The organism is Stutzerimonas stutzeri (assembly GCF_002890895.1).
Lineage (GTDB): Bacteria > Pseudomonadota > Gammaproteobacteria > Pseudomonadales > Pseudomonadaceae > Stutzerimonas > Stutzerimonas stutzeri_AB.
In genome coordinates this window covers 55,324-111,171 of sequence record NZ_POUL01000011.1, presented here as the reverse complement: position 1 = coordinate 111,171, position 55,848 = coordinate 55,324, and the positions used below count along the sequence as shown (strand labels likewise).

The following is a 55,848-nucleotide window of genomic DNA, read 5'->3' as shown; positions in this document are numbered from 1 at the left end:
GTGGTCGCGCTGGGGTTCGACCGTGCGCGGCCCAATCCGCCCAGCATCAAACCTGATTCGGTCGCGCAATGGCTGGCGATGCTGCCAGCGCTGCTGGTGCTCGGCTTGGCGCTGATCAGCGAACCGCTGCTGCTCTGGATTGGCGGGGTGGCGCGATGAACTGGACCCATTGGTTGCCGCTGGCCATCGTGCTCAGCTCGCTGGTGCCGGGCCTTCTGATATTCACCCTGCACGAAGAGCAGCGTCGCTTGCGGGTCACGCTCAACCTCGCAGGGGTGGTAATCAAACTGTTGCTGGTATCGGCAATGATCTACGGCGTCAGCCGCGGACTGGAGTTTCGCTTCAGTCTGCCGTTCCTGCCCGGTGCGCCGCTGGTGCTGCAGGGCGATGCGCTTTCACTGCTGTTCGTCGCACTGTCTTCGGTGCTGTGGCTGGCCACGACCATCTATGCGATTGGCTACCTGGAACACTCCCCGCTGCAATCGCGCTTCTTTGGCTATTTCAGCCTGTGCGTGAGTGCCACCGTAGGTCTCGCGCTGGCGGGCAATCTGGTCAGCTTTCTGTTGTTCTATGAAATGCTGACCCTGGCCACCTTCCCGCTGGTGGTGCATCGCGGTACAGCCGAAGCGCTGCGCGCCGGGCGCGTCTACCTGGCCTATACCGTCGGCGGTGGGGCGTTGGTGTTGATGGGGGTGGCATTGCTGCATGGCTTGGTCGGCGGGCAGGACTTCCAGCCGGGCGGCTACCTGCTGCCAGCGGTGGGCGAGCACGACCTGGCCTTGCGGGTCGCCTTCGTCCTGTTGGTGGCGGGGCTTGGCGTAAAGGCCGCGTTGATACCCCTGCACGGCTGGCTGCCGAAAGCGATGGTGGCGCCGGCGCCGGTGAGTGCACTGTTGCATGCGGTGGCGGTGGTCAAGGCCGGTGCGTTCGGGATTATCCGGGTGATCTATGACGTCTATGGCGCCGAAGCGATGGACCAACTGGACATGGCCGGACCGCTGCTCTGGCTGGCCGCGGCAACCATCCTTTACGGCTCGGTGCGCGCCTTGCAGCAACAAGAGCTGAAAAAGCGCCTGGCCTATTCGACCATCAGCCAGGTGTCGTATGTCACCTTGGGCGTTGCGTTACTCGGCCCCATTGCGGCGGTTGGCGGGCTGGCCCACCTGGTTCACCAGGGCCTGATGAAGGTCACCTTGTTCTATTGCGCCGGCAACTTCGCCGAAACCCTGGGCATTCATCGCATCCGTGAAATGGACGGTGTCGGCCGACGTATGCCGCTGACCATGACTGCTTTCAGCATCGGTGCGCTAGGCATGATCGGCATCCCGCCGATTGCCGGCTTCGTCAGCAAGTGGGCGTTGGGCATGGGCGCGCTGGAGGTCGGCCAGGACTGGGTGCTGCTGGTGCTGATGGGCTCGGCACTGCTCAACGCCGGCTACTTTCTGCCATTGCTGTGGCGTGGCTGGTTCTCTCCGCCCGCCGACTGGCACGATGACAACTGGCGTGAGGAACGCTGGGAAACGCACTGGATGCTGCTCTTGCCTGCGCTGTTCACGGCCATGCTGTCGGTGCTGGTAGGTGTGTTGGCAGGTACGGCTTTGAGCCCGCTGGGCTGGGCGCAACTGATCGTCAACCGAGAGTTCGCGCTATGAGTGGCGCCTGGCTCTGGTTATTGGTGCCGCTGGCGCCGCTCATGGCGGCGGCCAGCCTGGCGATCTGGCGCGAGCGCGCCATCGGCTGGCTGTGGCTGGCCTGCTTGCCGGCGCTGACGATGGTCGTCCAGCCAGTGGCGCTGCTGGATCTACCGATGTTATGGGAGGGCGTGCGCTGGGGCGCGAGTGACGACCTCAGCCGCGCCTGGCTGGGGTTCACCGCCGTGCTCTGGGGCTGCGCAGGCATCTTCGCCAGCAGCAGCCAGAAAGACGACCCGAAGCGGCTGCGCTTCTGGACGTTCTGGCTGTTGGCGCTGGCTGGCAATCTGTTGTTGATCATCGCTACTGACGCCTTGAGCTTCTATCTCGGCTTCAGTGCCATGAGCCTCGCCGCCTACGGGTTGATCGTCCATCAGGGCGGACCCAGACCGCGGCGTGCCGGGCGGTTGTATCTGCAACTGGCAATCACTGGCGAGATGGCTTTGCTGGCCGGGCTGATGCTGCGCAGCCATGCCGCAGACGGCGATTTCTCGTTCGCCTCCTGGCAAGCGCTGCCCATGGACGGCCTGACGCTGATCTTGTTGCTGATCGGTCTGGGCTTGAAAGCAGGGTTCTGGCCGCTGCATGTCTGGTTGCCCCTGGCGCACCCGGCCGCGCCAGCGCCGGCCAGTGCGGTGTTGTCCGGCGCAATGCTCAAGGCCGGGCTGCTGGGCATCTGGCGTTGCCTGCCGGAAAGTGATCCGCTGCTGTCGAACTGGGCGGACGTGTTGCTTGCCATGGGGATCTTTGGTGCCGTCTATCCGGCCCTGCTCGGGCTCGTTACGAGAGAGGCCAAGGCGGTGCTGGCCTATTCGTCGGTCAGTCAGATGGGTTATCTGGTAATGCTGCTGGCGCTGGCGTGGCGGCATCCCGAGCAATTGACGGCAATGACCGTCGTGCTGATGCTCTACGGCGTCCATCATGGCTTGGCCAAGGGGGCACTGTTTTTAGCCGCAGGGTTGATTCACGCCGGTCGTCTCTCTCGTATCGGCTGGGTGCTGTTGGCGCTGCTGGCACTGGCGATTGTGGGGCTGCCGCTGACCAGCGGCGGGGCAGTCAAAACGGCTCTGAAAGACGTCTGGCATGCTGGTGAATTCGACGGCTGGCTGATTTGGCTGAGCCTCAGCAGCCTGACTACCTCCCTGCTGCTGATCCGCGCGCTGTGGCTGTTACGTCGGGATGCTCGCGACGCCCCGGCGAACCGCCCGCCGTTAACCCAACTACTGCCCTGGGCGCTGCTCAGCGGTTGTGCGCTGTTATTGCCCTGGCTATGGCCCGCCCTGCGCGAGCCGATGTTGCATGGGCTCTATCCGGGTGGCATCTGGGCGGCGCTGTGGCCGCTGCTGCTGGCGCTGGGCGTGGCTGGCGTTGCGCTCAAGCGTGGTTGGACGGTTCCGACACGCCTGGCCAATTTGCCTAACCCGGCGCTGACGCTGTCGCTGCGACTGCGACGTCTGACCCTACGGCCTCCAATGCCCGTACCAACCGTCCAGCCCGATGCCCCGCGCTGGCGCCAACGGGAGCGCCGCTGGAACCGCTTCTGGAACACCAGCGCACTGACCATGAGCGCCTGGCTGCTGGCCGCTTTGCTGTGGTTGGGGTGGTTGTGGTGACAGGCTACTGTGGCGCCTTACCCTGCAACCCAGCCTAAGTAAGGGCCGAATTGCTCCGGCCTCACAGCTGCAGTAGTTGATTTGATCAAGCTTTGGGTCAGACCTCGAAGCGCCGAACTTGCTGGCTTAGCGTGCTGCCGAGCCGCGCGAGCTCCACGCTGGAAGCGGCCGTCTGCTCGGTTGAGGTGGCGGACTCGTCAGCGATATCGCGCACTCGGGTCACGCTGCGGCTGATTTCTTCAGCGACGGCGCTTTGCTCTTCGGCCGCCGTGGCGATCTGCTGCATCATCTGCTGGATGGCGGCGATCGTGAGGGTTATGTCCGCCACCGCAGTGCCTGTGTCGTTGACCCCGGCCACCGTGCGCGCTGTCAGCTCGCTGCAGCCCTGCATGGTATTGGCGGATTCCTCGGCAATCCGCTGCAGCCCCTCGATCAGTGACTGAATTTCGACCGTCGCGTCCTGGGTGCGGCGTGCCAGCGTACGCACCTCGTCGGCGACCACAGCGAAGCCTCGTCCAGCATCGCCTGCTCGGGCCGCTTCGATCGCAGCATTCAGCGCCAGCAGGTTGGTCTGGTCGGCCACCGATTTGATGACATCCAGCACGCCACCGATCCGCTCACTCTCGTTTTTCAGGCGTGCCATCGCCGCAGATGATTTATCCACCTCATCGGCAAGCTGCTTGATCTGCACGACCGCCTGGCGCGCCGTGGCTTCGCCGGTCTGAGCCTGTTGATCGGCCGAAATTGCGGCGCTGGCGGCTTCCTCGGAATTACGCGCGACCTCAAGTACCGTTGCAGCCATCTGGTGAATCGCGGTGGCCACCTGATCGACTTCTAGCTTTTGCGATATCACGCCTGCGCTCGCTTGCTCAGTTGACTGAGACAGCTCCTCTGCGGCGGATGATATGGTTTCAGCAGAGCGACGTACCTGTCCGATCAGCTCACCAAGACTGCGCTGCATCTCGCCAAGGGATGCCATGACGCTGCCAGCAGGCGCCTGCTCTATACCCGGCATGTTGCGCATGTCGCCAGATGCTACTCGGCGGGCTGCGGCGGAAAGGTCAAGTGGCTCGGCACCGAGCGTGCGCAGCAGGCTCCGCACGATGCCGATGCCCAGACCCAGCGCGAGCAATACGGCAATCACGCAGACGCCGATCATCAGGTTGCGCTGGGTTTCATACGTGGTGCGCTCGGCCTCCACTTCGGCGTTTGCCGCCTCACGGCTGTGATGCATATAGGCTTCACCTGCTGCAAGCAGCTGACGGAGCAGGGGTATGCAATCCTGGTTGATCCGCACGATGGCTTCTTCACGCTGCCCGGCTACGGCGCGCTCAACAATATCCAGCGCCACTGGACCGTAGAGGCTTTCTACGCGAGCAATCTCTGCAAACAGCTGTTTTTCCTCGTTGGCGTCGGCGCTCGTTGATCGAGCTACGGCCGTTTTGAGGTCACTGAGATGGGTCTGAACATCACGGTGTGCGTCTAGCACGGCCGCATGTTCGAGCTTCAGGTCTGCTTCAGAGGTGACCAGCACCAGGTTACGGGCCGCGACAGCGCGGCGCTGAGCCGCAATGAGCAGCGCGGAGGCCAGCTCCTCGCGAGCATTGACGCCCTCGACGTAGTCGGAAAACGCGCGGTTGAATTTCGCCAGCTCAACGATGGCCAGGGCGGAGACCAGCAGGACGATAAGGGTAAGCGCTGCAAAGCTCAGGCCGAGCTTTAGTTTTACGGTTAGGTTCATGACGTGCTCGCATAGTGTGAGGCTCGTCCATGAACTGACTGTGCGGGCAGTATGATGGCGTTTAGATATTATCAACACTGTACTTTGGTAGCGGGGTGTACAGGTCTCGTACAGGCTGGCTCGGCGTGGTTTTTAGGGTGATCGGCTTCCGACTGATCGTGCTATCACAGTGCGGATTGCGCTTCAGTTGGCCGTAAAGGGTACAGAGGGCAATAAGGCATCTGGCCTGATATACGTAAAAGAAGCGTTGGCGTTGTGTCGGGCTATAAAAAAGGCGCCAACGGCGCCTTGATTTGAAGCGTTAACGTCAGACCGTACCGAGTCCGGTGCGGTCGCTGCCGTCTTCGGCGACCAGCTGTCCGAGTGGAGTACGGTCGAAACCATCATCTACAACCCGCTCACTGATCGGCGTGTGATCAAAGCCATCTTCGGCGAGCTGCTCCGCTTGTGGCGTGAAGTCAAAGCCGTCTTCTGCAAACTGTTCGCTAAGCGGGGTGCGATCAAAGCCGTTTTCTGAAACGCTGCGATCGGTGATGACGTGCTTCTGCACGGTTTCGGCGCCCTGCGCTTCGCCCAGGATAGGTTGAGGATGGCTTGGCGGGATTGCCAAGGCAGTGGACGCGACGCTGGCCAGAATCACACTTGCAAGTAGCTTTTTCATGAGAGTGTCCTCGGTAGTAGGGGTACGGGGCCTATGCTACGAGCGAGGACGAACGGGACAAACGTGAGCGTATCAATAGTACAAATCGACGTATGTGATAACCCGGAAACAGCGTTTTACTGATTCACTCAGCCAGTTCTTTTATTCTTAGATCGATAGCGAGCAGCCGTCATTTATCTCGCGGTTTCGCCCTGGATGGCTGAGCGTACCGGTTGAGGCCTGCCGATGGCGGCCATGCTGCGGTCGTGTAAACGCACCAGCAGCGTCATGGCGGTGAGGCTGCCGAGCAATGCGCAGAACATGTCCGCCTGGGTGTCCCACTGATCACCCTGCATGCCGAGAAAGGCTTTGGCCCCCTGACCAAGCGCCAGGGCCGCCGCCCATTCGACCAGTTCGTAAACGGCGCTGAGCATCATGGCCATGCTCACGCATACAAACGGCAACAGGTGCTTGCCATGAACCCGGTCCTTGCGCACCAGCAGTTCCCGCGCGATCAGCGCAGGCACAACGCCCTGGAAGAAATGCCCAACACGGTCGTAGTGGTTGCGGCTGAGGTCCAGCCAGTCCTGTAGCCAGAAGCCCACCGGCACGCGGGCGAAGGTGTAATGCCCGCCCGCAATCAGTCCCAGCGCCTGGACAGCCAGTAACAGATACAGCAGGGACGAAAGCGGAAATCGATGGTGGTTGTAGACCAGCGCCGGCAGCAAGATGGCCACCGGTAAGACTTCCAGCAGCCAGGTGGTGCGGTCATGCGGATCGATCGCGGACACCATCAAGGCCAGTACTACGAGACAAACCAGGGTTTTGAGCAACAGCGGGCGGTGCATTCAACCTGCCTTTTCAGAATCGGGGCCTGTGCAATGGACCGCGAAACCGGGGCGATGACTGCTGCGAATAACCGAACGGTCCCCTCCTGGCAGGTAGTTGCCGTCAGGGCAGGGCTTTCTCAGCGTAGGTGCGGGTCGCCAGCCCAAGCTGGGCGCGGAAGCTTTCCATGTCGAACATGGTGCAGATTTCGCGGATCTGCTGTCCGGGCGTCAGGGTCCAGAACGCCATGGCCGAAATGCTCAAGACCTTGTCGCTGGGCGGATAGCCGAGCGCGGGTGTTTCGATGGTGCCAATCAGGGTGCTCCAGGTAACCACCTTGTCGCCTTCGGCAACGCAGTCTTCGACGACCACCTCAAGGTCAGGCATGGCAGTGCGGATCTGTGTGACCATCGCGGCAAAGGCGGGACTGGCCATCGCGTGGCCAACGAAGGAGCTCTTGTAGAGGAAATCCTTGCTGTGCAGCTTCTCGGCGAGGGCCAGGTGTCCGCGGTTCCAGCTCAGGTCGATGTGCTGACGGACCAGCCGTTTGTTGTCGTCCAGTGACATCTGTCGCATCCGGTAGGTGACTTGGCCTGGAACTGTAGCAGCCAGTACCAGCCGCTGGCATCCATCCTCAGAGCCCTTCGTCGGGTCAGTCGAGCGGCAGGTGTAGCCGGAACGCCGCGCCGCCCAGATCCGAATCATCCAGCCTGAGTTCTCCGCCGTAGCTGTCGATGATGTCCTTCACCACCGCCAGGCCGATGCCCTGGCCAGGATGCTGGGCGTCCAGCCGCTCACCGCGACGCAAGATACGTGCACGCTGGTCAGCCGGTACACCAGGCCCGTCGTCCTCGACACTCAGGATCAGCTGTTCGTCGACCTGCTGCAGGCTGATGCGCACCTGATGGAGGCAGAGCCGGTAGGCGTTTTCCAGCAGGTTGCCGAGCAGTTCCATCAGTGCGCCCTGTTCCAGCGGCAGGGTGGCGTTGGCCGGAAGTTGCAGCTCGACCTGCACGCGCTTGTCCTGATAGACCTTGTCCAGCGTACTGCACAAGCGCACCAGCAAAGGTTGCAGCGCAACCCGGTGGCGAACCAGGCCGCTCTGGCCGAGACTGGCGCGTTGCAGCTGATAACCGATCTGCTGGCTCATGCGCTCGATCTGGTCCCGCATGACTCGAGACTGGTCACGGTTGTGGGGTTGGCTACTGATGACTTCGCCAACGCTCTGCAGCACCGTCAGGGGTGTTTTCAGGCTGTGCGCCAGATCCCCGAGCGAGTTGCGGTATTGCTCACGCTGTCGCCGCTCGCCATCGAGCAAGCGGTTCAGTGAGCGGGTCAGGCGCAGCAGTTCTCGTGGGTGCTGGTCGCTGAGGCGGTCCAGCCGACCGGCCTCAACCTGATCCAGCTCGTGGCTCAGGCGCTTGAGCGAGCGAAAGCCCCAGGTCAGGCCCAGCCAGAGCAGCGTCAGCAACACCAGCAGGCCGCCGCCAAGCCAGAGATAGAGCTGCCTGCGAAATTCCTCGAACAGGCTGCGGTATTCACTGGTGGGTTGCATGGTGACAAAGCTGAACGCCTGGCGCTGGTCGTTGTTCAGCCGCAGCTCGACGTCGTAGACGAAATATTCGGCGCCTTCAGCATCGCGAACGCGCAGGAATTCGGTGACATCGCCCCGCAGGCGCGGCTGGTAGTCGATGGACTCATCTTCAGCCGAGCGCGACTGCCAGAGCCGTTTGCCTTGCGGGTCGTAGATGTAGCCCAGCAGCCTGGCATCGGGCAGGTCGAATTCTTCGTCGGGCAGACGCTCCGGCATCAGCAGCTGGCCAGCTTGGATACGCGATGCGGTGATCAACGTATTGGCATCGGCAGCCAAACGCTCTTCGATGACCCTTTCGAAGGCGAGGCTGAACGCAGCCTGCAGCACCGGCAGCAGGGCAAGCATGAACAGGATGGCAAGACAGGTGGCGCCCAGCATCAGGCGCAGGCGCAGCGACAGGTTGCCATTACGGGCGGTCCGAGCCATTACGCGCCAGCGTCGCCAACGAAGACTCATCGGCAGCGCTCGGTGAACAGATAACCCAGGCCGCGAACGGTATCGATGGGTTTCAGCCCGCCGTGGGCCTCCAGCTTGCGCCGTAAACGTCCGACCAGCACTTCGATGACGTTGGCGTCGCGCTCGTTGTCGTCCGGGTAGAGCTGCTCCATCAGGCGTTCCTTGGCCACAACCTGCTGCTGGTGACGCATCAGGTATTCCAGGATGCGATATTCGAACGCAGTCAGAGGCAGCGGCTCGTCATCGACCAGCGCCTGCTTGCGGTTGAGGTCGAGCTTGAGCGGACCGGCCTCGATACTTGCCTGGGTAAAGCCGGACGAGCGCCGCAGCAACGCGTTGAGCCGCGCCTCCAGCTCCTCGAACTGGAAGGGTTTGACGACATAGTCGTCAGCGCCGGCGGCCAGTCCTTCGACCTTGTCCTGCCAATTGCCGCGCGCGGTGAGGATGAGGATGGGGAAGCGCTCGCCATTGCTGCGCAGCTGGCGTATCAGATCCAGGCCGGAGATGCCTGGCAGCCCAAGATCGACCACCGCCAGGTCATGATTGAATTCGCGGGTCTGGTACAGCGCCTCTTCGGCATCGGCTACCGCATCGACCACGTGCCCACTTTCGCTCAGGCGAGTCAGTAGGTGGTGGCGCAGCAGCGCCTCGTCTTCCACCACCAGCACTTTCATTTCCGGCTCCTGTCATGCAAACGGCCGGGACAATTCCGGCCGTGTTCCTGTTGATGCAACTTGCGGCCTGGCGCCGCTGGCTCAGAACTTGTAGTTCACGCCCAGGTAGGCCTGCTTGGTGCTGTGCAGGTCGATGGAACCCACCTTGCCGACGCCTCGCTCGGCCACTTCGGTGCCGGCATTGCTGCGCAGGTAACGGTAACCCGCTTCGATCGAGGTGTTGTGGCCGACGTCCTGCAGCACACCGGCTTGCAGACCGACCAGATAGCCGATATCGCTGTCGCGGCGGTAACCGCTGGACTCGTTCTCGAGTTTGGTCAGACCGGCACTGGCACCACCGAACAAACGGGTGGTATCTCCAACTGGCAAGAACAGGTCGTAGCTGCCGATCAGGTTCTGCTGGCGCAGCTTGAGTGAGCTGCCGTAGTCGTCAGAGACGTTTTCGTAGGTGGCATAGTAGCGCGCCTCGTCGGTCATCTGACCGGCGCGGATGCCCCAGGTGCCGCTGTTCTTGATGGTGTCATCGAAGCGATTCGCGCCCGGCATGTTCTGCTTCAGGGTGCTGGAGCGGTCGATGTTGACGGTGCTCTTGCCCCAGGTAAGACCGGTAAAGTTGTCGGCGGCTTGGGCGCCGATGCTGAAGACGCTGAGGGTGGTGGCGATGGCCAGGGTATGCAGCTTGTTCATCTGTCGCTCCTTTGCAGGCGTGGAATGCAGGCGTGGAAAATTCACGTCTCCATCTTGCCTAGGCACCGCTGAACGGTGCCTGAACCCTGGCTGAACCTGAGCTGAACGATCATGCAGCCGGCGCAGTATGAGCTGCGCCGGTGATCCGCTAGCGTCCGCGACGGCCCAATAGCGCGACCAGTGCTGCCGCACCCACGGCTACGGCGGCGGTGGTTGCGACCGGGTGCTGCGCGGCGCGGGTGTAGAGGTTGCGCGTTAGCACTCTGCCGGGATAATTGCCGCTGGCGCTGCCGTCGCCTGCACGGCCGACATCGCTGGCATGGAGGGCGCCGTGCGGGTGTCGATCCGGGCGGCCGCTCTTGATGGTGTCGTAAACGAAGGTGCGGTTGATCCAGTCGGCCAGGTGCGGTGCGTTCTGCGCGAGCCGCGAGAGCCGCTTGGCATTGCCGATATAGACGTCGCGCTGCGGATGCTCGGCAGCATGCAGAATCGCGCGGGCGACGACTTCCGGCGCGTAGACGGGCGGCGGAAACACCGGAGCACTGGGCAGGTAGTTCTTGGAGTGGTCCATGAACTGGGTGTCGGTCGACGAGGGGCGTACCAGGGTCACCGATACCGGCGTGCGCGACTTCTGCAGCTCGACACGCAACACATCGGTCATCGCCTTGATCGCATGCTTGCTGGCGCTGTAGCTGCTGTGGAAGGGCAGGGCATTGGCCGACTCGACACTGCCGATGTTGATCAGCGCACCACCTTTATCACGCAAATGCTTCACCGCGATGGACGAGCCGTAGTGCGTGCCCCAGAAGTTGGTCTGCATGACTTGTTGGTGGTCTTCGTCGCTGACCTCGTCGAAGCGGCCCCAGACCGAGCTGCCGGCATTGTTGATCCAGGTATCAAAGCCACCGAAGCGCGAGATCGTCTCGCTGGCAACGCGTTCCAGCTGCGCCCGCTCGCCCACGTCGGCCATGACGTGAAGGACGCGATTCCCCGCATTAAGCTCTCGCTCGATTTCGAACAGCGCTTCTTCGTTGCGCGCCACCAGCACCACGCGTGCGCCCTTTTCGATGGCGAGGCGGGCCGTGGCCAGGCCGATCCCGCTCGAAGCGCCGGTAATGACGATGACCTGCTCATGCAAAGGTTTGAGAGAAATGCGCATCGGGTCTCCTCGAATAGCGGCGATGGGGTGGGCTCGGTAGAAGCCGCGGCCCCGCTTCCGGTTCCGGGCAGGCGATGGATGGCAGCGCTGGTTGGGCTGGAGGCAGGTCGTCGCTGTGGGGGCTAGCAAGAGCAGGGCGGCTACTCGATTGCTCCCGGCCTCTTTGATCGGCGAGAGCCCGGAGGAAATATGTACAAATGTTTCAGACTCTCCGGAACTCTTTTGATGGCCAATTGCTCTCAATTTCGCTTGGGAGATTCCTCCCGCATCCCCCCATTTGATCAAGACGGCGGCATTAGTCTCTTGCCGTGGTATGCCTCGATATCGAGCTAGGTGCAGGAATGAAACGCTTTGTTGTGCTGGATAGTTTTCGCGGTATCTGTGCGATTGCGGTGGTGCTGTTCCATACCCAGATCATGTTGAGTTTTTCCGAACTGAGTTTCTTCCGGCACGCCGACTTGTTCGTCGAGTTCTTTTTCGTGCTTAGCGGTTTTGTGATGTTTCACGCCTACGGCGGGCGCGAGTTCGGCCCCGTTGTGCTCAGGCGTTTCATTATCAGCCGCACCTTTCGGTTGTATCCGTTGCACCTGCTGATGCTGCTGGTCTTCATTGGCCTGGAGTTCGGCAAACTCTGGGCAGAGCATCACGGCTTCTCCTTCAACGATGCAGCCTTCACTGGCAAGACGGCACCTGGCGAAATCCTGCCCAACGCCCTGTTGCTGCAGAGCTGGATTGGCGACTTCAACAGCCTGTCGTTCAACACGCCGGCCTGGAGCATCAGCATCGAGTACTACCTGTACATGGTGCTGGGAATGGTCCTGCTGGCAATGCCCCGGTACTGCGCACAGATCCTGGCACTGGCAACGCTGGTGTCCTTCGCGGCGCTGTATGTCGAGCTGGACGTGATCAAGCCCTTCATCTGGCGCGGCGCTTCCTGCTTCTTTGCCGGGGCGCTGACCTATCTGCTCTACCAGAAGCTGGAGCCAGCCATCAGCCGCTTTGAAGACCGGCTGTTCTTCAGTGTGCTCGAGCTGCTTTGCCTGTTGCTGGTGTACCGCACACTGACTCACGAATCGCCGCATCAGGGCATCATCGCCAGCCTGCTGTTCTGTGGGGTGGTGCTGGTTTTCGCCAGCGAGCGCGGTGCGGTTTCGCAGCTGTTGCAGCGCCGCGGCTTCGCCCGCCTGGGGGAACTGTCCTTCTCGATCTACCTGACCCATGCAGCGGTCATCTTTGCCTTCACCAGTGCGGCGGTGGTGCTGTCGAAGCTTTCCGGCACCGAATACACCACGATTCTGCAGCAGCCAGGAAGCGAGCAGATCATGCGTTACATCAGCAGCGGCAGCGTTGTGGTCGACGACCTGCTTACCCTGCTCGAGCTGGGAATGGTGCTGGCGATATCGAGCCTGACGTACCAATACGTGGAGCTGAAGGGCATTGAGTTGGGGCGTCGGCTCTCACGTCACGAGCCGCGACAGCTATCGCAGGTTTGAAGCGGACCTGGCGACCATGCTCTCCGCTGCCGGCGACTGGCGAGGAGCCGGCTTCGGAGCACCCGCGGGTTCGGTGGACGGGTAGCTCTGGTGCAAGGGTGTTTGCTCTTCACCGTCGATGGTCCAGGTGACGGTCGCCTCGATATGGCTATCGGGCGCCACGCCCAGCCAGTTGTTCAGCGGGCATTGGGTTTGAGGGGCGCTGGTCAGCTCGCCTGATTGGCGGCTGCGACTGGTGCCGGCGCGGCCTTGAGCGCGCACTTCCAGTTGATAGCTGAGCTTGTGGACTTTGGCACTGCTGAAGCACAACCGCAGATTCAATCGGTCGGCTTCAGGCACTAGCTCCAGGCGAGCGTCAACCGGGCCGGCGGCAGAGGCTAACAGCATGGCGGCGAGGGTCGCAGTGAGCATAAGCGAAGGCCAAGGGACAGGATCACTGTTGGGTAACGGTGGCCATGTTGCCGGTCCCCGTCTGCGAGATGACCGCGTTCATGAGCTCAGCGTTCTGGGTGATCGAGGCCTGGTTTGCCATGCCGACCTGGTTGATGCGGGCTTCGTTGTATCCGGCTAGCTGGTTGATGGCGGCGATGTTGTCATCGCCGGACTGCACGACGCTGGCTTGGTTGCCGTCGAACCATTGCACCAACTCGACACTGTTGCTGTTTCCGGTTGAGGACCCTCTGAACGAATTGCTACGCCCGCTCTGTTCAGCTGTCAGCAGGTTGTCGTCGCCTGCCTGATTGAACTCGACTTCCCCAAACAGGTTGTACTGCGAGATCGTCGCGGTGTTCAGATTGCCGTTCTGGGCCAGCTTGATATTGCCGCCATCGCCCTGCCCGATGGTCACCAGGTTCTCATCGCCGACCTGGTAAACCGCCAGCGTGGTGCCGTGGTAAAAGCCGTCTTGGGTCATTACCAGCGAATTGTCATTGCCAATCTGATACGCCTCGGCCCGAGCGAAACCATTTTGAGAGGCCGAAATGGAATTGTTGTTGCCGATGCTGCTGATTTGCAGCTCATTGGTATACCAGTGCTGCTCGACCTCGGCGCGGTTGCCGGTGCCCTGCTGATAGACGCTGGCGCTGGAGAAGCGAGTTTCATCACCTTGGTAGATAGAGGCCTTGTTGCTGCCGATTTGCACGATGCTGGCCACATTCAGCTCAGCGATGACGCCCTGGTAGATCGAACCGCTGTTAGCCGTTCCGTTCTGCCGGATTGTCGCTTCGTTCAGCACGCCCGTCTGATCAATCGTGGCGTCGTTATCATTGCCGGTCTGTACAAGTTTTGCGTTGTTGTCGGCATGGGCGCCAATGGCGACGGACAGCAAAGCGGCTGACGCGAGGAGATGCAGACTGCGCATAGGGTTACCTTCTTATTAGCGATGCTGGACGATCTGGACGCTTTGGCCGCTGCCGTATTGGGTGACACTGCTGCTCAAGCCGCTGCCGAGCTGTTCGATGCTGGCAGCATTGTCTGAGCCGATCTGAGCGATGGCGGCCTGGTTGTCGCTGCCGATCTGGCTGATATCCGCCAGGTTGCCCTCGCCGATCTGCAGAATGGTTGCGATCTGATTTTCGCCCTGCTGAAGAATGAAGGCCTGCTGGTCGCTGCCCTGTTGCACGATGTTCGCCAGCTGAGCTGTGCCGGTCTGGCTTACGTCGGCCAGGTTGTCACTGCCTGTTTGCAGCACCCGTGCGACCTGCATGTCGGGCAGCTGCCAGGCGGCCCCCGCCGGACTGGCAAGGTTCAACGAGCCGTCTGCAAGATCCCCGTTGTCCATCAGATCGGACGCATGAACCGCGTGACAGGTGAGCAGAAGGGCGGCGAGAAAGCCGCGGCGCAGTAGGGCTAGACGATCCATGCAGGCACCTCGAAGTAGTGCTCGGATTTTTGTCTGCGGGCCGGGTGCTGAACATCCATCGAACGGTGCAAAACAAGCGCTACGTGATGAGCGGGCCGGATTAACTCCTCGGTCGCTCACAATTCGCCCCGGTCCATGTCGAAAGTGTCCTGAAGCAAGTTCTGCAGCTTGCTTCGGTTGACCTCTTCCAATATCAACTGCGCGGCTTGGGTGGCGATTTCCTCTATCTCCGCGACGTTGGGCTGCAGAAACCGCCGGTAGACGGTGAGCTGTCCGTACTCCACCCAGACCAGGCTGCCCCAGCGCGCCGAAGGGCGTTCGCGCACCACCAGATCGCCTTCTAGCGCGCTGGCGTCCTGCAGCTGGAAGCTGAGGTAGCGGTGAAAATCATGGCCAAAGCGGGTGATGGTGTTGTCGATGATCAGCCCGCTCAGCTCGGCCTCGCCCTGCGCCTGGCTGAGCGGCTCCTCGGCCTGGAGGGGGCCAGCCAGACTCAGCAGCAACAGGCACAGCGTCAGGCGTGGCACGACTCGGACCAATCCAGCCGGCCGCGAAGCAGAAAGGCCGCCTCGGCCCGATTGGACGCGCCAATCTTGCGCAACAGGTTATGGATGTGGCTCTTGATGGTGTGCGGGCTCAGGCACAGTTGTTCGGCGATCTCGGCATTCGACAGGCCTTTGCCGGCCAGGCTGAGAATTTCGCGCTCGCGCAAAGTCAGTGACGGCTTGCTGCCGGCGAGTTGGCGCATGCGTCGCCATTGGCTGAGCAGCCGTTCGGTCAGAACCCGAGGAAGCCAGTCGCCGCCGTCCAGTAGGACCTGAATGCCGTCGAGCAGATGCTCGCGCGTGGCATGACTGTAAAACACGCCACGAATGGTGGGGTGCTTGTCGACCAGCTGCTCGGCCTGTTCCGGCGCGATATTGACCAGCGCAACGGGCGTCTGCTCATCAAGCTGATCAAGCAGCGTCGACAGTTGCTCGGTCTGGCTGTTTCCAGAGTCGAGTAGATAGAGATCGGTGCTGCCCGGAACGATTTTCTCGAGCCGCGCCAGGGCTACCTCTAGCTGAGCCTGCTCACCAAGAAAGTGCTTGAAGAACAGTCCCAGTAGCTCATTGCCGGTCAGCAGGGTGACAGTAGGCCGGTTACGTTCCCGGTGGGTGAAATCCGCTTCGTCCATGTTCAATCCTTGGTCTGGGGTGCCGTTATGCTGCATAGAAAAGTTACTAAACGACCGGCCAGGAATGACGAAGTTCAGCGTTCCAGCTGGGATTAGGCCGGCATCTGCGCGCTGAGGATGACAACCCGACAGACGGTTAAATAAGCGGCTTGGCGGACCAAGCGATCCATGTCGAGTCAATCACCCGTTCGATGGAGCCTGCATCTATACCCCTCGCACGAACTGCCAGTGCGCACTTCACTCACCGGTCTGCTGCTCGGTCTTGTGTTGACGCCTTCAAACATCTCCTGTGAGGTGAATGCCGGCTGGTCGTTAAACCTGTCGATCTATCGGCTTCGCCGACTGGCGTGGTCTGCTACGGGGGCTAGATAGCCTGACCACGCTGCATGAAAGGGATGTCCACCAGCCTACTGTCTCGTCTGTGGCCTCATCGACCGTCAGCGATTAGTCCCCAGCCACACGCGCCATAACAAACCGCTGGTCAACGGCCGACGAACGGTTTTGCCCTGGCTTGGCGACCAATGGCGATATGCCCGTGAGGCCCGCCGCATAAGGCCTTCATCGGTTCTGAAAGATCCTGTCATGCAGCAAGGTGAAATTTATTTCCACCACCATTGCCGTATTAGGTGAACCCCTTGAACTGGAGAGCGATCATGCAAACGACCAAGCTCGCCGCGCTGACACTGGCCGGCCTGATGTCTGCTTCTGCTTTTGCTGGCACTACTGATAACGGCGCCATGCACGACAAGGACGCCTACGATTCGAAAAGCAGTGCAATGAAAAGCGGCACTCATGACGGCAAGATGGGTGGCACTCATGACGGCAAGATGGATGGCGCTCATGACGACACCATGATGGATGGCAAAACCACCGACGACACCGACCGCACTGGATTGACAACCGGAGCAGGCACCACCGTTGACGGTGAGACGGCAGGCCCTGGTACAGAGACAGGTACCAGTGTCGGCAATACCACCGCTACGGGGAACAGTGCCACTGGCAACTGACTTGTCGTCGCAGCTAGATGAAAAGCCCCGGCCCTGCTGGGGCTTTTTCTTGCGCAGCCGTCAGCGCCCGCCGTCGGGGCTGGCCGCAGAGGGCTGATGATGGGGAGAAGATCATGGTCACACGAATCTGGTTATGCGCTTCGATACTGATAACAGCGCCGCTGGCGATCGCCGCCGGAACCGGCCCGACGCACCCGGAAAAGGCTCGCGAGCATCCGTTGGACTCACGTGAGCCACGCCAGGGCGTGATCGAGGGTGAAAGTCACGGCCAGCCACGACCATCAACGCTGGAGTCGCTGCCTGAGGCGCCGCCGGAAATCCCGGTCGAGAACCCGTCGCAACCTGTTCGGCCAGACGCCCGCTCGAGCGAGAATCGGGACCCAGCCTCTAACTGATCAAACGATGCAGGTCTGTTTCAGCCCAAGCGGCAAACGAAAACGGGAGGCCTGAGCCTCCCGTTTGGTGCCGCCAGTGCTGTGTTTAGAACAGTACGCGGCTGCGGATAGTGCCGTTGACGTGCTGGAGCTTTTCCAGCGCCAGGTCGGAGTATTCCTTGTCCACGTCGATTACCACGTAGCCGACCTTTTCGTTGGTCTGCAGGAACTGACCGCAGATGTTGATGCCGTTGTCGGCGAACACCTTGTTGATCTCGCTCATCACGCCTGGAATGTTCTCGTGGATGTGCAGCAGGCGGTGCTTGCCCGGATGCGAGGGCAGGGCGACTTCAGGGAAGTTCACCGACGACACCGAGGTGCCGTTGTCGCTGTACTTGACCAGCTTCTCCGCGACTTCCAGGCCGATGTTGGCCTGGGCTTCGGCAGTGGAGCCGCCGATGTGCGGGGTCAGGATCACGCGGTCAAGACCACGCAGGGGGCTCTCGAATTCGTCGTCGTTGGACTTGGGCTCGACCGGGAATACATCGATGGCGGCGCCGATCAGGTGCTCATCCTTGATCGCGGCGGCCAGGTGATCCAGTTCGACCACGGTGCCACGCGCGGCGTTGATCAGAATGGCGCCTTGCTTCATGGCGCGGATTTCCTTTTCACCGATCATCCACTGAGTGGACGGCAGTTCGGGAACATGCAGGGAGACGATGTCGCACATGCCCAGCAGTTCGTAAAGCGAGCCGATCTGAGTGGCGTTGCCCAGCGGCAGCTTGGTCACCACATCATAGAAGAAGACCTGCATGCCGAGGCTCTCGGCTAGCACCGACAGCTGCGTGCCGATTGAGCCGTAACCGATGATGCCCAGCTTCTTGCCGCGGATCTCGAAGGAGTTGGCCGCCGACTTAATCCAGCCGCCGCGGTGGCAGGAGGCGTTCTTCTCAGGGATGCCACGTAGCAGCAGGATGGCTTCGGCCAGCACCAGTTCGGCCACCGAGCGGGTGTTGGAGTAGGGCGCGTTGAACACCGCGATTCCGCGTTCACGGGCGGCATTCAGGTCGACCTGGTTGGTGCCAATACAGAAGCAGCCGACGGCGATCAGTTTCTGCGCCGCGTCGAAGACTTCTTCGGTGAGCTGGGTGCGCGAACGGATGCCGATGAAATGGGCGTCGGCGATCTTCTCCTTCAGTTCCGCATCGGTCAGCGCGGTCTTGAGGTACTCGATGTTGGAGTAACCGGCGGCCTTGAGGGTGTCGACAGCGTTCTGGTGCACGCCTTCGAGAAGAAGGAACTTGATCTTGCTCTTGTCGAGAGAGGTCTGGCTCATCTGCATTAAAACCTTAAGGCCGAGGGTAGGACGAAGTGTCCAGCGAAGGCTGGCCGACCCGGTATCAGCGGTGTCGGGAGCTGCCGAGGCACGTTTCAAAAGGGTGCGTATGCTAGCATACAGGCCCCTCGAAACACCCCCTGTCCTGAGCTGAAGCGTGCTCAGGGTGACCATGAATCGAATGAGAGTTCCCATGATGACCGATCTCGCCCTGATCGACGAGCTGAAGACCCTGGTCGAGCCTGGCAAGGTGCTGACCGATGCCGATTCGCTGAATACCTATGGCAAGGACTGGACCAAGCAATACGCCCCGGCACCCTCGGCCATTGTGTTCCCGAAGAGCATCGAGCAGGTTCAGGCGATCGTGCGCTGGGCCAATGACCGCAAGGTTGCGCTGGTGCCATCTGGCGGCCGGACCGGTCTCTCTGCTGCGGCGGTCGCCGCTAACGGTGAGGTGGTGGTCTCGTTCGACTACATGAACCAGATTCTCGAATTCAACGAGATGGATCGCACAGCTGTCTGCCAGCCGGGCGTGGTCACCGCACAGCTGCAGCAGTTTGCCGAAGACAAGGGGCTCTACTACCCAGTGGATTTTGCCTCGGCCGGCTCCAGCCAGATCGGCGGCAACATTGGCACCAATGCTGGCGGTATCAAGGTGATTCGCTACGGCATGACCCGTAACTGGGTGGCGGGGCTGAAGGTCGTCACTGGTAAAGGCGATCTGCTCGAGCTGAACAAGGACCTGATCAAGAACGCCACCGGCTATGACCTGCGCCAGCTGTTCATCGGCGCCGAGGGTACGCTGGGCTTCGTCGTCGAGGCGACCATGCGCCTGGAGCGTCAGCCGACCAACCTGACAGCGCTGGTGCTAGGCACGCCGGACTTCGAGTCGATCATGCCGGTGCTGCACGCGTTCCAGGACAAGCTGGACCTGACCGCCTTCGAGTTTTTCTCCGACAAGGCACTGGCCAAGGTGCTAGGCCGTGGCGACGTGCCGGCACCGTTCGAAACCGATTGCCCGTTCTACGCGCTGCTGGAATTCGAAGCCACCACCGACGAACGCGCTGATCAGGCGCTGGCGACCTTTGAACACTGTGTCAACGAAGGTTGGGTGCTCGACGGCGTGATGAGCCAGAGCGAGCAGCAGCTGCAGAACCTATGGAAACTGCGCGAGTACATTTCCGAGACCATCAGCCACTGGACGCCGTACAAGAACGATATCTCGGTGACCATCGCCAAGGTGCCGGCTTTCCTCAAGGAAATCGACGCCATCGTTGGTGAGCATTACCCGGATTTCGAGATCGTCTGGTTCGGGCACATTGGTGACGGCAACCTGCACTTGAACATTCTCAAGCCGGATGCGATGGACAAGGACGAGTTCTTCGGCAAGTGCGCCACCGTCAACAAGTGGGTGTTCGAAACCGTACAGAAGTACAACGGTTCGATCTCCGCCGAGCACGGCGTGGGCATGACCAAGCGCGACTACCTCGAGTACAGCCGCTCGCCGGTGGAAATCGAGTACATGAAGGCGGTCAAGGCTGCCTTCGATCCGAACGGCATCATGAATCCGGGCAAGATCTTCGCTGTTTGAACAGACAGGAACCCTCCATGACCTACAAGCACCAGTACACCGACGGCACGACCATCCACTACCCGCTGGGCAAGGTCGTCTGCATCGGCCGAAACTACGCCGAGCACGCTAAAGAGCTGAACAACCCGGTGCCGACTGAGCCATTGCTGTTCATCAAGGCCGGCAGCTGCACCGTGCCGCTGGACAGTGGCTTCAGCATTCCAGCGGACCGTGGCGCCGTGCACTACGAGGCGGAAATTGCCGTGCTGATCGGCAAGCCGCTGTCGCGCAAACCCAACGAAGAGGAGGTTCGCGATGCGATCTCCGGTTTCGCTCCCGCTCTGGACCTGACCCTGCGCGACGTGCAGGCCAAGCTGAAGGAAAAGGGCCACCCGTGGGAGATCGCCAAGAGCTTTGATGGCGCTTGCGTGCTGGCACCCTTCGTGCCGGGCGATGCGGTGGACGACCTCGGCGACATCGGTATCCGCCTGACCATCAACGGTGAAGTCCGTCAGGACGGCAACAGCAGCCAGATGCTCAATGCCATCCTGCCGCTGTTGCAGCACATTGCCGGGCACTTCAGCCTTCAGCCTGGCGACGTCGTGCTGACCGGCACGCCGGCGGGGGTCGGTCCTCTCAATCAGGGCGACGAGCTGGTAGTGGAGCTGGTCGGGTTGTCGCGCTTCGAGAGCCGCGTGCTTTAGCGTGCATATGAGCCGGGTACGCCTGACGTATCCGGCCCGCATCGCTCTATCCTCCTTGTGAAGGTCATGCTGTAATCGCACGCTCTTCCTGGGTTTGCCTACATGCCTGAGTCTGCCGTCCGACGTTCCCGCCTACGCCTGTTCCTCTACATCTCGCTGTTTCTGACCATTGCAATGGCCTTGCTGGCCGGCTGGATGCTGCATTGGAATGACCAATTGAAGCTCTACTGGCAGGAGCAAACTGTCGATGCCAGCGCCCGCGCGGCGAGCATCTGGTTGCCCGACTATGAACTGGCGCTGGAGACCACTTTGTCCGGCCTCGAGGAAGACGAAACTTCAGGCCTGACCTGGAACGCAGAGACCGGGACGCTGTTCACCGTCACCGGACAAAACCCCCAGCTCGTGGAATTCTCCCCCGGCGGCGTGGTGCTGCGGCGCATCACCCTGACCGGATTCTCTGATCCTGAGGCGGTCGAAGCTCTGGATAACGGACAGCTCGGTATCGTCGATGAGCGGCGCCGACTGGTTGCAGTGTTCCGGTTGGCGCCGGGGGTGGAGAGCCTCGATCTCGAGGATCTCGCTACCTATGACCTGGGTTTCGACGGTGCCGGAAACAAAGGCTTCGAAGGACTGGCCTGGAATCCGCGCACCCAGCGCATGCTGCTGGCCAAGGAGCGCGATCCGCAGGGCTTGTTCGAACTGCCCTTCCCTGGAGAAGACGGCGCTGCCGGCGCCCTTGAGTCGCTCCCTGGCCAGCCGCTGCTGGTACGCGATATCTCGTCGGTAGCCATCGACCCGCGTACGGGGCATACCCTGATGCTTTCCGACGAGTCGCGTCTGCTGGTCGAGCTTGACTTGCAGGGGCGGCCGCGCAGCTTCATCAGGCTGCTCGGCGGTCTCAATGGTATGGTGGAGGGCATCGACCAGGCTGAAGGAGTCGCCATGGACGGGCAGGGCAACATCTACGTCGTAGCGGAGCCGAACCGCTTCTATGTGTTCAGTCGGCGACGCTGACCTTCAATCCAGATGGCCGAAGCATAACTACTACCATCAAAGGTGATCAGCGATGACCGCTTGCGGCGCCGGATGCGGCCGTGATGGCGCGCACCGGGCTGATGGATGCCTGCCGCGAGAGGTCAGCGCTTGAGCGTCTGCACCCCGTTCGCTGTGCCCAGCAGCAGGACGTCGGCCGGGCGGGCAGCGAAAAGCCCGTTGCTGACCACGCCCACGATGTTGTTTATCTGCGCTTCGACATCCGGGGCGAAGCCGATCATGAGATTGTGCACGTCAAGGATGACGTTGCCGTTGTCGGTCACCACACCCTCACGGTAGACGGGGTCGCCGCCCAGCTTGACCAGTTCGCGCGCGACGTGGCTGCGGGCCATCGGGATCACTTCCACTGGCAGGGGAAACTCGCCGAGGCGCTCGACCAGCTTGCTGCCATCGGCGATACAGATGAAGGTGCGGGCCACTGCAGCGACGATCTTCTCGCGGGTCAGGGCTGCGCCGCCGCCCTTGATCAGCTCCAGATGGCTGTTGGTCTCGTCGGCACCGTCGACGTAAAACTCCAGGTCCGCTACCGAGTTTAGGTCGTAGACCGGAATGCCATGGCCTTTCAGACGCTCGGCGGTGGCATCGGAACTGGCCACGGCACCGTCGAAGAATCCTTTGTGCTTGGCCAGCAGATCGATGAAGAAGTTGGCGGTGGAGCCGGTGCCAACGCCGACGATGCTGCGGTCGGTGAGTTGCGGCACGATGAGGTCGACAGCGGCCTGGGCGACGGCCTGCTTGAGTTGATCCTGGGTCATGGCGTAAAGGTCCGGTCGGTAAGTGAGTCGTGGGCGAGAGTATAGCGGGGGCTCATCAGCGGGTCTTGCCTGCTGAGACTGTACGGCTGTTTTGTGCGCTGATTGCCGGTGGTCGCGGCGTTTTTCGCGGAGTAGACTCGTCTGCCCCGCAAGGCCCGCCAAGATAGCTCACGATGCTCGAACAGTACGTCAAGAAGATCCTCACCTCGCGCGTCTATGACGTTGCGGTGGAAACCCCGTTGCAGCCTGCCCGTCAGCTCTCTGAGCGGCTGGGTAATCAGATTTTGCTGAAGCGCGAAGATCTGCAGCCGGTGTTCTCCTTCAAGATTCGCGGTGCCTATAACAAGCTGGCACAGCTGTCACCCGAGGAGCTGGCGCGCGGCGTAGTTACTGCGTCGGCCGGTAACCATGCGCAGGGCTTGGCCCTGGCGGCCCGTGAGCTGGGCATCAAGGCGACCATCGTCATGCCGCGCACCACGCCGGAACTGAAGGTGCAGGGCGTGCGTGCACGTGGCGGCAAGGTGGTGCTTCACGGGGATGCCTTTCCCGAGGCGCTGGCCTATTCGCTGAAACTGGTCGAGGAAAAGGGTTACGTCTATATCCACCCCTATGACGACCCGCACGTGATAGCCGGACAGGGCACCGTGGCGATGGAGATCCTGCGCCAGCATCAGGGTCAGCTTGATGCGGTCTTCGTGCCGGTGGGTGGGGGCGGCCTGATCGCCGGCGTCGCTGCCTACATCAAATACCTCAAGCCAGACATCAAGGTCATTGGCGTCGAGCCGGACGATTCCAATTGCCTGCAGCAGGCGATGGCTGCGGGCGAGCGTGTGGTGCTGCCGCAGGTGGGATTGTTCGCCGATGGGGTGGCGGTGGCGCAGATCGGTCAGTACACCTTCGACATCTGCCGGCACTACGTGGATGAGGTGATCACGGTCAGCACCGATGAGATCTGCGCTGCGATCAAGGACATCTACGACGATACCCGCTCAATTACCGAGCCAGCAGGTGCGCTGGCAGTGGCCGGTATCAAGCGCTATGTGGAGCGCGAGGGCATTGAGCATCAGGTGCTGGTCGGCATCGATTCCGGCGCCAACGTGAACTTCGATCGCCTGCGTCATGTGGCGGAGCGCGCTGAGCTTGGCGAGAAGCGCGAGGCGATCATCGCGGTGACCATTCCCGAGGAGCCTGGCAGCTTCAAGGCATTCTGCGAGGCCATCGGCAAGCGTCAGATTACCGAATTCAATTACCGCTACCACGAAGACCGTGAGGCGCACATCTTTGTGGGTGTGCAGACCCATCCGGAAAACGATCCGCGGACGGCCTTGGTGGATGGGTTGCGGGCGAAGGGTTTCCCCGTGCTTGATCTCACTGACAACGAACTGGCCAAGCTGCACACCCGGCACATGGTCGGGGGGCACGCGTCTGGCGTCAGTGATGAAGTGGTCTATCGGTTCGAATTCCCGGAGCGTCCGGGCGCGCTGTTCAACTTCCTCAACAATCTCGGCGGGCGTTGGAATATTTCGATGTTCCACTACCGCAATCACGGCGCGGCTGACGGGCGGGTGGTTGCCGGCCTGCAAGTACCTGCCGAAGACCGTCACCTGTTGCCGGCCGCACTGGACAAGATCGGCTATCGCTACTGGGACGAAACAGACAATCCGGCCTACCAACTTTTTCTCGGCTGACCAGCCGTACCGCGGGGATCGATGGAACACTACCAACTGCTGAACATGACTCACGCCGCTCTGGCGATTCTCCTCACGCTGGGGCTGATTGCCCACATCATCATGCTGTGGAAAGCCTGGCGGCGGGCCGATCCGGTGGTGCTGCAGAACAAGCTGCGCCGCACCCGGTTGATGTCGCTGCCATTGCTGGCGGTGTTTGCCTTGTTGCTTCCGGTGACCGGCTGGTGGCTGGCGCACCTGGCAGGTTTCCCGCTCGGTCAGCTGTGGTTGCTGGCCAGCTCGGTGTTGTTCTTGGTTCTGGTGCCACTAGGCCTGCTGCTCAGCGGCCGCCTGCGTGCCTGGCAAGCGCTGGGCGATGCCCCAGCGCCCGCGCGCCTGCCGCGCTTTGCGCTGGTTTACGCGGGTCTGATCCTGCTGATTTTGGTCGCCATCATGGGTTTGATGGGCGCCAAGCCGGTCTAAGGCTGAGGTCAGCGCAGGCTGATGATGCGCCAGCCGCGTTGCTCGGCAATGCCCTTCAAGGTCGGGTCCGGATCGACCGCTACCGGATGGCTGACGCGCTCCAGTAGCGGCAGATCGTTGCGCGAGTCGCTGTAGAAATAGCTGTCATCCAGGCTCTGGTCATTTTCCATGAGCCAGCGTTCAATGCGCGTCACCTTGCCCTCCTGAAAACAGGGCACGTCGGTCAGTCGACCGGTGTAGCGTCCCTCTTGCATCTCACACTCGGTGGCCAGCAACGTATCGACGCCCAGGCGCTTGGCGATTGGCCCGGTGATGAAGCGGTTGGTGGCAGTAATGATCACCACCCGGTCGCCGGCTTCATGATGCTGACGCACCAGTGCCTCACCCTTGGCCAGGACGATGGGCTCAATGTGGTCGCGCATGAACTCGGCGTGCCACTGCTGCAGCTGCGGCATCTCGCTGCGGCCCAGCAGCTCCTGGCAGAAGTTCTGATACTCCAGCACATCCAGCGCGCCGGCCAGATAGTCCTGATAAAAGGCATCGTTGCGGGCGCGGTACGCCTCGGCGTCGACCAGCCCGCGCTGGCAGAGAAACTCGCCCCAGGCGTGGTCGCTGTCACCGGCCAGGAGGGTGTTATCAAGATCGAAAAGAGCCAGGCGCACGCTGCGTTCCTCGGGGGATAAAAGGGGGTGAAGCATAGCGGGATCGCTCGATAGATGGCAGCCGGCAAGCGTTCGGATCGAGGATCGGAGCCGGTAGATCAATGGCTTCCATGCGCGCTTTCTGCTTTTCACGTTTTTGTGGAACAATGCCGCGATATGCGTTTGCGAGGTTGTATGCCGTGATCGACTCCGATGGTTTTCGCCCCAATGTCGGCATCATCCTGACCAATGATGTCGGGCAAGTGCTGTGGGCCCGGCGGATTAATCAGGATGCCTGGCAGTTTCCGCAAGGCGGCATCAACCCGCGCGAGACGCCGGAGGAGGCGCTCTTTCGCGAGTTGAACGAAGAGGTCGGCCTGGAAGAGCAGGACGTCAAGATTCTCGCCTGCACCCGTGGCTGGCTGCGCTATCGCTTGCCTCAGCGGCTGGTGCGTACTCATAGTCAGCCGCTGTGTATCGGTCAGAAGCAGAAATGGTTCTTGCTGCGCCTTACCGGTGCTGAAGACCGGGTTCGTATGGATCTGACCGGCAAGCCCGAGTTCGACGGCTGGCGCTGGGTCAGTTACTGGTACCCGTTGGGGCAGGTGGTCACCTTCAAGCGCGAGGTTTACCGTCGCGCCTTAAAAGAACTCGCTCCGCGCCTCCTGGCGCGGGACTGACGGGAGAAAGCCCCTGAGCATGCTCGGCACGCTGCGCAAGATCGTCCAGGAAGTAAACGCTGCCAAGGACCTCAAGGCGGCCTTGGGCATTATCGTGCTGAGAGTTCGGGCGGCCATGGCCAGCCACGTCTGCTCGGTCTACCTGCTCGATCCCGAATCCGGGCGTTTTGTCCTGATGGCCACCGAAGGCCTGAACAAGAAGGCCATCGGCAAAGTCAGCATGGCGCCGAATGAGGGTCTGGTCGGCTTGGTTGGCACGCGTGAGGAGCCGCTCAACCTGGAGCATGCGTGTGAACATCCGCGCTACCGCTATTTCGCTGAAACCGGCGAAGAACGCTACGCCTCCTTTCTCGGCGCACCGATCATCCACCACCGGCGGGTGATGGGTGTTCTGGTCATTCAGCAGAGAGAACAACGCCTGTTCGACGAGGGCGAAGAGGCATTCCTCGTAACTATGAGTGCACAGCTCGCCGGTGTTATCGCTCATGCCGAGGCGACCGGGTCGATTCGTGGCCTCGGCCGGCAGGGCAAGGGCATCCAGGAAACCCGCTTTATCGGTATTCCCGGCGCGCCTGGCGCGGCAGTGGGTACCGCTGTCGTCGTTCTGCCACCCGCTGACCTCGATGTGGTGCCGGACAAGACGATTGAGGACATCCCGGCTGAACTGGTGCTGTTCGAGGCTGCGCTCGAAGCAGTGCGAGCCGATATGCGTGCGCTGTCCGAAAAGCTTGCGACCCAGATGCGCAAGGAAGAGCGTGCGCTGTTCGACGTCTATCTGATGATGCTGGATGACTCCGCACTCGGCGGCGAGGTGTCCAAGGTTATCCGCACGGGCCAATGGGCCCAAGGCGCGCTGCGTCAGGTCGTCAGCGACCACGTCGGCCGCTTCGAGATGATGGACGATGCCTACCTGCGTGAGCGCGCCTCGGACGTCAAGGACATCGGCCGACGTTTGCTCGGCTACCTGCAGCAGGCGCGCCAGCAGACCCTGACCTACCCGGACAACACCATTCTGGTCAGCGAGGAGCTGTCCCCGGCGATGCTTGGCGAGGTGCCTGAAGGCAAGTTGATGGGCATGGTTTCGGTACTGGGTTCGAGTAACTCACACGTGGCGATCCTGGCGCGGGCCATGGGTATTCCCACGGTGATGGGGGCGGTTGACCTGCCATATTCGAAGGTCGATGGCATCGAGCTGATCATCGACGGCACCCGTGGCGAGATCATCACCAACCCGGCAAAGGTGCTGCGCGAGCAATACCTGGTTCTGGCCGAGCAGGAGCGGCAGCTGTCCGAAGGGCTCGACGTGCTGCGCGAGCTGCCTTGCGAGACCACCGATGGTCTGCGCATCCCGCTGTGGGTGAATACCGGTCTGCTCGCCGATGTGGTGCGTGCGCAGGAGCGCGGCGCCGAAGGCGTTGGCCTGTATCGCACCGAAGTGCCCTTCATGATCAAGGAGCGCTTCCCCAGCGAGAAGGAGCAGATGGCGATCTATCGCGAGCAGCTGCAAGCCTTCCACCCGCTGCCGGTGACCATGCGCAGCCTCGACATTGGCGGTGACAAAAGCCTGCCTTACTTCCCGATCAAGGAAGAAAATCCCTTCCTCGGCTGGCGCGGGATCCGCGTCACACTCGACCATCCCGAAATTTTTCTGCTGCAGACCCGCGCCATGCTCAAGGCCAGCGCCGGGCTGGACAACCTGCGCATTCTGCTGCCAATGATTTCTGGCACGCGCGAGCTGGAAGAGGCGCTGCACCTGATCCACCGCGCCTGGGGTGAGGTACGTGATGAAGGCACCGACGTCGAAATGCCGCCAGTTGGGGTGATGATCGAAGTGCCGGCTGCGGTCTATCTGACCCGCGAACTGGCGCGTCAGGTGGACTTCATCTCGGTGGGCTCCAACGACCTGACTCAGTATCTGCTGGCAGTAGACCGCAACAACCCGCGGGTTGCCGATCTGTACGATTACCTGCATCCCGCAGTGCTCGAAGCGTTGCAGCGGGTCGTCCGAGAGGCGCACGACGAAGGTAAGCCGGTCAGCATCTGCGGTGAAATGGCTGGCGATCCGGGCGCAGCCATCCTGCTGCTGGCGATGGGCTTCGACAGCCTGTCGATGAACGCCACCAACCTGCCCAAGGTGAAGTGGATGCTGCGTCAGATCAGTTCGGTCACGGCGCGTGAGCTGTTGGCCAAGGTGATGAAAATGGACAGCCCGCAGGTCATCCACGCCACGGTGCAGCTGACCCTGCGCAATCTCGGCCTGGATCGCATGGTTAATCCATCTGCCGCGATCTAACCCGGCACCTTTGCGGGCTCAGCTGTCGTCGACGGCAGGTCCATCTCTGTTTCACCGGTCACGCCCTCCGCGTCGAAACGGCGCTCGGTCATGCTCATGGAACCGTCCGCGCGGCGGACCAATAGGGTTATGGCGCGGGTGCCATAGTCCGGACTGGCGATAAACGCGCTCGACAACAGCTTCTCCATCTCCTGCGAGATGCCAGTAGCCGGCAGTTCGGCATCCGCGGCGGGCCGTGCGTCGCTCATGATCTCTAGCAACCGGTCGCGCTCCGGCGCACCGAGGCAGGCCTCTAGCGCCGAGCGAGTGCTCAGCAGCTTTGGCCAGGGCGTATCCAGCGCTGCATTGGAAAGACCGTAGACGCCCGGCGATAGAGCGCGGGGCGTTGCTTCCTTTGAATTGAGATACCAGAGCTCGGTGAGATTCCCGACCAGCAGGTTGAAGCCGGAATATTGACCGAGATTGCCGGTCAGCTCCTGCAGATAGTGCGCCGGCGATTGCGCGCCCCGCAGGAAGCGTTCGGGCAGCTCGCCTCGCGAGCGCTCGCCAAGAGGGGCGCCGGGCGCACGAATATTGGTCAGCGCAGCGAAGCGTCCATCCGTGGTTACACCCATCCAGGTGCCGCCTGCCTGCAGGTCGCGACCGGCTACGACCTGCGGCGCGTCGTCCCAATGCCCCAACGGGAGACTGGGGCGCGCATGAAATTCGTCACGGTTGGCGGCGACGATCAACGGCTGTGCATGGCCGTGGCGCCAGGCGAATACGATCAAGCACATGAGAAACCGGACTCGGTAGCAAGGACGCGTCGAGGCTAGACGAAAACGCAGCGCCCACGCCACATCGGCAGGACGCTGGTTACGTTTCAGAGGATTGCCGCGTTCCGCCCCGCTGGCGTTTTTCCGCTAACATGCCGCTTTGTTTTTCAAGGTGGCTCGATGGAGTTCGCGCTTTATCTGCTTCTGGGCGGATTCGCTGGTGTACTGGCAGGGCTGTTCGGTGTCGGGGGTGGCCTGATCATCGTTCCGGTGCTGGTGTTCAGCTTTACAGCGCAGGGATTCGACCCGCAGATCCTTACCCATCTGGCCGTCGGCACCTCGCTGGCAACCATCGTCTTTACCTCGATGAACTCGATTCTGACGCACCATCGCAAGGGCGCCGTGCAGTGGCCCGTGGTGCTCTGGATGACGCTTGGCATTCTGCTCGGCTCGGCGCTGGGAAGCCTGACGGCGGCGTCGATTCAAGGCCCGCTGCTGCAGAAAATCATCGGTTTGTTCGCCATCGCCATGTCGGTGCAGATGGGGTTTTCACTGCAGCCCAAGGCCAGCGCTGGCGTACCCGGACGGCCAGTGCTGGCCGTTGCCGGCGCAGTGATCGGATGGGCATCGGCCATCTTCGGGATCGGCGGCGGTTCGTTGACCGTGCCGTTTCTCAGCTGGCGCAGCGTACCGATGCAGCAAGCGGTGGGCACCTCGGCTGCTTGCGGTTTGCCGATTGCGCTCGCCGGTGCATTGAGCTTCGCGGTTGTTGGCTGGCAGGATGCGCATCTGCCCGGCTGGAGCTTCGGTTACGTCTATTTGCCAGCGCTGGTTGGCGTCGCCATCACCAGCATGTTCTTTGCCCGTGTCGGCGCTAATCTGGCGCATCGATTGTCCCCTTCAATGCTGCGGCGCCTGTTCGCGCTGCTGCTGTTGGGCGTAGGTATCAATTTCTTGATCTGAGGAAAATCCGGATGCTGCCTTATCCGCAGATAGACCCTGTGGCCGTGTCGCTAGGCCCGCTGCAAATCCACTGGTATGGCCTGATGTACCTGATCGGCATCGGCGGTGCCTGGCTGCTGGCATCGCGTCGGTTGCACCGCTTCGAACCCACCTGGGACAAGGACAAGCTTTCCGACCTGGTGTTCTGGGTGGCCATGGGCGTAATCGTCGGTGGGCGGCTGGGCTACGTGCTGTTCTACGATCTGGCGTCCTATATCAACGATCCGACGCTGATCTTCCAGGTCTGGAAGGGTGGCATGTCGTTTCATGGTGGTCTGCTGGGCGTATTGCTGTGCACCTGGATATTCGCCCGGCGCAACGGCAAGAAGTTTTTCGAGCTGATGGACTTCATTGCCCCCTTTGTACCCATTGGGCTGGGCGCCGGGCGCATCGGTAACTTCATCAATGCCGAACTCTGGGGCAAGGCGACCGATGTGCCTTGGGCGATGGTCTTCCCGACCGATCCGCAACAGCTGGCGCGGCACCCGTCGCAGCTCTACCAGTTCGCCCTGGAAGGCGTGGCCTTGTTCGTCATTCTCTGGCTCTATTCGAGCAAACCGCGGCCGACCATGGCGGTGTCCGGCCTGTTCGCCGTGTGCTACGGCATCTTCCGCTTCATTGTCGAGTTCGTTCGCGTACCTGACGCCCAGCTCGGTTACCTGGCGTTTGGCTGGCTGACCATGGGGCAGGTGCTGTGCATCCCGATGATCCTGATCGGTCTTGGCATGATTGCCTGGGGCTACCGTCACGAGCCGGTAAAGGCGGCCGCCTGATCGCACACCGTCCGGCTTCGTCGCCTAAAGGGCGACAAGCCGGACGTCGCCTTTTACTATTTGCAGCATTCCGTTCACCGCGCCCCGGCGCCCGCTTCGAGCCCATTGATGAAACAGTATCTCGACCTGATGCGCCATGTGCGCGAGCACGGCACCTTCAAGAGCGATCGCACCGGCACTGGCACCTACAGCGTATTTGGTCATCAAATGCGCTTCGACCTGGCGGACGGCTTCCCGCTGGTGACGACCAAGAAGTGCCACCTGAAATCGATCATTCACGAGCTGCTGTGGTTTCTTCAGGGCGATACCAATATCAAGTACCTGCAGGAAAACGGGGTGCGGATCTGGGACGAATGGGCCGACGAGAACGGTGAGCTCGGCCCGGTCTACGGCTACCAGTGGCGCAATTGGCCGGCGCCCAACGGCGAGTCGGTCGACCAGATCAGCAAGCTGGTGGAGATGATCAAGAAAAACCCGGATTCGCGGCGGCTGATGGTGTCAGCCTGGAACCCGGCGCTGGTCGATCAGATGGCCCTACCGCCATGCCACGCGCTGTTCCAGTTCTATGTGGCGGACGGCAAGCTCAGCTGCCAGCTCTACCAGCGCTCGGCTGACATCTTCCTCGGTGTGCCCTTCAACATCGCCAGCTACGCATTGCTGACGCTGATGGTGGCGCAGGTGTGCGACCTGCAACCCGGTGAATTCATCTGGAGCGGCGGTGATTGCCACCTCTATGCCAATCACCTGGAGCAGGCCGACCTGCAGTTGACCCGCGAGCCGCTGCCGCTGCCGACCATGCAGCTCAACCCCGAGGTAAAGGATCTGTTCGCCTTCCGCTTCGAGGACTTCGAACTGGTCGGCTACGAAGCCCATCCGCACATCAAGGCCCCGGTTGCCGTCTGAGACGCCCTTGCTCTATTGCCCGCCCAGGTAGCGTGCCTGCATGTCCGGCCAGCGGGGGCTGTTGGTGATATCCAGAATCGCTTGGCTCAGCCGCTCCCGGTACGGGCTGCCAGCGCGCACGGCAAAGGCATAGGATTGATCTTCAAAGGTGCCGGGCAGCAGTCGTAAGCCCTCGCCCTGCCGCTCGGCGTTTCGGTACTGAAGGATCGGCTGGTCGTAGACGACAGCGTCCGCCTCGCCATCGATCACGGCTTGAATCGCCTGACTGAGGTCGGAAAAGGCGGTGGTGCGTACGCGGTGGTGCTGTAAATAGTCGGAGCTGACGGTGCCGTCTACCGTCGCTACGTGAGCGCCGCGCAGATCGTCCGGCCCTTGCAGCCCGCTTTTCAGGCTGCCAACCGTCAAGGTGCTGGTCACGGCCGCGGTGAAGGTCGACACCATGATCAATGCAGCGAACATCCAGACAATGGCGATCAGGCGACCGCCGAGGGTAACCGGCGCCTTGTCACCATAGCCGACGGTGGTCATGGTGACCGCTGCCCACCAGAAGCTGTTGCCTAGCCCCTCGACCGAACTGCCGCCGAACTGCTCGCGGTTGCGCCGGCGCTCGAACAGCCAGAGCAGCGCGCCGACCAGCAGCAATAACGCGCCCAGGCCCAGCACCAAGCTCGCGAATTGCCAGGAAAACAGGGCTCGAACGGCGCCCCAGCCACTGCCCTGCTGGGCCGGCGGAACGCCGATTGCCAGCCCCGTGCGGTAGAACGGGTGGGTGAAATCCACCAGCGCCTCGCGCTCGGCGGTCATGGTCAGCGCGCCGACCACCACATCCAGCTGATCCTGCTTCAGTCCGGGCAGCAGCTGATCGAACGCCATGGGCTGCAACTCGTAGCGATATCCTGCCTGCTCGGCGATGGCCTGCCACAGATCGATGCTGATGCCGCTCCAACTGCCATCGGCCTCCTGAATGACGAAGGGCGGCACCTCCGTAATGCCCACACGCAGCACGTCGCCTTGTGGCTGAGCAGTGGCCTGCTGGCTTAATAAGGCGAACAGCAAAGCGATCAGAAACTTTGGCACATCTCTTTCCTCGTTGTCGTTGTGCGCTCAGGGTAGCAAAGCTGAACGGCCTAACCGGCAGGGCGAGTGTTCAGGAAAGTCGCCAGAGTGCCATCTGCGTTGTATAGACTCTGGGTAAACCATGATCAGAGGGCAGCGCATGCGACGGGTCGTATTCAATCAAAAAGGTGGGGTCGGCAAGTCCAGCATTGCCTGCAACCTGGCGGCAGTCAGCGCAGCGCAAGGCTATCGCACGCTGCTGATCGACCTGGATGCGCAAGCCAATTCCAGTCATTACCTCACCGGGCTGACCGGCGACGAACTGCCGACGGGGATCGCCGACTACTTCAAGCAAATCCTGGCGGGAGGGCCGGCGGGCAAGAAGGCTCGCCCACCGATCACCGAAACCCGTTTCGAAAACCTGCACCTGATTACCGCCACCGCGGAATTGGCCGATCTGCAACCCAAGCTCGAAGCCAAGCACAAGATCAACAAGCTGCGGAAGCTGATGGAAAGCCTCTCTGAAGAGTACGAGCGCATCTATCTGGACACGCCGCCGGCACTGAACTTCTTTACCCTGTCGGCCCTGATAGCCGCGGACAGTTGCCTGATACCGTTCGACTGCGACAGCTTTTCCCGTCAGGCGCTGTATAGCCTGCTCGAGGAAATCGAGGAGCTGCAGGAAGACCACAATGAAGCGCTGCGAGTCGAAGGTATCGTCGTCAACCAATTCCAGCCGCGCGCGGCCCTGCCGCAGCAGATGATCGACGAACTGCTGGCCGAGGGGCTGCCCGTACTGCCGGTGCATCTGATGAGCTCGGTGCGCATGCGCGAGTCGCATCAGGTCTGCACGCCGCTCATCCACCTCGACCCACGGCACAAGCTGACGCAGCAGTTCGTCGAGTTGCACGCCTATCTGGAAAACGCGGGCTGATCGAATTTCACGGACTGCTTTTTCGCGCCCTCGATGCGGCGGCCAAGGCGCGTCGCTCTTGTTTATAGCGCTAAACGTCGCAAGGTTTTGTGCAGGCGCAACTGCAGCGCCCGGCAGGACGGTTCCGTCAGAACTGTCCGCTCGCAACATCTATTGGCCCGCCCGGGTGTCAGTGAGCGATCAGCACGTCGCAGGGGGGCTGGTCGAGATACTCTCGTGTAAGGCTGCCGAGCAGCGCTTCGCTCATCGTGCCACGGCTGTGGCTGCCCAGTGCCAGGAGTTGTGGTTGCACCGCCGCAATGGCCGAGTCTAGACAGTTGTTGCGCTCACCGTACCGTAAGCTCGACTGCAACTGGGCACCGGTATCGGCCAGGTGCCGGCGAAGATCCGCGACAAGCTGGTCGAACAGTTCGTGCTGCAGCGTCAGCTCGGCTGATTCCGGCGGGCACACTTCCGATGACTCATAGATATTCAGTGCGGTGAGAGCACTCCCGGCGGACATCAACTGCCACGCCGACTGCAGTGCGCGACTGGCGCAGCCGGAGTAATCCAGCGCAGCCAGCGCGCGTGAGTAGGGGGCTGCAGGCGTGACCGCCAACAGCAGCGGCGCGGGGCAGCTCTGCAGGACCTGCTCCAGCGTGGTGCCGGCGAAGCCTTGCGGCGACTGCCGGTGGTGGCGGCCCATTATCAGCAAGTCGATTTCCAGCCCGGCGGCTTGGGTAAGAATTTCCTCGGCGGCGCGACCCTGGCGGATCCACGGTTGCAGCTGAGCAAGGCCGTGACGTTCAAGCGTTGTGTGCAGATAAACCTGTGCATGCTGCTGCTCCTTCGCGTCCGGCTGGCCTGTCAGAACGTGCAGCACGCTCAGTCGTGCTCCGGTTTGCTGCGCCAACTGCGCCGCGCGGCTCAAGGCCAGGCCGGCCTCGGGGCTGAGATCGTGGGCGACAAGAATATGCTGAACCATGGCGGCCTCGCGGTTTGCTGAGCGAAATGGCTGCAGTATGCCGGGCAGATCCAGGCGTTGTCCTGATCAGGAGCAGGTGTCCTCTGTGTGCCCAGAAAAGAGGCTGGCCGCCGCTTTGATCTGGAACGCTTTTTTCATCGGGCTGCTGACGCTATGCTGGCGGCCATTCATGCAGGAGCGAGTGATGAGCAAGGTCAGTGTGCTGGTGGTGGATGACGCACCCTTCATTCGGGATTTGATCAAGAAAGGGTTGCGTAGCCACTTCCCGGGGATTCGTATCGAGGACGCTGTGAACGGGCGTAAGGCCCAGCAGATGCTCGATCGCGATTCTTTCGACCTGATCCTCTGCGATTGGGAAATGCCGGAAATGTCCGGCCTTGAACTGCTCACCTGGTGCCGCGCTCAGGAAAAGCTCAAAACCACCCCGTTCATCATGGTCACCAGCCGTGGCGACAAGGAAAACGTGGTGCAGGCGATCCAGTCCGGTGTATCCGATTTCATCGGCAAGCCATTCTCCAACGAACAATTGACCACCAAGGTCCGCAAGGCCCTTGGAAGGGCCGGCAAGCTCGGTGCGTTGGCTGCCAGCGCACCGGCACGGCCGACCAACACCGGCATGGCTAACGATTCCTTGGCTGCGTTGACGGGCGGTAAGGCTGAAGTCATCAAACCGGCATCCGCTGCGGCGGCTGTGTCGCCGGCGCCCGGTTTCGCCGCGCCGCTCGTGCAGCCGGGCGCAGCCAAACCAACAGCAGCCAGTGGCGGTCGCGGCCAAGGCCAGCTGCGCCTGGCGAGCGGGACGCTTGCGTGCGTCATCAAGGCCCTCAGTCTTAAAGAGGGGCTGCTAGTGGTCAGGCGCGGTGAGACGCTACCGCAGGTGCTGGAGAGCGCAGTGCTCGATCTGGAGCAGGGCGAAGGCGGGGAGGTGGCACGCCTCAATGGCTATCTGCACGCGGTCGCAGCGCTGGAACCCAAGCCGGACAGTGAGTGGCTGCAATTGACCTTTCGCTTCGTCGATCGCGATCCGCAAAAGCTCGATTACCTGTCCCGGCTGATCGCTCGGGGCACCGCTCAGCGTCACTTCGTGCCGGGCGCTTAAGGACCGCCGAGGCGGTTGAGAATGCGAGCAGTGCGACCGACTGTCCGGAAAACCCAATGATGCGATGAACCATTTCACAGGCTGACAGTCGGTGGCTCGCGCTTACACCGCTGCGCTGTTAGTCTGCAGCGCTCTGACACATAACCACATGAAGTCTGCCGTTATGTTGGGGCGCACCTTTCTTGCTCTTGGGTTGTTCTGGCTGGCCATGCCTGCCTCGGCCCTCACCATCTACAAGTACACCGACGCCAACGGCGTGGTCACCTACAGCGACCAGGCTGCACCGGGTGCGCGCGTGTTCACCTTCAGTGATCGAATGGTCGAGAAGCTCGACACCCAGGTAAAGCTGGAAACCCGCAAGCATGCCGGGGGCGAAACCCTCGTGGTGCGCAACGACCTGTTCGCCCCGGTCGATGTGGAGCTCAAACTGACGGGTGTGCAGAACGCCGTCGGCGCACCGGACAAGCCAATCCGCTGGGTGCTGCCGCCGCGCAGCCAAATCCGCCTGGCAACCCTGGCCCCGCTCGACCCTTCCAAGCCGCTGAAATACACGCCCAAGCTGCGCCACGCGCTCGGCGATCCACGCCTGTTACCCAAGCCCTACAAGTATCCGCTACCCTGGCGCGGCGGCCCGTTCCGCCTGACTCAGGGCGCCAACGGCAAGTACAGCCACTTCACCCCGAAAGGTCGGTACGCCGCCGACATCGCCATGCCCGAGGGTACGCCGATCATCGCGGCGCGGGGCGGCATGGTGGTCAAGATCGAGAACGCCCAGAGCGGACGAGGCAACAACCCGGCCGGTAACTTCGTCCGTGTGCTGCATGATGACGGCACCATGGGCGTCTACCTACACCTGATGAAAGGCTCGGTCAGTGTCGGCGAAGGGCAGCGTATCGAAGCCGGTTCCCTGCTGGCGCGCTCGGGCAATACCGGCAACAGCACCGGCCCGCATCTGCATTTCGTCGTCCAGCGCAACGTCGGCCTGGCGGTCGAGTCGATTCCCTTCGATTTCGCCCAGCCAGTCAACAGCCTGCCGAATTTCGCGGTTGGTGGGGACTAAGGGTAGCTGCAAGCCCCTAGTCATGGGTCGAAAGCAAAAGCCCGACGCTAGCGCTCGAACCGCAGCTGAAAGCCAGCTGGCTTATTCCTGCTTCAACACCTTGGCCAACACGATCTTCGGGCCGCGCATCTTCTTGACCACGATCTGCAGATCGTCGACCAGCAACTCCTCGTTTTCTTCCGGGACGCGCTTGAGGGTTTCGTAGATCAGCCCTGCCAAGGTGTCGGCCTCGATATGGTCCAGGTCGATACCGAGCAGGCGTTCGAGCTTGAACAGCGGGGTGTCGCCACGCACCAGCAATTTGCCAGGCTGATAAGCGAGGATGCCGCGCTCGGTCTTGCGATGCTCGTCCTGAATGTCCCCGACCAGCACTTCCAGCACATCCTCCATGGTCAGGAAGCCCACTACCTTGTGGTCGCCCTCTTCAACCAGCACGAAGTGCGCTCCGCCTTGGCGGAATTGTTCCAGCAGCACGTTGAGCGGCAGATAGCGCGGCACGCGTTCCAGGGGTCGCAGTATGTCGCTGAGCACGAAGTGCTGGGCCAACTGGTCGTCGCTGGCTAACGCCAGCAGCAAGTCCTTGATGTGCAGCAGCCCGATGTAGTCACCCTGCTCGCTGTCATATGCAGGGTAGCGGCTGTACTTATGGCGGCGGATCACGTCGAGGATTTCTGCCAGCGAGGCACAGTGTTCCAGCTGAACCAGGTCCTCCCGGGAGTTGGCCCAGTCCGCCACCTCCAACTCACTCATCTCGACTGCCGAGGCGAGCACTTTGATGTCCTGGTTGGCCGGGTCCAGGGCCCGGTTTGAATGCAGGATCAGCTTCAGCTCTTCGCGGCTGTAGTGGTGTTCATGATGACTGCCGGGCTCACCCTGGCCGGCTACCCGAAGAATCGCGTTGGCGCTGGCGTTGAGCAGGTAGATGGCGGGGTACATCGCCCAGTAGAACAAGTACAGCGGTGCAGCCGTCCACAGCGAAAGCAGCTCGGGCTTGCGGATCGCCCAGGACTTGGGCGCCAGCTCACCGATGACGATGTGCAGATAGGAAATGATGAAAAACGCCGTGAAAAAGGCGATGCCATGCACGACAGCCTGGGACTGGATGCCAACGGCAGCCATGACCGGCTCCAGCAGGTGAGCAAAGGCCGGCTCACCGACCCAGCCGAGGCCCAGTGAGGCGAGGGTAATCCCCAGCTGGCAGGCAGAGAGGTAGGCATCCAGCTGACTGTGCACTTTGCGCAGGATGTGCCCGCGCCAGCCATGCTGCTTGGCAATGGCCTCGACCTTGGTGGCGCGCAGCTTGACCATGGCGAACTCGGCCGCCACAAAGAAGCCATTGAGCAAGACCAGGAAAAGCGCAAACAGAATCATGCCGAAGTCGGCGAAATAGGATGAAGCGGCGTAACTAGCGGGGGAAGGGTCCATTAGGGTGTCGGGTAGTCGAAGACGGCCCAAGGATGGGGCCGGCCCGGGGTTATTTCAAGGCGCCATTGGGCGTCAGGTTTCGGCCGGCCGCGCAGCGGTCACTGTACCGTGGCCTGGCTCAACGGGAAGTGACAGGTGAAGGTGCTGCCCTTGCCGGGCGTGCTGTTGATGTCCAGGCGGCCTTGATGGCGCAGCAGCACGTGCTTGACGATCGCCAGGCCGAGGCCGGTGCCGCCGGTGTTGCTGGCCCGGCTGGAATCGACTCGGTAGAAGCGTTCAGTCAAGCGCGGCAGATGCTTGGATTCGATGCCGATGCCGAAATCCTGCACCGCCAGGTGGGCGCCATGTTCGTTGCACCACCAGCGGATATGCACTTCGCCATGGTCTGGCGTGTATTTCACAGCATTGAACACCAGGTTGGAGAAGGCGCTGCGCAGTTCGCTCTCGCTGCCTTTGAGCAGCAGGGTTGGGTCTGCTTCCAGAGATATCCGATGGTTGCGCTCGGCCGACAGTGCCTGGGCGTCGCCCTTGATCGACTGCAGCAATGTCGCGACAGCTACCGGCTGTGAGTTGGTCGGTGGATTCGTCGCCTCCAGCTTGGCAAGCAGCAACAGGTCGTTGAGCAGGTGCTGCATGCGCCCGGCCTGCTGATTCATCTGATTCAGCGCACGCGGCCAGCGGGCGGGCATTTCATCGGTGTGTTCGAGCATCGTTTCCAGATAGCCGGCGATCACCGTCAACGGCGTACGCAGCTCGTGGGAAACGTTGGCCACGAAGTCCTTCCGCATTTGCTCCAGCAGATGCAAACGGGTGATGTCGCGCACCACCATCAGGTGCTCGCTGTTGCCGTAGCGGGTGATGGTGACCTGCAGCCAGAGCCTGTCGTTGACGGGCGAGGACAGCTCCAGGGGTTCCTCGTGGCGCCCTTTTTCGAAATATTCCTTGAAGCTCGGGTGGCGGACCAGGTTGGTCACCGGATGACCGGTATCCTGCGGCTTCTTCAGGCCCAGCAGGCGCTCGGCAGCAGGGTTCCACCACTCCAGATTACCGTCGCTGTCGAGCATGATCACTGCATCCCTGAGTGCAGTGGTAGAGCCCTGCACCCGGTCGATCACCGACTGCAACTGGGCGCGCAGACGCAGGTCGCGGCGCTGGAGCTGGTACAGGTTGTCGAAGATTTCACCCCAGATGCCATGGCTGTCTGGCGGCGGCTGGTCGGTCTGATCGCTCTTCAGCCACAGCAGCAAACGGCGGATCTGGCGCAGGGTCCATGCCAGGTAGCCGGTGAGGCCGATGACCAGCGCCCAGGCATATTCGCCTGTGACCAGGCCCACCAGCAGGCATCCAGCCAATATCAACAGCAGGCGGCGCACCAGGGCGCCTTGCCAGTCTTGATTCACCGCTAACGCTCCTTGAGGCAGCTTGGGGCCGGCCGGAATGGATCTACAACGCCAGCGAATGCCCGGCGGTTGCGGCTTGTTCAGCTCTTGGTGGAGAAACGGTATCCGGTGCCACGCACGGTTTGCACCAGGTTTTCATAGGTCTCGCCCAATGCTTTGCGCAGGCGACGGATATGCACGTCCACGGTGCGCTCCTCGACGTACACATTGCCGCCCCACACCTGGTCGAGCAACTGTCCGCGGGTATAGGCACGTTCCTGGTGGGTCATGAAGAACTGCAACAGACGGTACTCGGTCGGGCCCATGTCTGCCGGCGTGCCGTCGATGGTTACCCGGTGGCTGACGGGGTCCAGCAACAGACCGCCGATCTCGATAGGCGTTTCGTTGTCGCTGGTGCCTGCGCGGCGCAGCACGGCCTTCAGGCGCGCAACCAGCTCACGTGGCGAAAAGGGCTTGGTGATGTAGTCGTCGGCGCCCACTTCCAGACCCTGGATCTTGTTGTCCTCGGCGTCCTTGGCGGTAAGCATGATGATCGGTGTGTTGGCCGTCATCTCGTCCCGCTTGAGGCGTCGTGCCAGCTCGATGCCCGAGGTACCTGGCAGCATCCAGTCGAGCAGGATCAGGTCCGGTTGGCGGTCGATGATCAGCGCATGGGCCTGCTGGATGTTTTCCGCTTCAAGGCATTCGTAGCCGGCCATCTCCAGCGCTACCACGATCATTTCCCGAATCGGCGCTTCGTCATCGACGATCAGTATGCATTTGCCGTTCATGTCCGCTCTCGGTCCGTTTTGTTGTCGCTCGGCATTAGATAACGGAAATGTTGCAGCCATGTGACAGGAAGTGACTCGCTGCAACAGGGGCTGGTGCCCGACCCGCTCTAGCAAGTGGTTTCCAGGCGGCGGTCTTCGGTCAGCTGCGTGTTGCGGCGGCTAGGCCGCTCTCGTCCCGTAGTCGAGCATGATCCCCACAAGAATCGCCAGCCCCGCCCAATGGTTGTGCAGAAAAGCCTGGAAGCAGACCTGTGGCTTGCGCGAGCGTGTTTTCCAGAACTCCCAGGCGAAACAGGCGGCTGCGATAGTCAGCCCGAGGTGAAACCACTGCCCGAGCTCGAAGCGCAGGCCGGCGAGAATCAGGCAGAACAGGGCGAGGCCCTGCAGCGTGGCGATGATGACCCGATCAGCTTCGCCAAAGAGGATTGCGGTGGATTTGATGCCGATCTTCAGGTCGTCCTCGCGGTCGGCCATGGCGTAGTAGGTGTCGTAGCCCACTGTCCACAACACGTTGGCGATGAACAGTAACCAGGCTTCCGGCGGCAGCTCGCCTCGCTCAGCCATGAAGGCCATCAGCATGCCCCAGGAAAAGGCTGCGCCGAGCACGACCTGCGGGTAGTAGGTGTAGCGCTTCATGAAGGGGTAGAGCGACGCGACACCGAGCGCGCCGAAAGACAGGAAGATGGTCGCTGTATTGGTCAGCAGAACCAGGCCGAAACTCAGTGCGACGAGAACGGCAAACAGGATCCAGGCTTCCTTCGAGGTGACCCTGCCCGTCGCCAGCGGACGGCCCTTGGTGCGGCTGACGTGCCCGTCCAGGTTGCGGTCGGCGAAGTCATTGATCACGCATCCGGCGGCGCGCATGAGGATGACGCCGAGTACGAAGATCGCGATGTTCTTCGCGCTGGGCGAACCCTCGCCGGCGATCCACAGCGCCCAGAGCGTGGGCCACAGCAGCAGATAGGTGCCAATCGGGCGATCCAGTCGCATCAGCTGGATAAAGTCCCAGGCGCGCGGATGAAGGCGATTGCTCGATTGCAGAAGCTTTTGATACATCAGCGGGGCTCCGATCGGTGAGGCGGTTGCGGGGCAGTGTGTGCCGGGATCAGGTCGTGATCCGTGCGGCCTGCCACAGGGCCGGCAGAAACACTTCAGCGACCAGCACACGCAGGTCGCCCTGACTGAAACAGGAGCGGCGGGCCCACAGCTGGCACTGGCGCACATCCTGCGGCAACCAGGCCGCCGGATAGCGGCGGGCTTGCAGCGGTCCGCGGCTGAACGCCGGATCACTGAACAGCAGTTCGCCGAGTGAGCGGCTGCCCAGGTGTGGCAGGTCCAGCCCGGACCGTTCCAGCGCGTGGCGGGCGGCGACACTGCGGGCGAATACCCAGGGCTCCTGGTGGCCGCGCAGGTAGACCTCGCGCACCCAGCCCTCACTGCCCTCAGCCACGTCCAATGCGGCGCACTCATCGGCGCGCATGACCTGCCAACCTTCATTCAGCGGTTCGACGCTGAACGCACCGTTGGCGAGGTCGGTCAGGCGATGGGTGAGCGATCCCCGGTCGACGTAAAGCCAGTCGTGCAGATCAGGGGCGGGCGGGGCGGAAAGTTGGTCGGCAGGCAGCCAGGCTTGAGAATCGGGCACGGGCGATAACGGGCAGCAGAAAGAAGCGGCGAGTCTAGCATGGGGGCTGTCAAGCGGCTTCAAGGCGTAGGGTTTGCCTTGAGACGGCCAGCGCTTAACGCGGTGAGATGAGGGGGGCAGCGAAAAAATACGCGCTGTTGTTTGCAGTTTGCGCGCATGTCGCAGTTCACGGGCGGCGCGAGCCCCGCCTTACGGCCGGTGCCGCAGGCGGGGCCTGGTGCGAACCGAGTCCTTGGAACCGGGTTAGCTCTGCTGGAACAGGCTCCGCAGGATTTGCGCAAGCTCGGTGATGTTTTTCTGAACGCCTGGCGTGAACTGATCACCCATGGCGTATGGGCGCCACTCTTCTTCAGCCATCTCGGTCTGGCGATCCAGTTCCTTCTCCATTACGTCCAAACGCTGCTGAGCTTTCTGAAGGTTAGGCTTGTTGACGCTCATGCCATCCATACGTTCAAGCGCCTGAAAAAGATCCTCGACGGTTTCCTGCAAGTCATCGACCTGATTCGCCACGTCGGCGCTGTCGATTTCTTGCATTTTCTGGCTTTTCGCCCCGCCAAGCATTTTGGCCACTTCATCGAGATTGCTGGCAAGCTCGTTGACCTGCTGGGTCACGCTGACCTTGTAGTCATCGCCAGTGATCCAGGTCGACCAATCGTCGTCAGTACGCTCGGCTTTCTCGTCCAGGCGATGCTCCATCTGCTGATTGAGCTTTTGCTCCATCTTGTCCAGCTGGGAGTCGCTCTGCTGCCAGTTGGCTACGCCCATGGAGACACCGGAATGGCGCAGCGAACCGATCAGGTCGGCAACGTTTTCGCGCACATCGTCAACGGCATCAACGACATTATGGCCAACTCGAATGGAGGCGCCTGCCTGCTGAGTCTGCATGCTCTTTTGCGTCTCTTGAGCGGCGGCGGGCAGCGCCAGGCTGGCGGCCATCAGGGCAGTGGCGAGTGCTAGTGGCTTCTTGTTCAATGCGTTCATTGTTCGTTCCTCACAGGTAATGGTCGGGGTTCTGCTGGGCAATCACGGTGTGGCCCTCAGCGCGCCTGATTGCTGCGGCTGGCGAGACAAGCAGTGACTGTTTCGCACGGTTCCTCCTTTGTAAGGGCGCTAAGCCCGGGGCTTCAGGTGCTAGCGCTCGGTTTCGACGTCGACATTTGGAAGCGGCACGGACCGCTCCTTGATTCCAACATCCACGTCCGCGTCTTTGACGTCATACTCGGGCATGTTGCCGCCTTGAACATCAACGTCGGGCAACTGGCCGGACTCTTCCTTTTCGATGGTGCAACCGCCTACGCCCAACATGAGTGCCAAGAGACTGCCGCCGACGGCTAATTTGGTTGATTTGTTCATGCAAACGTCCTCCGAATGGCTAGCAATGACGCGGGTTCCCCAAGACAGCAACGCCTATGCGCCGCCAAGGCAACGGTTCGTCCGCGCTTACTAAAGTCGACAGGGTGTGGCTTTTACAGTTCAGCGAATTGTTCGGTTTGGCTCGACCGGCTGACAGGGCGGTCTATCTGGGTTGCCGGCTGTCAGGCGGCGAGGCATGACGCAAACAGCCATGCCAGACGGATCGAGAAGGGGTACTGATCCTCTGCGTTGTTGGAGAGCAGCGATTACGCCCATCCCTCCAGGCGCATGGTCGCGCGCACCAGCCGCTGCTCCTCCTGCTCGATCTCCTTGAGGTTGTCGCGAATGCTGTGGATGTGATCGCGCGCCGCGCGCTGGGCCTGATCGGGCAGGCGCTCGGTGATGGCGTGGAACAGGCGAGAGTGCTGACGATCGATCTGCCGCTTCTGCATCGGCCGGTGATAGAGGTTGTTCACCGAGGCAAACACGGTGGAGAGCATCAGGTCGGTCAACGACTGCAGGGTGTGCACCAGGACCGGGTTATGCGAGGCCTCGCTGACCGCCAGGTGAAAGGCGTGGTCAAGGCGCGCATGCTCGCGCGGGTCGGCCTCCTCGGCGGTGTGCGCGGCGAGCATCTCTTCATAGCGGCGACGCAAAAGAACGAAGTCGGCATCGGTGCCGCGCAACGCGGCCAGTCGCGCCGATTCGCCTTCGAGCAGGGCCCGGACTTCGAGCAGATCGTACAGGGTGCGCGGCTGCGAATTGAACAGGTGCATCAGCGGGCTGGCGTCCTGTTCACCGGACAGCTTGGCGACCTGAGAGCCGCGCCCCTGGGACGTTTCGATAATGCCGCGACCGCGCAGTACGCGCAGCCCTTCGCGCAGGGCCGAGCGCGAGATGCCGAGTTTTTCGCACAGGCGACGTTCCGACGGCAGCGTTTGGCCCACCTTGAGCACACCATCGACGATAAGCCGCTCGATACGCTCGGCCACCACGTCCGCCAGCTGGCGACGCTCGGTATTCTCGATCAACATGTTTCGCCTCCGTAACTGGTAGGACCAGTTTGGCGGAAGTCTATCTCACCGAGCGCGGTGGATGCATCAGCCCTTGTTATATGGGGCTGCTGGCTGTCTCGGTTGAAAGGTTGCTGAAAGAAACTGGTAGGACCAGTGGTTTTCGAGATAGACGATGCGGCGCTGTCGGGCTAATGATGCGTCAAACCACCGCAGCTGGCCGTGCTGACGGTGAACGAAAGAAGAGCCTGACTGCCATGAATATCCTCTACGACGAACGTGTCGACGGTGAGCTGCCCAAGGTCGACAAGGCGGCGCTGCTGGCCGAACTGCAGGCGCAACTGCCCGGCATGGACATCCTCCATCGCGGCGAAGACCTCAAACCCTACGAGTGTGATGGCCTGTCGGCCTACCGCACCACGCCGATGCTGGTGGTACTGCCCGAGCGCGTGGAGCAGGTCGAAACCCTGCTGAAGATTGCCCACAAGCGTGGCGTGCCGGTGGTGGCGCGTGGCGCCGGCACTGGGCTTTCCGGCGGCGCGCTGCCGCTGGAGCAGGGCATCCTGCTGGTCATGGCACGCTTCAATAAGATTCTCGAGATCGACCCGGCCGGTCGCTTCGCACGCGTCCAGCCCGGCGTGCGCAACCTGGCGATCTCCCAGGCGGCGGCGCCCTATGAGCTGTATTACGCCCCCGATCCGTCTTCGCAGATTGCCTGTTCCATTGGCGGCAACGTCGCCGAGAACGCCGGCGGCGTGCACTGCCTGAAATACGGCCTGACCGTGCATAACCTGCTGAAGGTGGACATCCTCACCGTTGAAGGCGAGCGCATGGTGCTTGGTTCCGACGCGCTGGATTCGCCGGGCTTCGACCTGCTGGCGTTGTTCACCGGCTCCGAAGGCATGCTTGGCATCGTCACTGAAGTGACGGTCAAGCTGCTGCCCAAACCGCAGGTGGCCAAGGTGCTGCTGGCGGCGTTCGACTCGGTCGAGAAGGCCGGTCGCGCGGTGGGCGACATCATCGCCGCCGGCATCATTCCCGGCGGGCTGGAGATGATGGACAACCTGTCGATTCGCGCCGCAGAAGACTTTATACGTGCCGGCTACCCCGTGGACGCCGAGGCGATTCTGCTCTGCGAACTGGACGGCGTCGAAGCTGACGTACACGACGACTGTGCCCGCGTGGGCGAAGTGCTCAAGCTGGCCGGCGCCACCGAAGTTCGGCTGGCCAAGGACGAGGCCGAGCGCGTCAAGTTCTGGGCTGGACGCAAGAACGCCTTCCCGGCGGTTGGGCGCATCTCGCCGGACTACTACTGCATGGACGGCACCATCCCGCGCCGCGAGCTGCCGGGCGTGCTCAAGGGCATCAGCGACCTGTCGGACGAATACGGACTGCGCGTGGCCAACGTGTTCCATGCCGGCGACGGCAACATGCACCCGCTGATCCTCTTCGATGCCAACACCGAAGGTGAGCTGGAGCGCGCCGAGGCGCTGGGCGGCAAGATTCTCGAGCTGTGCGTGAAGGTGGGTGGCTCGATCACCGGCGAGCACGGCGTCGGGCGCGAAAAGATCAATCAGATGTGTTCGCAGTTCAACGCAGACGAGCTGACGCTGTTCCACGCGGTAAAGGCGGCCTTCGATCCCAGCGGTTTGCTCAACCCCGGCAAGAACATCCCGACGCTGCACCGCTGCGCCGAATTTGGCGGTATGCACGTCCACGGCGGGCAGTTGCCTTTCCCTGAACTGGAGCGCTTCTGATGACGGTTTCCTTCGACGACAGCGGGCAGCTGCTCGATCAGGTCAACCAGGCGTTGGCCAGCAACACCCCGCTGCGTATTCACGGTGGCGGCAGCAAGGCGTTTCTCGGTCGCGAAGTCCAGGGCACGCCGCTTGATACCCGCGCCCATCGCGGCATCGTGACCTACGATCCGACCGAACTGGTGATCAGCGTTCGTGCCGGCACGCCGCTGGCCGAACTGGAGGCCGCGCTCGACGAGGCCAACCAGATGTTGCCGTGCGAACCGCCGCACCTGGGCGAAGGCGCCACCGTCGGCGGCATGATCGCAACCGGTCTGTCCGGCCCGCGGCGGCCATGGTCCGGCTCGGTGCGCGACTTCGTGCTGGGCTCGCGGGTCATTACCGGGCACGGCAAGCACCTGCGTTTCGGCGGTGAGGTGATGAAGAACGTGGCCGGTTACGACCTGTCGCGCCTGATGGCCGGCAGCTTTGGCTGCCTCGGCCTGCTCACCGAAGTCTCGCTGAAAGTGCTGCCCAAGCCGCGCTTGTCGCGCAGCCTGCGGGTAGAAATGCCGGTCGATCGCGCGCTGCTGAAACTGGCCGAATGGGGCCAGCAGCCGGTGCCGATCACGGCGGCGAGCCATGACGGCCAGGCTCTGCACCTGCGCCTCGAAGGTGGAGAAGGTTCGGTCAATGCTGCTTGCGACCGGATCGGTGGCGAGACGCTGGATGCCGATTATTGGCACCAGCTACGCGAACAGCGCCTGGGCTTCTTCAGTGATGCGCGTTCTTTGTGGCGACTGTCGCTGCCAACCAATACCGGTGAGCTGGCCCTGCCGGGCGAACAGCTGATCGACTGGGCCGGCGCCCAGCGCTGGCTTAAGTCCGATGCCGATGCAGAGGCCATCCGCGCCGTCGTCAGCGAAGTGGGCGGTCATGCCACCTGCTTTACCGCTGGCGCAGCGGCGAACCCGTTCCAGCCGCTGGCCGAACCGCTATTGCGCTATCACCGCCAGTTGAAGGCGGCGCTCGACCCGCAGGGGATCTTCAACCCCGGCCGCATGTATTCCGAGGTCTAGTTCTAACCATGCAAACGAATCTCAGCGAAGCCGCGAAGAAATTGCCCCGTGCCGAGGAAGCCGAAAGCATCCTGCGCTCCTGTGTGCACTGCGGCTTCTGCAACGCCACCTGTCCGACCTATCAGCTGCTTGGCGACGAGCTCGATGGGCCGCGTGGGCGCATCTACCTGATGAAGCAGATGTTCGAGGGCGGTGAAGTAACCGAAGCCACCCAGACCCACCTGGACCGCTGCCTGACCTGCCGAAACTGCGAAACCACCTGCCCCTCCGGCGTGCAGTACCACAACCTGCTGGATATCGGCCGCGACTTCATGGAACAGCAGGTGCCGCGCTCGACGAGCGAGCGCCTGCTGCGCACCGGCCTGCGCACGGTGATTCCACGCCCGGGCCTGTTCAAGGCCCTGCTAGGCGCCGGCAATACGCTGCGTCCGCTGATGCCGGCGACACTCAAGGCACACATGCCGCGCCAGGTCACCCCGGCCAAACAGCGGCCGCAGACCGTGCATGCGCGTCGCGTGCTGATTCTCGAAGGCTGCGTGCAGCCAAGCCTGTCGCCCAACACCAACGCCGCCACGGCCCGCGTACTCGATCGCCTGGGCATCAGCGTGATAACCGCGCGTGAAGCGGGCTGCTGCGGCGCGGTCGACTATCACCTCAATGCCCAGGAAGCAGGTCTCGACCGCGCCCGTCGCAACATCGACGCCTGGTGGCCAGCCATCGAAGGCGGCGCCGAAGCCATCGTGCAGACCGCCAGCGGTTGCGGAGCCTTCATCAAGGACTACGGCCATCTGCTGCGAAACGACCCGGCCTATGCGACCAAGGCCGCGCGGGTCAGCGCCTTGACCAAGGATCTGGTGGAGGTGATGCGCAGCGCCGAACTGGAGCGGCTGAAGGTCGAGACCGACAAGCGCATGGCCTTTCATTGCCCCTGCACCTTGCAGCACGCACAGAAGCTCGGCGGCGCGGTCGAAGACGTGCTCACCCGCCTCGGCTTCCACCTCACCGCGGTCCCCGACGCGCATCTGTGCTGCGGCTCGGCGGGCAGCTACTCGATCACCCAGCCGGAGATTTCTCACCAGCTGCGCGACAACAAGCTCAATGCGCTGGAAAGCGGCAAACCGGAAGTCATCGTCACCGCCAACATCGGTTGCCAGACGCACCTCGACGGCGCCGGGCGGACACCGGTGCGGCATTGGATCGAGATCGTCGAAGAGGCGATGCACTAACCCCAAACCCAATCGCGCCGTGACGCACATCGAATCGATCGACAGGAGAGAACATGAAAACCAAAGCCATGCTGACCCAGACCGAAGTGACCGCCATCCTGGCCGCCGCGCGTACCGAAGCGCAGAACAACGGCTGGGCCGTGACCATCGTGGTCGCTGACGACGGCGGCCATCCGCTGGCACTGGAACGTCTGGACGGCTGCGCGCCGATCGCCTCCTACATCGCCACCGAAAAGGCGCGCAGCGCTGCGGTAGGCCGTCGCGAAACCAAGGGCTATGAAGACATGGTCAACGGCGGGCGCAATGCGTTCCTGTCTGCCCCGGTGGTCTGCTCGCTGGAAGGCGGCGTGCCGGTGATCGTCGAGGGCCAGGTGATCGGTTCGGTCGGCGTCTCTGGCGTGACCGCTGCTCAGGATGCCCAGGTCGCCAAGGCCGGCGTCGCCGCTGTCGCCAACTGATTCGGGATAGGAGAACAACATGACCGAGCGCGTAACCCTGGGCCGCCTGCAAGTGGCGGCCAACCTGCAACGCTTCATCGAAGACGAAGTTCTACCGGGCACCGGTGTCGAAGCAGCCGCCTTCTGGAAGGGCTTTGACGAGCTGGTTCATGACCTGGCGCCGAAGAACCGCGCCCTGCTGGCCGAGCGCGACCGCCTTCAGGTCGAGCTGGACAACTGGCACCGCAGTAACCCCGGCCCGATCAGCGACATGCCGGCCTACCGCAGCTTCCTCGAGTCCATCGGCTACCTGCAGCCCGAGCCGGGCGAGGTGAAGATCAGCACCAGCAATGTCGACAGCGAAATCGCCACCCAGGCCGGCCCGCAGCTGGTCGTACCCATTGGCAATGCGCGTTATGCGCTGAACGCCGCCAACGCCCGCTGGGGCTCGCTGTATGACGCGCTCTACGGCACCGACGCCATCAGCGAGGAGAACGGCGCGCAGAAGGGGCCGGGCTACAACGAAGTGCGCGGCGCCAAGGTCATCGCCTTTGCGCGCAACTTCCTCGATCAGGCCGCGCCGCTGGCTGAAGGCAGCCATGCCGAGTCGGTCAGCTACCGCGTGCAGGACGGCGGGCTCAAGGTCACCCTGGAAAACGGCAGCGTCACCGGGCTGCAGCAGCCCGAGAAGTTCGTGGGCTATCAGGGCGAGGCCGTCGAGCCGACTGCCATCCTGCTGAAGAACAACGGCCTGCACGTCGAGATCCAGATCGACCCGAACAGCCCCATCGGCCAGACCGATGCCGCCGGCGTCAAGGATCTGCTGGTCGAAGCGGCCGTCACCACCATCATGGACTGCGAAGATTCCACCGCCGCGGTCGATGCCGACGACAAGGTGCTGGTCTACCGCAACTGGCTGGGCCTGATGAAAGGCGATCTGGTCGAAGATTTGGAGAAGGGCGGCAAGCGCATCACCCGCCGTCTCAACGAGGATCGCGAATACACCGCGGCCGACGGCTCTAGCCTGAAGCTGCACGGCCGCTCGTTGTTGTTCATCCGCAACGTCGGTCACCTGATGACCAACCCGGCGATCATCGACGGCGAAGGTCACGAGATTCCCGAAGGGATCATGGACGGCGTGGTCACCAGCCTGATCGCCAAGCATGACCAGCAGCGCAAGGGCAACTCGCGCACCGGCTCGATGTACATCGTCAAGCCGAAGATGCACGGCCCGGCCGAAGTGGCCTTTACCGACGAGCTGTTCGGTCGCGTCGAAGACCTCATCGGCCTGCCGCGTCACACGCTGAAGGTCGGCATCATGGACGAGGAGCGCCGCACCAGCATTAACCTCAAGGCCTGCATCGGCGCGGCGAAGAACCGCGTGGCCTTCATCAACACCGGTTTCCTCGACCGCACCGGCGATGAGATGCACAGCATCATGGAAGCCGGCGCCGTGCTGCGTAAGGGCGACATGAAGAGCACTGCCTGGATCCAGGCTTACGAGCGCAACAACGTGCTGGTCGGCCTGAACTGCGGCCTGCGTGGCAAGGCTCAGATCGGCAAGGGCATGTGGGCCATGCCGGACCTGATGGCCGCCATGCTCGAGCAGAAGATCGCCCATCCCAAGGCCGGCGCCAACACCGCCTGGGTACCGTCGCCGACCGGCGCTACGTTGCACGCGCTGCACTACCACCAGGTCGACGTGCAGGCCGTTCAGGCCGAGCTGGAAAAGATCGATCTCGCCGCCGAGCGCGACAAGCTGACCAATGACCTGCTGACCATTCCGGTCGCGCCGGAGCGCAACTGGTCGGCGGCGGAAATCCAGCAGGAGCTGGACAACAACTGCCAGGGCATCCTCGGCTACGTGGTGCGTTGGGTCGAGCAGGGCGTTGGTTGCTCCAAGGTGCCGGACATTCATGACGTCGGCCTGATGGAAGACCGCGCCACGCTGCGTATCTCCAGCCAGCACCTGGCCAACTGGCTGCGTCACGGCGTGGTCGACGAGGCGCAGGTTCGCGAGACGCTCGAGCGCATGGCGAAGGTGGTCGATCAGCAGAACGCTGGCGATCCGGCCTACCGTCCTATGGCGGCTGACTATGCTGGCTCGGCGGCGTTTCAGGCGGCTTGCGACCTGGTGTTCAAGGGGCGCGAGCAGCCGAGCGGTTACACCGAGCCGCTGCTGCACGCCTGGCGTCAGCGCTTCAAGCAGCAGGTCGGTTGAGCGGTAGCTGTCCAGTTGGCGGTCGGCTAGGGCTGACTGCCAACTCAGGTTGACGAGCCCCGGGCGCTTCAAGTGCCCGGGGCTTTCGAGCATGAGGGATCGGCCAATGTGACCTGTTGGTCAGTCGCTCGGACTGGAGTGAGTTGTTCATTTCAGCCATGCGTGGGACCGGGATGTTCCCGGATAGAAGCGGTTCACAACAAAAAACAAGGAACCCAACAATGAGTCAGACACTGCTGTCCATATTGGCCTTCGTGCCGCTGGTGCTGGCGGGGGTACTGCTGATCGGCTTTCGCTGGCCGGCCAAGTACGCAATGCCGCTGGTTTTCGTCCTCACTGCGTTGATTGGCCTGCTGGCCTGGGACATGACCTTCAACCGGGTCCTGGCTTCCACGCTGCAAGGCCTGATTCTTACCGCCGCGATCCTCTGGATCATCTTTGGCGCCATCCTTCTTCTCAATACGCTCAAGCACTCCGGGGGCATCGCTTCGATTCGTCGCGGCTTCGCCAACGTGAGCCCGGACAAGCGCGTCCAGGTGCTGATCGTGGCCTGGCTGTTCGGCTGCTTCATCGAAGGGGCTTCGGGCTTCGGTACGCCGGCTGCGGTGGCTGCGCCGCTGCTCGTCGCACTGGGCTTCCCGGCGCTGACGGCCGTTGTGCTGGGCATGATGGTGCAATCGACGCCGGTGTCCTTTGGTGCGGTGGGCACGCCGATTCTGGTGGGCGTCGCCGGCGGTCTGGATCAGGCCACCCTTGGCGGGCAGATGACAACCCTGGGTAGCAGCTGGGACGTGTTCTTCCAGCTCATCTACTCGCGTGTGGCGATCATTCATGCGCTGTGCGGCATCCTCATGCCGCTGATCATGATCTGCATCATGACGCGCTTCTTCGGTCGCAACCGCTCCTGGGGCGAAGGGCTGGCGATGGCGCCGTTTGCCATCTTTACCGGTCTGGCATTCGTCATCCCTTACGCTGCCGCGGGTGTATTCCTCGGTCCGGAATTCCCGTCGATGATCGGCGCCCTGGTCGGTCTGGCCATCGTGGTTCCGGCCGCCAAGGCGGGTTTCCTGCTGCCCAAGACTAGCTGGGACTTCGCCCCGGCCAGCGAGTGGCCGGTGGAGTGGATGGGCAAGATCGAGATGAAGATCGACGACGTCGCTGGACGTACACCGATCTCCGTACCGATGGCCTGGGCGCCGTACCTGTTGCTGGCGATCTTCCTGGTAATGTCTCGTATCTTTCCTGAGCTCAAAGCCGCGCTGATGTCGGTCAGCTTCGGCTGGAAGGACATCCTTGGCGAAACCGGCGTGTCCGGTACCCTCGAGCCGCTGTATCTGCCAGGCGGGATTCTCTGCATGGTGGTGCTGGTGACCTTCTTCCTGCATCGGATGAAGGCCGCTCAGCTGGGCGCTGCCATCTCTGAGTCGAGCAAGACACTGCTCGGTGCTGGCTTCGTGCTGATCTTCACCATTCCCATGGTGCGGATCCTGATCAACTCGGGCGTGAATGGCTCGGATCTGGTGTCCATGCCGGTGGCCATGGCGCAGCTGGTAGCCAACAGCGTGGGCGGTGTCTATCCGTTCTTCTCGCCTGCGGTCGGCGCGCTGGGGGCCTTCATTGCGGGCTCCAACACCGTGTCCAATCTGATGCTCTCGCAGTTCCAGTACAACACCGCCAGCCTGCTGGGGCTCTCCGGCGCGTTGATGGTGGCGCTGCAGTCGGTGGGTGCGGCGGCGGGCAACATGATCGCCATTCACAACGTGGTGGCGGCTTCGGCCACGGTTGGCCTGCTGGGGCGTGAAGGCATCACGCTGCGCAAGACCATGCTACCAACGCTGTACTACCTTGTGATGGCCGGTAGCATCGGTCTGATTGGCTTTTATGTGATGGGTATCAGTGATCCGCTGGTAGGTATCGCGACCGCTCGCTAACGCGGCGTGAACCCGGACGGGCGGCTCAGGCCGCCCGTTTTTGTTTGTCCGGAAAATCTTTACAGGTTCGCGGTCTATCACCAGGCCGCCGGTGTTTGGCGGTACGCGGTGTTCTGGTATAGCGTGCAGCGCAACCGAGACTGATCGAGGTGAACGATGAAAAAGTGGCAATGCGTGGTGTGCGGCTTCATCTACGACGAGGCCGAAGGTTGGCCGGACGAAGGTATCGCTCCTGGCACCGCCTGGGAAGATGTGCCGGAAGACTGGCTGTGCCCCGACTGCGGTGTTGGCAAGATTGACTTCGAAATGATCGCGATCGGCTGATATGAACGACTCGAACGATAAAGACTTGCCTCTGGTGATCATCGGCACCGGGCTGGCGGGCTATAACCTCGCCCGCGAATTTCGCAAGCTCGACACCGAGACACCGCTGCTGCTGATTACTGCTGACGACGGTCGCTCCTATTCCAAGCCGATGCTCTCCACCGGCTTCGCCATGAAAAAGGATGCCGACGCGCTCGGCATGACGGTGGCCGGGCCGATGGCCATCCAGCTCAACGCCGAGATTCGCACCCACACCAAGGTGACGCGCCTTGACCCGGCCAACCGTCGCGTCTGGATCGGCAGCGAGCCCGTGCCCTACCGTGATCTGGTCATTGCCTGGGGCGCGCAAACCATCAACGTGCCGGTTGCCGGTGATGCGCAGGAGGCCATCTTCCCAATCAACGATCTGCTCGACTACGGCCGTTTCCGCGAGGCCGCACAAGGCAAGCGCCGCGTGCTGATCCTCGGCGCCGGGCTGATCGGCTGCGAATTTGCCAATGATCTTCTGCACGGTGGTTATGAGGTGGAGCTGGTCGCGCCATGCGAGCAGATCATGCCGTCACTGCTACCGGTCGAGCCGGCAGCTGCAGTGCAGCGCGGGCTGGAATCTCTGGGGGCTCGTTTCCATCTGGGGCCGGTGCTAGAGCGACTGGAACGCGACGATGACGAGCTGGTGGCGCAGCTGTCAGACGGCCAGAAAATCCCGTGCGATCTAGTGGTCAGTGCCGTAGGACTGCGGCCGCGCACCGAGCTGGCCGAAGCTGCGGGCATGCAGGTCAGCCGGGGCATCGAAGTCGATCGGCTGCTGCAGACCTCGGCGGAGCACGTCTACGCCCTGGGTGATTGTGCCGAGGTCGAAGGGCTCAACCTCCTTTATGTGATGCCGCTGATGAGCGGCGTTCGTGCGCTGGCCAGAACCCTCGCCGGTCAGCCGACACCCGTCACCTACGGGCCCATGCCAATCACGGTCAAGACGCCGGTTTGCCCCTTGGTCGTCTCACCGCCGGCCGCCGGAAGCGAAGGCCGTTGGAGCGTCGAGGGTGAAGGCAATGATCTGACGGCGCTGTTTCAGGATCGCGAAGGCCGCCTGCTGGGCTACGCCCTGACCGGAACGGCCGTGCAGCAGCGTTTGGCGCTCAACAAGCAGCTGCCGCCGGTGTTGGCTGAACTGCCCCAAATTCTGTCCTTAAAGTCTCCGCAATGATTCGGCAAAGCGCTGGCGAGGACTGGCGCGAGTGCTAGCAGCGTGCCATGCTCCGTTGACCCGCTGGTGCAGCCTAGAGCTGCTGCGGCGGTATGGAACGCTGTTCGGAGAGCAGCGAAACAAAAAAAACAATAAATATGTAGAGGCTATCTATGCGCAAACCGGAACTCGCAGCCGCTATCGCTGACAAGGCCGATCTCACCAAAGATCAGGCCAACCGTGTACTCAACGCCGTACTGGATGAAATCACCAGCGCACTGAACCGCAAGGACAGTGTCACCCTGGTGGGCTTCGGCACCTTCGTACAACGACATCGCGGGGCCCGTACAGGCAAGAACCCGCAAACGGGCGAACCCGTCACTATCAAGGCCAGCAACACAGTGGCTTTCAAGCCGGGAAAGATGCTCAAAGACGCGATCAACTAAACGTCGCGCCGCCCGGGGCCACCCAGGCTCCGGGTCAACCTGACTGAGCAGTCCTCTCCAGACCCCTCTGTTCTCCTGCTTCCGCCGCTCCGACCAGCCGCTACAATGCCGCTTTTCCTGCCAACGGTCGGTCAAACATGAAATTTCGCTTTCTTCTCTGGATGCTTGGTCGCCTGATGGCCAAGGCCAGCCGCAACAACCCAGACTTTCAGAAACAACTCGGCGACAAAGACCTGACCTTCCAATTGCATACCCTCGACGGCAAAGTGGCTCGCCACTACCGGGTCAAGGATCAGCGCGTCACCAGCCACGGCGGCCCTGCCGTTGAACCTGCCTTCGCCATAGGGTTCAAGGACAGCGCCTACGGTTTCGACACCATGAACGCGAAGAACAAGCAGCTCGCCTTTATGCAGGGCATTCAGAACAAAGACATCCAGATCCAGGGCAACCCCGCGCTGGTGATGTGGTTTCAGGGCCTGACCAAATACCTCAAGCCGCGAAAGAAGAAGCCGGAAGCGGCCTGATTCGCCGGCTGCGCCTGTCCGGCGAGGTGCTATTGCTCCCGGTTGATTGGTGAAGCACACCAGCGGTCGGCAAGCCCGTCAGCGGCTATTGCTGCTGCGCCATCCAGGCGTGCACTTCGTCGAGCAGCCAGTCGCGGAAGGCGTTCAGGGCGGCCGACTCCACGCGTCGCTCGGGGATCATCAGGTGATAGGCCTGATCCTCGCGCCGGAACGAGTGGGGGTGTGCAATCACCAGGCGCCCCTCGGCAAGTTCGCGCTGAATCAGAAACGGCGGAATCAGCGCGATGCCCATCTGATGCTCGGCAGCCTGGGCCAGCATCGAGAACAGTTCGAGGCGGGGACCGGTCATGTCCCGTGCGACTTTCATTCCCAACGAATCGAACCACTGACGCCAGGCATAGGGTCGGGTGGT

The 55,848-nt window shown here is 62.1% G+C and carries 57 protein-coding genes (2 of these 57 cut by a window edge); 29 read left to right on the top strand and 28 right to left on the bottom strand.

Annotated elements, in window-relative coordinates; all coding sequences use genetic code 11:
- The 3 genes in view from CXK96_RS18015 to CXK96_RS18005 are tightly spaced (each overlapping or abutting the next) and all read left to right on the top strand, a layout consistent with a single transcriptional unit that may run on beyond the window.
- Positions 1-159 carry the end of a complex I subunit 5 family protein gene (locus CXK96_RS18015; RefSeq protein WP_102837807.1) on the top strand. It extends 1,266 nt beyond the left edge of the window, so only the last 159 of its 1,425 coding nucleotides appear in the window; its start codon lies off the left edge, out of view; the stop codon is at positions 157-159.
- Positions 156-1,652, top strand: a complete 1,497-nt coding sequence (locus tag CXK96_RS18010; RefSeq protein WP_102837806.1) for a complex I subunit 5 family protein — start codon at positions 156-158, stop codon at positions 1,650-1,652. Before CXK96_RS18015 ends, CXK96_RS18010 begins: the two co-directional genes overlap by 4 nt.
- Entirely contained in the window at positions 1,649-3,304 is a 1,656-nt protein-coding gene (locus tag CXK96_RS18005; RefSeq protein WP_102837805.1) for a complex I subunit 5 family protein, read from the top strand. Before CXK96_RS18010 ends, CXK96_RS18005 begins: the two co-directional genes overlap by 4 nt.
- A 97-nt stretch (positions 3,305-3,401) precedes the next feature.
- On the opposite strand, the gene CXK96_RS18000 is transcribed toward CXK96_RS18005, so the two are convergent.
- The 8 genes from CXK96_RS18000 to CXK96_RS17965 form a co-directional block, all read right to left on the bottom strand.
- Complete coding sequence (locus tag CXK96_RS18000) at positions 3,402-5,045, bottom strand: methyl-accepting chemotaxis protein (protein WP_102837804.1); 1,644 nt, start codon at positions 5,043-5,045, stop codon at positions 3,402-3,404.
- A 307-nt stretch (positions 5,046-5,352) separates the two neighbouring features.
- Positions 5,353-5,706 carry a hypothetical protein gene (locus tag CXK96_RS17995; RefSeq protein WP_102837803.1) on the bottom strand — a complete coding sequence of 118 codons (354 nt, stop codon included), beginning with the start codon at positions 5,704-5,706 and terminating at the stop codon, positions 5,353-5,355.
- A 173-nt stretch (positions 5,707-5,879) separates the two neighbouring features.
- Complete coding sequence (locus tag CXK96_RS17990) at positions 5,880-6,533, bottom strand: DUF2238 domain-containing protein (protein WP_102837802.1); 654 nt, start codon at positions 6,531-6,533, stop codon at positions 5,880-5,882.
- Positions 6,534-6,636: 103 nt separating this feature from the next.
- Entirely contained in the window at positions 6,637-7,080 is a 444-nt protein-coding gene (locus tag CXK96_RS17985; RefSeq protein ID WP_102837801.1) for a ketosteroid isomerase-related protein, read from the bottom strand.
- 85 nt (positions 7,081-7,165) lie between these two features.
- Positions 7,166-8,563, bottom strand: a complete 1,398-nt coding sequence (locus CXK96_RS17980) for an ATP-binding protein (RefSeq protein ID WP_102837800.1) — start codon at positions 8,561-8,563, stop codon at positions 7,166-7,168.
- The gene (locus CXK96_RS17975) at positions 8,560-9,237 is read right to left on the bottom strand and encodes a response regulator (protein WP_102837799.1); all 678 of its coding nucleotides are present in this window, start codon (positions 9,235-9,237) and stop codon (positions 8,560-8,562) included. Before CXK96_RS17975 ends, CXK96_RS17980 begins: the two co-directional genes overlap by 4 nt.
- 81 nt (positions 9,238-9,318) lie before the next feature.
- Complete coding sequence (locus tag CXK96_RS17970) at positions 9,319-9,924, bottom strand: outer membrane protein (RefSeq protein ID WP_102837798.1); 606 nt, start codon at positions 9,922-9,924, stop codon at positions 9,319-9,321.
- Positions 9,925-10,072: 148 nt separating this feature from the next.
- On the bottom strand, positions 10,073-11,083 hold the full coding sequence (locus CXK96_RS17965; protein ID WP_102837797.1) for an SDR family oxidoreductase: 1,011 nt from the start codon (positions 11,081-11,083) through the stop codon (positions 10,073-10,075).
- A 341-nt stretch (positions 11,084-11,424) separates the two neighbouring features.
- On the opposite strand from CXK96_RS17965, the gene CXK96_RS17960 reads away from it, so the two are divergent.
- Positions 11,425-12,576, top strand: a complete 1,152-nt coding sequence (locus CXK96_RS17960) for an acyltransferase family protein (RefSeq protein WP_102837796.1) — start codon at positions 11,425-11,427, stop codon at positions 12,574-12,576.
- Here the strand turns inward: CXK96_RS17960 and csgH are convergent.
- The 5 genes from csgH to CXK96_RS17935 form a co-directional block, all read right to left on the bottom strand.
- A complete protein-coding gene (gene csgH / locus CXK96_RS17955; protein ID WP_180981555.1) occupies positions 12,562-12,987 on the bottom strand; it encodes a curli-like amyloid fiber formation chaperone CsgH in 426 nt (141 codons plus the stop codon). The genes CXK96_RS17960 and csgH overlap by 15 nt on opposite strands.
- A 22-nt stretch (positions 12,988-13,009) precedes the next feature.
- Positions 13,010-13,936, bottom strand: coding sequence for a hypothetical protein (locus CXK96_RS17950; protein WP_102837795.1), 927 nt, complete (start codon positions 13,934-13,936; stop codon positions 13,010-13,012).
- Positions 13,937-13,951: 15 nt separating this feature from the next.
- A complete protein-coding gene (locus CXK96_RS17945) occupies positions 13,952-14,437 on the bottom strand; it encodes a curli production assembly protein CsgB (protein ID WP_102837794.1) in 486 nt (161 codons plus the stop codon).
- Between the two features lie 116 nt (positions 14,438-14,553).
- On the bottom strand, positions 14,554-14,964 hold the full coding sequence (locus CXK96_RS17940; RefSeq protein ID WP_102837793.1) for a CsgE family curli-type amyloid fiber assembly protein: 411 nt from the start codon (positions 14,962-14,964) through the stop codon (positions 14,554-14,556).
- The gene (locus CXK96_RS17935; RefSeq protein ID WP_102837838.1) at positions 14,952-15,536 is read right to left on the bottom strand and encodes a helix-turn-helix transcriptional regulator; all 585 of its coding nucleotides are present in this window, start codon (positions 15,534-15,536) and stop codon (positions 14,952-14,954) included. Before CXK96_RS17935 ends, CXK96_RS17940 begins: the two co-directional genes overlap by 13 nt.
- Positions 15,537-16,267: 731 nt before the next feature.
- Between CXK96_RS17935 and CXK96_RS20670 the strand changes: the two genes are divergently transcribed.
- Together CXK96_RS20670 and CXK96_RS17925 are read left to right on the top strand one after the other, a co-directional pair.
- Positions 16,268-16,621, top strand: coding sequence for a hypothetical protein (locus CXK96_RS20670; protein ID WP_146030712.1), 354 nt, complete (start codon positions 16,268-16,270; stop codon positions 16,619-16,621).
- A 113-nt stretch (positions 16,622-16,734) separates the two neighbouring features.
- The gene (locus CXK96_RS17925) at positions 16,735-17,016 is read left to right on the top strand and encodes a hypothetical protein (protein ID WP_102837791.1); all 282 of its coding nucleotides are present in this window, start codon (positions 16,735-16,737) and stop codon (positions 17,014-17,016) included.
- Positions 17,017-17,101: 85 nt separating this feature from the next.
- Here the strand turns inward: CXK96_RS17925 and serA are convergent, their stop codons facing one another.
- Complete coding sequence (serA, locus tag CXK96_RS17920) at positions 17,102-18,331, bottom strand: phosphoglycerate dehydrogenase (protein WP_102837837.1); 1,230 nt, start codon at positions 18,329-18,331, stop codon at positions 17,102-17,104.
- Positions 18,332-18,527: 196 nt separating this feature from the next.
- Here serA and CXK96_RS17915 point away from each other — a divergent pair, with 196 nt between their 5' ends.
- The 3 genes from CXK96_RS17915 to CXK96_RS17905 all read left to right on the top strand — a co-directional run bounded on the left by CXK96_RS17915 (position 18,528) and on the right by CXK96_RS17905 (position 21,619).
- Positions 18,528-19,922 carry an FAD-binding oxidoreductase gene (locus CXK96_RS17915; RefSeq protein ID WP_102837836.1) on the top strand — a complete coding sequence of 465 codons (1,395 nt, stop codon included), beginning with the start codon at positions 18,528-18,530 and terminating at the stop codon, positions 19,920-19,922.
- Positions 19,923-19,939: 17 nt separating this feature from the next.
- Positions 19,940-20,605: a fumarylacetoacetate hydrolase family protein gene (locus CXK96_RS17910; protein ID WP_102837790.1), complete on the top strand. Its 666-nt coding sequence runs from the start codon at positions 19,940-19,942 to the stop codon at positions 20,603-20,605.
- Between the two features lie 102 nt (positions 20,606-20,707).
- Positions 20,708-21,619 carry an SdiA-regulated domain-containing protein gene (locus tag CXK96_RS17905; protein WP_102837789.1) on the top strand — a complete coding sequence of 304 codons (912 nt, stop codon included), beginning with the start codon at positions 20,708-20,710 and terminating at the stop codon, positions 21,617-21,619.
- 122 nt (positions 21,620-21,741) lie between these two features.
- On the opposite strand, the gene rpiA is transcribed toward CXK96_RS17905, so the two are convergent.
- Positions 21,742-22,413, bottom strand: a complete 672-nt coding sequence (gene rpiA / locus CXK96_RS17900; protein WP_102837788.1) for a ribose-5-phosphate isomerase RpiA — start codon at positions 22,411-22,413, stop codon at positions 21,742-21,744.
- Between the two features lie 173 nt (positions 22,414-22,586).
- On the opposite strand from rpiA, the gene ilvA reads away from it, so the two are divergent.
- Positions 22,587-24,101, top strand: a complete 1,515-nt coding sequence (gene ilvA / locus CXK96_RS17895; protein WP_102837787.1) for a threonine ammonia-lyase, biosynthetic — start codon at positions 22,587-22,589, stop codon at positions 24,099-24,101.
- A gap of 21 nt (positions 24,102-24,122) precedes the next feature.
- On the top strand, positions 24,123-24,563 hold the full coding sequence (locus tag CXK96_RS17890) for a DUF2269 family protein (protein WP_102837786.1): 441 nt from the start codon (positions 24,123-24,125) through the stop codon (positions 24,561-24,563).
- A gap of 8 nt (positions 24,564-24,571) precedes the next feature.
- Here CXK96_RS17890 and CXK96_RS17885 read toward each other — a convergent pair whose 3' ends face one another.
- On the bottom strand, positions 24,572-25,225 hold the full coding sequence (locus CXK96_RS17885; RefSeq protein ID WP_102837785.1) for an HAD family hydrolase: 654 nt from the start codon (positions 25,223-25,225) through the stop codon (positions 24,572-24,574).
- A 179-nt stretch (positions 25,226-25,404) separates the two neighbouring features.
- On the opposite strand from CXK96_RS17885, the gene CXK96_RS17880 reads away from it, so the two are divergent.
- Positions 25,405-25,884 (top strand): RNA pyrophosphohydrolase, encoded by a 480-nt coding sequence (locus CXK96_RS17880; RefSeq protein WP_102837835.1) that lies wholly within the window; start codon positions 25,405-25,407, stop codon positions 25,882-25,884.
- Positions 25,885-25,903: 19 nt separating this feature from the next.
- The gene (gene ptsP, locus CXK96_RS17875) at positions 25,904-28,177 is read left to right on the top strand and encodes a phosphoenolpyruvate--protein phosphotransferase (protein WP_102837784.1); all 2,274 of its coding nucleotides are present in this window, start codon (positions 25,904-25,906) and stop codon (positions 28,175-28,177) included.
- Here the strand turns inward: ptsP and CXK96_RS17870 are convergent.
- On the bottom strand, positions 28,174-28,953 hold the full coding sequence (locus CXK96_RS17870; RefSeq protein WP_102837783.1) for an NRDE family protein: 780 nt from the start codon (positions 28,951-28,953) through the stop codon (positions 28,174-28,176). The two genes, ptsP and CXK96_RS17870, sit on opposite strands and share 4 nt — an antisense overlap.
- A 159-nt stretch (positions 28,954-29,112) precedes the next feature.
- Here CXK96_RS17870 and CXK96_RS17865 point away from each other — a divergent pair, with 159 nt between their 5' ends.
- The 3 genes from CXK96_RS17865 to CXK96_RS17855 all read left to right on the top strand — a co-directional run bounded on the left by CXK96_RS17865 (position 29,113) and on the right by CXK96_RS17855 (position 31,610).
- Entirely contained in the window at positions 29,113-29,895 is a 783-nt protein-coding gene (locus CXK96_RS17865; protein WP_102837782.1) for a sulfite exporter TauE/SafE family protein, read from the top strand.
- 11 nt (positions 29,896-29,906) lie between these two features.
- The gene (lgt, locus tag CXK96_RS17860; protein ID WP_102837781.1) at positions 29,907-30,707 is read left to right on the top strand and encodes a prolipoprotein diacylglyceryl transferase; all 801 of its coding nucleotides are present in this window, start codon (positions 29,907-29,909) and stop codon (positions 30,705-30,707) included.
- Positions 30,708-30,815: 108 nt separating this feature from the next.
- Positions 30,816-31,610, top strand: a complete 795-nt coding sequence (locus CXK96_RS17855) for a thymidylate synthase (protein ID WP_102837780.1) — start codon at positions 30,816-30,818, stop codon at positions 31,608-31,610.
- 12 nt (positions 31,611-31,622) lie between these two features.
- On the opposite strand, the gene CXK96_RS17850 is transcribed toward CXK96_RS17855, so the two are convergent.
- On the bottom strand, positions 31,623-32,687 hold the full coding sequence (locus tag CXK96_RS17850; protein ID WP_102837779.1) for a transporter substrate-binding domain-containing protein: 1,065 nt from the start codon (positions 32,685-32,687) through the stop codon (positions 31,623-31,625).
- A gap of 139 nt (positions 32,688-32,826) precedes the next feature.
- On the opposite strand from CXK96_RS17850, the gene CXK96_RS17845 reads away from it, so the two are divergent.
- Complete coding sequence (locus CXK96_RS17845; protein ID WP_102837778.1) at positions 32,827-33,600, top strand: ParA family protein; 774 nt, start codon at positions 32,827-32,829, stop codon at positions 33,598-33,600.
- Between the two features lie 169 nt (positions 33,601-33,769).
- Here the strand turns inward: CXK96_RS17845 and CXK96_RS17840 are convergent, their stop codons facing one another.
- Positions 33,770-34,564: a universal stress protein gene (locus tag CXK96_RS17840; protein WP_102837777.1), complete on the bottom strand. Its 795-nt coding sequence runs from the start codon at positions 34,562-34,564 to the stop codon at positions 33,770-33,772.
- A gap of 184 nt (positions 34,565-34,748) precedes the next feature.
- Here CXK96_RS17840 and CXK96_RS17835 point away from each other — a divergent pair, with 184 nt between their 5' ends.
- Both CXK96_RS17835 and CXK96_RS17830 read left to right on the top strand, forming a co-directional pair.
- Positions 34,749-35,663, top strand: coding sequence for a response regulator (locus CXK96_RS17835; protein WP_102837834.1), 915 nt, complete (start codon positions 34,749-34,751; stop codon positions 35,661-35,663).
- A gap of 163 nt (positions 35,664-35,826) precedes the next feature.
- On the top strand, positions 35,827-36,723 hold the full coding sequence (locus CXK96_RS17830; protein ID WP_102837776.1) for a peptidoglycan DD-metalloendopeptidase family protein: 897 nt from the start codon (positions 35,827-35,829) through the stop codon (positions 36,721-36,723).
- Between the two features lie 81 nt (positions 36,724-36,804).
- Here CXK96_RS17830 and CXK96_RS17825 read toward each other — a convergent pair whose 3' ends face one another.
- The 8 genes from CXK96_RS17825 to glcC all read right to left on the bottom strand — a co-directional run bounded on the left by CXK96_RS17825 (position 36,805) and on the right by glcC (position 44,350).
- A complete protein-coding gene (locus CXK96_RS17825; RefSeq protein ID WP_102837775.1) occupies positions 36,805-38,148 on the bottom strand; it encodes a hemolysin family protein in 1,344 nt (447 codons plus the stop codon).
- A 98-nt stretch (positions 38,149-38,246) separates the two neighbouring features.
- On the bottom strand, positions 38,247-39,548 hold the full coding sequence (gene phoR, locus CXK96_RS17820; protein WP_102837774.1) for a phosphate regulon sensor histidine kinase PhoR: 1,302 nt from the start codon (positions 39,546-39,548) through the stop codon (positions 38,247-38,249).
- An 80-nt stretch (positions 39,549-39,628) separates the two neighbouring features.
- Positions 39,629-40,318, bottom strand: coding sequence for a phosphate regulon transcriptional regulator PhoB (gene phoB, locus CXK96_RS17815; protein ID WP_102837773.1), 690 nt, complete (start codon positions 40,316-40,318; stop codon positions 39,629-39,631).
- Between the two features lie 159 nt (positions 40,319-40,477).
- A complete protein-coding gene (gene ubiA / locus CXK96_RS17810; protein ID WP_102837772.1) occupies positions 40,478-41,374 on the bottom strand; it encodes a 4-hydroxybenzoate octaprenyltransferase in 897 nt (298 codons plus the stop codon).
- 49 nt (positions 41,375-41,423) lie between these two features.
- Positions 41,424-41,963: a chorismate--pyruvate lyase family protein gene (locus CXK96_RS17805; protein WP_102837771.1), complete on the bottom strand. Its 540-nt coding sequence runs from the start codon at positions 41,961-41,963 to the stop codon at positions 41,424-41,426.
- Positions 41,964-42,206: 243 nt separating this feature from the next.
- Positions 42,207-42,944 (bottom strand): hypothetical protein, encoded by a 738-nt coding sequence (locus CXK96_RS17800; protein ID WP_102837770.1) that lies wholly within the window; start codon positions 42,942-42,944, stop codon positions 42,207-42,209.
- A 150-nt stretch (positions 42,945-43,094) separates the two neighbouring features.
- Positions 43,095-43,316 carry a hypothetical protein gene (locus tag CXK96_RS17795; RefSeq protein WP_102837769.1) on the bottom strand — a complete coding sequence of 74 codons (222 nt, stop codon included), beginning with the start codon at positions 43,314-43,316 and terminating at the stop codon, positions 43,095-43,097.
- 266 nt (positions 43,317-43,582) lie between these two features.
- Complete coding sequence (glcC, locus tag CXK96_RS17790; RefSeq protein WP_102837768.1) at positions 43,583-44,350, bottom strand: transcriptional regulator GlcC; 768 nt, start codon at positions 44,348-44,350, stop codon at positions 43,583-43,585.
- A gap of 236 nt (positions 44,351-44,586) precedes the next feature.
- On the opposite strand from glcC, the gene glcD reads away from it, so the two are divergent.
- From glcD to CXK96_RS17740, 10 genes are all read left to right on the top strand, one after another.
- Entirely contained in the window at positions 44,587-46,086 is a 1,500-nt protein-coding gene (glcD, locus tag CXK96_RS17785; protein WP_102837833.1) for a glycolate oxidase subunit GlcD, read from the top strand.
- Positions 46,086-47,144, top strand: coding sequence for a glycolate oxidase subunit GlcE (gene glcE / locus CXK96_RS17780; RefSeq protein ID WP_102837767.1), 1,059 nt, complete (start codon positions 46,086-46,088; stop codon positions 47,142-47,144). The genes glcD and glcE overlap by 1 nt, the downstream gene beginning before the upstream one ends.
- Before the next feature lie 8 nt (positions 47,145-47,152).
- Positions 47,153-48,370, top strand: a complete 1,218-nt coding sequence (gene glcF / locus CXK96_RS17775; protein WP_102837766.1) for a glycolate oxidase subunit GlcF — start codon at positions 47,153-47,155, stop codon at positions 48,368-48,370.
- Between the two features lie 53 nt (positions 48,371-48,423).
- Positions 48,424-48,828, top strand: coding sequence for a heme-binding protein (locus CXK96_RS17770; RefSeq protein WP_102837765.1), 405 nt, complete (start codon positions 48,424-48,426; stop codon positions 48,826-48,828).
- Between the two features lie 19 nt (positions 48,829-48,847).
- Positions 48,848-51,028, top strand: a complete 2,181-nt coding sequence (locus CXK96_RS17765) for a malate synthase G (protein ID WP_102837764.1) — start codon at positions 48,848-48,850, stop codon at positions 51,026-51,028.
- Positions 51,029-51,249: 221 nt separating this feature from the next.
- On the top strand, positions 51,250-52,959 hold the full coding sequence (locus CXK96_RS17760; RefSeq protein ID WP_102837763.1) for an L-lactate permease: 1,710 nt from the start codon (positions 51,250-51,252) through the stop codon (positions 52,957-52,959).
- A 156-nt stretch (positions 52,960-53,115) separates the two neighbouring features.
- On the top strand, positions 53,116-53,283 hold the full coding sequence (locus tag CXK96_RS17755) for a rubredoxin (protein WP_102837762.1): 168 nt from the start codon (positions 53,116-53,118) through the stop codon (positions 53,281-53,283).
- Between the two features lies 1 nt (position 53,284).
- Entirely contained in the window at positions 53,285-54,487 is a 1,203-nt protein-coding gene (locus CXK96_RS17750; RefSeq protein WP_102837761.1) for an NAD(P)/FAD-dependent oxidoreductase, read from the top strand.
- Between the two features lie 152 nt (positions 54,488-54,639).
- Positions 54,640-54,912, top strand: a complete 273-nt coding sequence (locus CXK96_RS17745; protein ID WP_045431184.1) for an HU family DNA-binding protein — start codon at positions 54,640-54,642, stop codon at positions 54,910-54,912.
- A 137-nt stretch (positions 54,913-55,049) separates the two neighbouring features.
- Positions 55,050-55,436, top strand: coding sequence for a helicase (locus CXK96_RS17740; protein WP_102837760.1), 387 nt, complete (start codon positions 55,050-55,052; stop codon positions 55,434-55,436).
- An 85-nt stretch (positions 55,437-55,521) separates the two neighbouring features.
- On the opposite strand, the gene CXK96_RS17735 is transcribed toward CXK96_RS17740, so the two are convergent.
- Positions 55,522-55,848: the end of a LysR substrate-binding domain-containing protein gene (locus CXK96_RS17735; protein ID WP_102837759.1), read on the bottom strand. It continues 579 nt past the right edge of the window; 327 of the gene's 906 nt are visible here — the last part of the coding sequence; the start codon falls outside the window, past its right edge; the stop codon is at positions 55,522-55,524.

Coding starts and splice junctions, on each gene's coding strand:
- CXK96_RS18010 (WP_102837806.1), top strand. CDS start 156: ATGAACTGGACCCATTGGTTGCCGCTGGCCATCGTGCTCAGCTCGCTG.
- CXK96_RS18005 (WP_102837805.1), top strand. CDS start 1,649: ATGAGTGGCGCCTGGCTCTGGTTATTGGTGCCGCTGGCGCCGCTCATG.
- CXK96_RS18000 (WP_102837804.1), bottom strand. CDS start 5,045: ATGAACCTAACCGTAAAACTAAAGCTCGGCCTGAGCTTTGCAGCGCTT.
- CXK96_RS17995 (WP_102837803.1), bottom strand. CDS start 5,706: ATGAAAAAGCTACTTGCAAGTGTGATTCTGGCCAGCGTCGCGTCCACT.
- CXK96_RS17990 (WP_102837802.1), bottom strand. CDS start 6,533: ATGCACCGCCCGCTGTTGCTCAAAACCCTGGTTTGTCTCGTAGTACTG.
- CXK96_RS17985 (WP_102837801.1), bottom strand. CDS start 7,080: ATGTCACTGGACGACAACAAACGGCTGGTCCGTCAGCACATCGACCTG.
- CXK96_RS17980 (WP_102837800.1), bottom strand. CDS start 8,563: ATGAGTCTTCGTTGGCGACGCTGGCGCGTAATGGCTCGGACCGCCCGT.
- CXK96_RS17975 (WP_102837799.1), bottom strand. CDS start 9,237: ATGAAAGTGCTGGTGGTGGAAGACGAGGCGCTGCTGCGCCACCACCTA.
- CXK96_RS17970 (WP_102837798.1), bottom strand. CDS start 9,924: ATGAACAAGCTGCATACCCTGGCCATCGCCACCACCCTCAGCGTCTTC.
- CXK96_RS17965 (WP_102837797.1), bottom strand. CDS start 11,083: ATGCGCATTTCTCTCAAACCTTTGCATGAGCAGGTCATCGTCATTACC.
- CXK96_RS17960 (WP_102837796.1), top strand. CDS start 11,425: ATGAAACGCTTTGTTGTGCTGGATAGTTTTCGCGGTATCTGTGCGATT.
- csgH (WP_180981555.1), bottom strand. CDS start 12,987: ATGCTCACTGCGACCCTCGCCGCCATGCTGTTAGCCTCTGCCGCCGGC.
- CXK96_RS17950 (WP_102837795.1), bottom strand. CDS start 13,936: ATGCGCAGTCTGCATCTCCTCGCGTCAGCCGCTTTGCTGTCCGTCGCC.
- CXK96_RS17945 (WP_102837794.1), bottom strand. CDS start 14,437: ATGGATCGTCTAGCCCTACTGCGCCGCGGCTTTCTCGCCGCCCTTCTG.
- CXK96_RS20670 (WP_146030712.1), top strand. CDS start 16,268: ATGCAAACGACCAAGCTCGCCGCGCTGACACTGGCCGGCCTGATGTCT.
- CXK96_RS17925 (WP_102837791.1), top strand. CDS start 16,735: ATGGTCACACGAATCTGGTTATGCGCTTCGATACTGATAACAGCGCCG.
- serA (WP_102837837.1), bottom strand. CDS start 18,331: ATGAGCCAGACCTCTCTCGACAAGAGCAAGATCAAGTTCCTTCTTCTC.
- CXK96_RS17915 (WP_102837836.1), top strand. CDS start 18,528: ATGACCGATCTCGCCCTGATCGACGAGCTGAAGACCCTGGTCGAGCCT.
- CXK96_RS17910 (WP_102837790.1), top strand. CDS start 19,940: ATGACCTACAAGCACCAGTACACCGACGGCACGACCATCCACTACCCG.
- CXK96_RS17905 (WP_102837789.1), top strand. CDS start 20,708: ATGCCTGAGTCTGCCGTCCGACGTTCCCGCCTACGCCTGTTCCTCTAC.
- rpiA (WP_102837788.1), bottom strand. CDS start 22,413: ATGACCCAGGATCAACTCAAGCAGGCCGTCGCCCAGGCCGCTGTCGAC.
- ilvA (WP_102837787.1), top strand. CDS start 22,587: ATGCTCGAACAGTACGTCAAGAAGATCCTCACCTCGCGCGTCTATGAC.
- CXK96_RS17890 (WP_102837786.1), top strand. CDS start 24,123: ATGGAACACTACCAACTGCTGAACATGACTCACGCCGCTCTGGCGATT.
- ptsP (WP_102837784.1), top strand. CDS start 25,904: ATGCTCGGCACGCTGCGCAAGATCGTCCAGGAAGTAAACGCTGCCAAG.
- CXK96_RS17870 (WP_102837783.1), bottom strand. CDS start 28,953: ATGTGCTTGATCGTATTCGCCTGGCGCCACGGCCATGCACAGCCGTTG.
- CXK96_RS17865 (WP_102837782.1), top strand. CDS start 29,113: ATGGAGTTCGCGCTTTATCTGCTTCTGGGCGGATTCGCTGGTGTACTG.
- lgt (WP_102837781.1), top strand. CDS start 29,907: ATGCTGCCTTATCCGCAGATAGACCCTGTGGCCGTGTCGCTAGGCCCG.
- CXK96_RS17855 (WP_102837780.1), top strand. CDS start 30,816: ATGAAACAGTATCTCGACCTGATGCGCCATGTGCGCGAGCACGGCACC.
- CXK96_RS17845 (WP_102837778.1), top strand. CDS start 32,827: ATGCGACGGGTCGTATTCAATCAAAAAGGTGGGGTCGGCAAGTCCAGC.
- CXK96_RS17840 (WP_102837777.1), bottom strand. CDS start 34,564: ATGGTTCAGCATATTCTTGTCGCCCACGATCTCAGCCCCGAGGCCGGC.
- CXK96_RS17835 (WP_102837834.1), top strand. CDS start 34,749: ATGAGCAAGGTCAGTGTGCTGGTGGTGGATGACGCACCCTTCATTCGG.
- CXK96_RS17830 (WP_102837776.1), top strand. CDS start 35,827: ATGTTGGGGCGCACCTTTCTTGCTCTTGGGTTGTTCTGGCTGGCCATG.
- CXK96_RS17825 (WP_102837775.1), bottom strand. CDS start 38,148: ATGGACCCTTCCCCCGCTAGTTACGCCGCTTCATCCTATTTCGCCGAC.
- phoB (WP_102837773.1), bottom strand. CDS start 40,318: ATGAACGGCAAATGCATACTGATCGTCGATGACGAAGCGCCGATTCGG.
- ubiA (WP_102837772.1), bottom strand. CDS start 41,374: ATGTATCAAAAGCTTCTGCAATCGAGCAATCGCCTTCATCCGCGCGCC.
- CXK96_RS17800 (WP_102837770.1), bottom strand. CDS start 42,944: ATGAACGCATTGAACAAGAAGCCACTAGCACTCGCCACTGCCCTGATG.
- CXK96_RS17795 (WP_102837769.1), bottom strand. CDS start 43,316: ATGAACAAATCAACCAAATTAGCCGTCGGCGGCAGTCTCTTGGCACTC.
- glcC (WP_102837768.1), bottom strand. CDS start 44,350: ATGTTGATCGAGAATACCGAGCGTCGCCAGCTGGCGGACGTGGTGGCC.
- glcD (WP_102837833.1), top strand. CDS start 44,587: ATGAATATCCTCTACGACGAACGTGTCGACGGTGAGCTGCCCAAGGTC.
- glcE (WP_102837767.1), top strand. CDS start 46,086: ATGACGGTTTCCTTCGACGACAGCGGGCAGCTGCTCGATCAGGTCAAC.
- glcF (WP_102837766.1), top strand. CDS start 47,153: ATGCAAACGAATCTCAGCGAAGCCGCGAAGAAATTGCCCCGTGCCGAG.
- CXK96_RS17770 (WP_102837765.1), top strand. CDS start 48,424: ATGAAAACCAAAGCCATGCTGACCCAGACCGAAGTGACCGCCATCCTG.
- CXK96_RS17765 (WP_102837764.1), top strand. CDS start 48,848: ATGACCGAGCGCGTAACCCTGGGCCGCCTGCAAGTGGCGGCCAACCTG.
- CXK96_RS17760 (WP_102837763.1), top strand. CDS start 51,250: ATGAGTCAGACACTGCTGTCCATATTGGCCTTCGTGCCGCTGGTGCTG.
- CXK96_RS17755 (WP_102837762.1), top strand. CDS start 53,116: ATGAAAAAGTGGCAATGCGTGGTGTGCGGCTTCATCTACGACGAGGCC.
- CXK96_RS17750 (WP_102837761.1), top strand. CDS start 53,285: ATGAACGACTCGAACGATAAAGACTTGCCTCTGGTGATCATCGGCACC.
- CXK96_RS17745 (WP_045431184.1), top strand. CDS start 54,640: ATGCGCAAACCGGAACTCGCAGCCGCTATCGCTGACAAGGCCGATCTC.
- CXK96_RS17740 (WP_102837760.1), top strand. CDS start 55,050: ATGAAATTTCGCTTTCTTCTCTGGATGCTTGGTCGCCTGATGGCCAAG.